The sequence below is a fragment of the Flavobacterium sp. Leaf359 genome (genome assembly GCF_001423985.1).
In the GTDB taxonomy this organism is placed as follows: Bacteria; Bacteroidota; Bacteroidia; order Flavobacteriales; family Flavobacteriaceae; genus Flavobacterium; species Flavobacterium lindanitolerans.
In genome coordinates, this window is the sequence record NZ_LMPW01000001.1 from 323,431 (window position 1) to 380,630 (window position 57,200).

Below are 57,200 nucleotides of genomic sequence, written 5' to 3' on the forward strand. Positions count from 1 at the left end.
AAGTGACCTCGACAGGATTCAAACCTGTAACCTTCTGAGCCGTAATCAGATGCGCTATTCAGTTGCGCCACGAGGCCTTAATGCGGGTGCAAATATAGGAAATTATGTTTATCTTGCAAATCAATTTCTAAATTAAATGTAATAAAAATGTCAATAGAAAAGTACATCCGTGATATTCAGGACTTTCCAAAACCCGGAATTGTTTTTAAAGATATAACGCCTCTTTTAGCTGAACCGGAAGCTTCAAAAATGTGCTTGGAGCTGTTACTCAATGGTTTGCCTGATGTAAAAATTGATAAGGTTGTGGGAGTGGAGAGCAGGGGATTCTTTTTTGCCACACTTTTGGCCTATAAACTAAATGCCGGTTTTGTTCCGGTAAGAAAGCCCAAAAAACTTCCGTTTACGACGATTTCGGCAACTTATGATTTGGAATACGGACAGGATACGTTAGAAATCCATACCGATGCCATACAAAAAGGGGATAAGGTACTCATACACGATGACGTACTGGCTACGGGCGGAACGGCAAAAGCAGTATGCGAATTGGTAGAAAAATTAGGCGGTGAGATAGTACAGTGCAATTTCCTGATGGAACTTACATTCCTTAACGGGCGGGAAAAAATCAAACAATACGATATTTTTTCTCCTTTAAAGTATTAATCCAACGCATGGATAGTGACATAGTATTTCCAGGCTATAATCGCTTTTTGAAATTTGGTTGCCTTTGCCAAATCCAAACCTTGTTTGGTGTAGTTGGGCAATAGCCATTTATTTAGTTTTGCTAATATCTTAAACATCACTTTTTATCTTAAAGATACAAAAAAAGCTGTCTATTGACAGCTTTTTTTATTTGTTTTCTGGTTATCTGTTTCTTTCCTCTTTCTCCATTAGAGCTTCAATTTGCTTGGCATACACTTCCATTTCTTTTTCATAGACCTTCATTTTTTTCTCAAATTCGGCCATTTGTTTTTCAACATCTTTAGTGTAGGTAGCTTCTATCTGTGCGGCAAATTTTTCCATAGCTTGTTCGAATTTTGCTATATCGCCTTCTTTTGCATCCATTTCGGCTTCGAATTTTGCTATCTGCTCTTCAAATTTTTTCCACTCTGCACTATTTTCATCATACTCGCTAGTTGGAGGTGTTGGCGGCGCAGGCAATTGCGGGAATGTTGGCGCATTGGGTAATGCTGGCACATTTGGCATTGTTGGAGGAACAGGAGGTATTGGCATTGCAGGCATTCCTGTCTTATATGTCAAAGCTACTGGCGACGAATTGTTTTTGAATTTACCGTAAACGGTTGGCGTATTAAAGCTTCCGTAAACAGCCGGCACATTTGAAACAACTACCTTATTGTCTTCTCTGCTTAAAAGGAAAGGTTGGATGGGTTCTTTACCTTTTAGGTAGGAGTCACCGGAATTACCGTTTTTATCCTTATAAGTTGTTTTGATAGCAACAATTTCCTTGTCTGAATTTCTTTTGATTTTGGAAAATTTCAGGTCAATTCCGTGATTGTTCTTAAAGATTTTTGACTGTGCTTTCAAATAGTCATCAGTAGAGTTTTTATCGACTCTGACTTCATAATTGCTTGTCTGTTGCTCCTGAACTTTTCCGTCTTCTTTTTCCTGTGCAATAGTTTCTACCTGGAACTGAAGCATAAAGACTGTCAGCAATGGCAATACGATGGCGTACTTCCACGAATTCCTTTTTTTGGATTGATTTGTGTTTAACATAACGATTCGTTTTTTGATTAATGATTGAAAAAAATGATTAGTAATTGGAATGCAGTGATGAGGTGCACTTACTTTTAATAATGTTTTCTGATAAATTATACGGTCCGGAACGGCTTTTAAAGCTGTTGAATCGGCAATAAATTCTAAATTCTGAACGATAGCTTTTTTATGTAGCCAGGCAAAAGGATTAAACCAAAATGCGATACAGAACAACTGGCTTAAAATCATATCTGCAGAATGCATTTGCGAACTGTGTACCTTTTCGTGTTCCAATATGTTTTCCAGCTCTTCTTTTTTAAAGTGATTCGAATTGTAGACGATATAATTGAAAAATGAAAAAGGTGATTGTATCCTGTCAGTATCCACAAATTTGAATCTTCCGTGAAGCTCAACAGTCTGGTTGCGGAAAATTTTTCGCAAGCCCCAAAAATCTTGGATAAATTTCCCCAAAAAGAAAAACATTCCTATAAGATATACGCCAACTATAACATACAGCCAGTTGATTTCAAAGGCTGGTTCTTCAACCATAAGCGGCTCAGTAGTTATAACTGAGTTTTCTGATACCGTATGTAAGGGTGAAGATAATCCGGCTTCAGCATTAGGAATAGCATCAAAAGCAATGGGTTCTTTTACTGTTTCAATTGGAGCATAATTTACTGTGGCAGCAGGTTCAACCCAGATTGTCTTTACAAAAATTATCTTTGGCAAAAGCAATGAAGTTATTATTCCGGCCAAAAGGAACCATCTGTTGGCAGTAAAGAAAGTCTCTTTCCTAAGCAAAAAATAATAGGCTAAGAAAAATACGGCCAATAGGGCTGACGCTTTTGCAAAATATAGGATAAAGTTTTCCATATTTATTTCTTTTTTTCAATCATGTCTAAAATTTCGCGTAGCTCATCGGCAGAAATTTTTTCTTCCTTCGCAAAAAACGAAACCAGATTTTTATAGGAACTGTCAAAATAATTATCAATTGCGGTTGTCATAAAACGCTTTCTGTAATCTTCCAACGCTACAATAGGATAATACTGGTGTGAATTTCCAAAAGCAGTATGCCCAACAAATCCTTTTTCCTCCAAAATCCTTACTATAGTAGATAATGTATTGTAATGTGGCTGGTCTTCCTTAATTTCAGCCATTATCTCTTTAACGAAAGCTTTTTCCAGCTTCCATAAAATTTGCATTACTTCTTCTTCTTTGTTTGTTAACTTCTGCATCTTGTTCCTTTTTAATGGTTTTTCTCCTGAATAATTTTTTAAATCCTATTCAGGAGATAATCCATATCCTAACTCTAACAAGACAAATGTATAACTAATTTTTTAGTTAACAAACTATTTTCTTAGTTATTTAACGTAAATTTTAGTTTTTTATTGTAAGGCTATCAAAAAGGAACACACAAAAATAATGATTTATGTGTCTTAATTGTTTGAAAAACAAAAAGATGGTTTTAAGAGTATTTTGTTGATTTGCAACTTTACGAACAATTTTTTCACGCAAAGGCGCAGAGTCGCAAAATGGATATACAAAATGATTAAAGTCTAACTTTTCATGTCTTCTTTCATTTTATAGAGAAGCTTTAAATCGGTGTAATTTTTTTAAATCTGTGGCTGGATAAAAAGTGATACTAAGGTTCTGAGGCGCTAAGTTTATGTGTTGTATATATAAAATAGAAAATTATTGAAAATAGATTTTTTCACTTTCTTTCCTATCGTATAAACTTCCCGATAGTGAATAAAATCAGCTTATTTGTTTTGTGTAACTATTCTTTTCAGATACAATATGCTGGCACAGGAGAGGAGTCCTAAAAACCCCATTACCAACCAGTTTGTCGCATAGCCGTAGCGGGAAATAATTCCTAACCCCAATTTGGCGCTTGTAATATGTGCCAGGCTGAAACTCATGGTGAACAGGGCCATATAACGTCCTTCATGTCCTTTTGGAGCCCGGCTCATAGCAAAAGAGTTGGTAAATGGAAAATTCAGTATTTCTCCAAAGGTCATAAAAAGCATGCTGACAATCAGTATGCCAGCCCAATTGTCAAAAAGCAGTACAAAAAAGCTCACGCTTAACAGAAAGGTACCCCATAGTATGAGCTTCAGACGATTGACCTGTTTTCTTTCGAGTGAAGTCACCATCGGCATTTCCAAAAAGAATATAAGCAGTCCGTTTAACGACATAAGCAATCCGGTTTGGAATTCTGTGATATGATACCATTCGGAATGGTATAGCGGCAATGTTGAGAACAGCTGTAAGAAAATCAGGGCTGTTAAATAGCTTCCGAAAAGGAATATCCAGAAAGGACCATCCCAAAATACAGATTTTACAACCGCTTTTTCAGCATCCTCATGGTCTTGATGGGTAGCTAGTTTCTTTTCTTTCACCAATGTAGCAAAAATCAGTATGGAAATAATACAGGAAGCACCATCAACCCAAAATAAGCCTTTGTAGCCAATTCCCATGATAATCAGTCCTCCCAAAGCCGGACCGGCGGCAAAGCCTAAATTGACTGCAAGTCGGACCAGTGAAAAAGCCCGGGTTCTGTTTTCGGGTTTGGCATACGCTCCCAGAGAAACATACATGGCCGGACGAAACATATCTGCGATAAGCATAATACCAAACATGGCAAAACACATTCCTGTAAATGAAGTGACAAACTGCACAAAAATTAGCAGCAGACCACTGGTGAGCAGGCTGAAAATCATTATTTTGTAAAAACCAATCCTATCGGAAAGCTTTCCGCCAATCCACGAACCAATCATTGACCCTAAACCAAAAAAGACCATAACCGTTCCAATGGCGTCATAGTCAAAATGTAAGTCTTCTTTCATATATTTCGAAAGGAATGGAAGAACCATTGTTCCTGTTCTGTTGATGAAAGTAATAAGTGCCAGTATCCAGATTTCTTTAGAAAATCCCCGAAAGGAATCTATATAGCGCTTGAAGGCCGTATGGAGCATCAGATAGTCAATTTTTGACACAAAGTTACAAAGTTTGCTTCCCTTTTTTTGGAAAGCGTAATCGATAATTTTGCTTATTTTTGCATAAAAATTGAAATTCATGAAAAGCTTCCTCAACCTGCTGTTTTTATTGGTGTCGACCGTTTTGTTGGCGCAAAAAAGTTTTGATAAAGAAGCTGTTGTTGCTTTCCAGAAAGAATTAAATGCGGAATATGCCGACTCGGTAAAAAGTCCCTTGCTAAAGAAAGATTTGAAAACGTTTAAGGCTTTGGATTTTTATCCCATAAACGAAAAGTTCTCCGTCAATGCAAAATTCATAAGAACTCCGGACGAGAAACCTTTTGAAATGCCAACGACTACCTCCAGAAAACCCATTTATGTGAAATATGGTGAAGCCCATTTTTCGATAGACGGGAAAAAGTTCAAGGTAAATCTTTACCAAAGTCTGGATTTGAAAAAAATAGAAGAATATAAGGATGCATTGTTTTTGCCTTTTACAGACCTGACTTCCGGAGTTGACAGCTATGGAGGCGGAAGGTATATTGATTTGAAAATACCACAAGGCGATACAATCTCTATTGATTTTAATACGGCGTATAATCCGTATTGTGCCTATAATCATAAATATTCATGTCCGATTCCTCCACAGGAAAATGACCTTGCGATTGAAATTAAGGCAGGAGTGAAAAAATTTAAAAAATAAGCTTTGTTATACAATCTCCATACGCATAAATTCTCAAACCATCCCGGTTGTCTGGAATTGGTCAATCAATATCCGCAGGAATTCGATGCGTCCATTCCGTTGTATTCGATAGGGATTCATCCGTGGTGTATTGTAGCGGATAGGGTTGAAGATGACCTTGCCATTATAGAAGAAAAAATACAGACTTCCAATTGTCTGGCTGTTGGCGAATGCGGACTGGATAAAAGAATTGAAATTCCGTTTAGCCTGCAGGAACAGGTGTTTAGAAAACAATTGGCATTGGCTCAAAAATATCAAAAACCGGTGGTTATCCATTGTGTAGCATCGTTTCAGGAATTAATAGCCATCAGGAATGATGTAAAGATTACGGTTCCGATGATTATCCACGGATTCTCAAAAAATGAACAATTGGCCAGACAATTGCTGGACAATGGTTTTTATCTTTCTTTTGGTAAATATTTGTTGCGGAACCCGGAATTGGAATCGGTTTTTAAAAATGTTCCGGATAATCGTTTTTTCCTGGAAACGGATACGATTGAAGAAACAATAGAAGAGGTATATGCCGTAGCTTCGAAGTACAAAGGCAAAAATCCTGAAGATTTGCAGGGAATTGTAGAGCAGAATTTTAAAAATGTTTTTAAAAAATAAGTACAAAAATAAATTATAGAAAATGGCGCAGTGGACAGAAAGAGCCGAATTGTTGTTCAAAAAAGAAGGTCTTGAAAAATTAAAGAATTCCAACGTATTGATTGTTGGAGTAGGTGGTGTAGGGTCTTTTGCAGCTGAATTTATTGCCAGGGCGGGTGTTGGAAAAATGACAATTGTTGATGGTGATGTTGTTGACATTACCAATATTAACCGTCAGCTTCCCGCATTGCATTCTACCGTGGGCAAGCCAAAAATTGATGTGGTTGGTGACCGTCTGATGGATATCAATCCGGAATTACAGCTAACCAGAATAAAAGAGTTCCTTTCGCCGGAAAGGGCTTTTGAGATTGTTACGGATGAATTTGATTATGTGATGGACTGTATCGACAGTATAACACCAAAATTAAACCTGATTATTGCTTCCAAACGAAAAAAAATAAAAATTGTCAGCAGTATGGGCGCCGGAGGCAAAATGGAAGCAGGTAAAGTAAAAGTAACCGACATCAGTAAAACCAAAAACTGCTATCTGGCAAAGGCTGTTAAAAGAAGATTGAAAGAAGCCGGAATCGATAAAGGCGTGAAAGCTGTTTATTCCTATGAAATCCAGGACCCGAATAGTTTGAGAATGACAGACGGTTCCAACTTCAAAAAATCATTTTACGGAACCAATAGCTATATGCCGGGATTATTTGGGCTTCATGCGGCAGAAACGGTAATCCGATACCTGTTGAAGAAAGAATAAGAACTAAACTACTCAAAACACACAACACAACAATGATAAAAACTGTAATTTTTGACATGGACGGCGTTATCGTGGATACGGAACCCGTTCACAGATATGCCTATTTCCAGCATTTTGATGAACTGGAAATTTCTGTAACCGATGACCTGTTTGCTACTTTTACCGGAAACTCTACACGAAATGTTTTCCAGAAACTAAAGCATGCTTTTGGTCTGGACCACGATGTCGAGGATTTGATACAGAGAAAGAGAAATATTTTTAATGATGCCTTTGATACTAAAAAAGACCTTCATCTTATAGAAGGAGTTGAGGATTTGATAAAAGACCTTTATCAAAACGGTATTCAGCTCATTGTTGCATCATCGGCTTCAAAGGTAACAATAGAACGCGTTTTTAACCGTTTTAAGCTGCATCAGTATTTTTCGGATATTGTGAGTGGTGAAGATTTTCCGAAGTCAAAACCGCATCCGGCTATTTTTGAATATGCGGCTTCTTTAGCAATAGGAAAAAAAGACGAATGCATTGTTATAGAAGACAGTACCAACGGAGTTGAAGCTTCGGTTGCAGCAGGAATTTTTTGTATAGGTTACAGAAGCGCAAACACCAAGCTTCAGGATTTGTCAAAAGCAGACAGGATTATCAATCATTTTAACGAGCTAAACGCCGAAAAGATTAAGAATTTAAAGTAAAATAAAAATGGTTAAAACCGTAATTTTTGACATGGACGGTGTTTTAGTCGACACCGAACCGGTTCATTATGATGTGAGTTTATTGCAATTTAAAGATTTGGATATTACCGTTCCGGATGAAATGTACCACACTTTCACAGGAAATTCCAATAAGATGATTTATCAGAAAATCAAAGATAATTTTCAATTGGTTCATGAAGTAGAAGAACTGATTGAAGCCAAAAACAAACTTTTTATAGAGGCTTTTGATAAAAAGGAAGACCTGTATCTGATGCCGGGCGTTAAGGAACTTATTATTGATTTATACAATAACGGTATACAGCTGATAGTGGCTTCTTCTTCTGAAATGGCCATTATCAACAAGGTTTTTGAGCGTTTCGGATTGAATCCGTATTTCACGCACAAAGTCAGTGGTGAGGATTTTCCTGAATCCAAACCCAATCCGGCTATTTTCTTAAAAGCGGCTTCCTATTCAAAAGCGCCTATCAATGAATGTATTGTTATTGAAGACAGTACCAACGGAATTACGGCTGCTAAAGCGGCGGGAATTTTTTGTATTGCCTACAAGGGTGAAAGCGGAACAGGGCAGGACCAGTCGAAAGCAGATATGGTGATAACCGATTTCCGGGATTTGAATTTCGAGAAAATCAAAAATATAAATGCATAAAACAAAAGCAGTCGTTATCCGACTGCTTTTTTATATACTACCAGGCATCTTTCCCGTGCTTCCTTATGGTCGATTATTGGCCTGTAGTCCAATTGCTCAAACTCCGGAACCCATTTTCGGATGTATTTTAAATCTTTGTCAAATTTTCTAACCTGTTCGCTTGGGTTAAAAATCCGGAAATAAGGAGCGGCATCGACACCGCTTCCTGCAGCCCACTGCCAGTTGCCTATATTGCTGGATTGTTCATAATCCAATAGTTTTTCTGCAAAATACGCTTCACCCCAACGCCAGTCAATTAACAAGTGCTTGCATAAAAAGCTGGCCACAATCATTCGAACGCGGTTGTGCATGGTTCCTGTAGCATTCAATTGCCGCATTCCGGCATCGACTATTGGATAGCCGGTAGTTCCTTCACACCAGCTTTGGAATTCGGTTTTATTGTTACGCCATTGGATATGGTCATATTTCGGACGGAAACTTTCTGTGACCGTGTTTGGAAAATGCCAGAGAATCTGCATGAAAAATTCCCGCCAAATCAGTTCATTTAAAAAAGTTTCTTTTCGGTGTTTGAGCGCTGTTTTTACAATCTTTCGGATACTGACAGCACCAAACCGCAAATGAGGACTTAAATGAGACGTGCCCTCTATACCGGGAAAATTACGGGTTTCGGCATAATTTTCAATTAGCGCGCTTGAAATATTATAGTCGGCAACTTTTATCCCGGATGCTTCAAATCCGATGTCTTTTAGTGAAAGATACGGATAGGAATGTTGGGCTATTTCAGCCAGTTTCTTTTCAGAAGGAAAGGATTCGGTAAGCTTTTCATTAAAGTTTTCTTTCCATTTCTTAGAATAGGGCGTAAACACAACATAAGGTTTGCCATCTTCTTTTATCACTTCTTCTTTTTCAAAAATCACCTGGTCTTTAAAAGTATGGAAGGCTATATTTTTTGATTTTAAAAATGCGCCAACTTCCGCATCCCGTTTTTGGGCATAGGGTTCATAATCGTGATTGGTGTAGACGGCATTTATCTCTGCATTTTCAGCAACCAGTTTTTTAAAAACGTCTATGGGGTCATCATGAAAAACAGCCAGTGATTTATGGTTTTGTTTTAGGATGGCCTGTATATTGTCCAGCAATGCGGAAATAAAAGTCACGCGGGCATCATCTTTAGGAAGTTCACTAAGGATGTTTTTGTCAAATATAAAAACAGGAAGTGTGGCAGCGTTTGATAATGCCTCAAACAATGCCCTGTTATCTTCTAAACGTAAGTCACGTCTGAACCAGAATATATTCATGATTTAGGATTTAAATTCGCCAAAAATTTCGATGAGTTTTTTACGCCGGTAAGCAAAGATTTCATCCAGCTTTGGCTTGACCATAAAGGGATGTGCCAATTGGCCCAATAGGCCCATAGGCAATTTATAATGAACAATATCTTCCATTTCAACACCGCCCGGAATCGCTTTTAGAAAATGTTTGTGGTGCCAAAAGGCATAAGGCCCGAAACGTTGTTCGTCAACAAAGAATTTTTGTTCCTGAACATGTGTGATTTCAGTAACCCACTGCATTGAAATTCCAAATAGCGGAGTGATTTTATAATGGATAATCTGCCCGGCAAACATCTCCTTTTCATCACCCGAAAGCGTCTTGAATTGCATGGATTTGGGAGTGATTATTTCCAGATTCTTAGGATTGGAAATAAATTCCCAGGCCGTTTCTATTGAAACAGGAAGTTGTTGTTTTGTATGTAATGTATATAATTTCATACTACAAAAATACAATATTGTTTAATTTAAATTTAATTATGTTAAACAAAAAGCTATTTTTTCTTGGTTTTATTTAACATTTAAATGACTTGAAATTATTAAATTCGCAAAAATCAAAACCTAATAATTTATTATGAGAAAGATAGTTATTGCCGCAGGATTACTTTTAATCACATTGACGGCCAATGCTCAAGTAAAAACGTCTCAGGCAAGCCCGAAATCTGACATCACTCAGGTAGTCGGATTAACAGATGTACATATTGAATATTCCCGCCCCAGTGCAAAAGGAAGGGCTGTTTTTGGAGATTTGGTTCCTTTTGGAAAAACATGGAGAACCGGAGCCAATGGCAATACTATAATCACATTTAGTGAAGATGTAAAAATAGGAGGGAAAGACCTTCCAAAAGGAAGCTACAGCCTTTTTACGGTTCCAAGAGCAGACTCATGGGATGTTATTTTCTATAAAGACACCAACAACTGGGGATTACCGGCAGAATGGAATGAAAATAAGGTAGCTTTAAGAACAAGCGTTAAGCCGGAAAATCTGAACAGAAATGTTGAAACTTTTACCATTGCGGTAAACGGAATCAGCAACGATTCAGGAAGCCTGGAAATTTCATGGGAAAAAACGCTTGTAGCCGTTAAGTTCGATGTTCCTACGCAAAAAACAGCTATGGCAAGTATCGAATCTACTTTGGCAGGACCAAAAGCAGATGATTATTTTGCTTCAGCACAATATTTTTACCAGTCAAACGGTGACATGAACAAAGCCCTGACTTGGGTTAATGCTGCTATCGAGAAAACAAAAGGAGAAGCTCCTTTTTGGTACCTGAGACAAAAATCATTAATCCAGTCTAAACTGGGAGATAAGAAAGGTGCTATCGAAACAGCGAAATTATCTTTGGCTGCTGCAGAAAAAGCAAACAATGCTGATTATGTGAAAATGAACAAAGACAGCATCAACGAGTGGAGCAAAAAATAATTCCATAAACACAAACAAAAAGCCGATTGCATTGCAATCGGCTTTTTTTATGCTTTGATTTCTTTAGAATTTTTGAAATACTGAAAACTTACGGAAATAATGATGGTAATGACAACTCCTATAAAGTTGAGCCATAAGTAGCTCAGTTTTTCTTTGCCCGGAGGAAAGATGTATATCGCAAAATAATAAATTACGAATATGGCTATCTGGCTGAATACGGCTGCCCAGAATACGGCCTGTGCCCTCACATATTTAATATAGAAGGCAACCAGGAAAATACCCAGAATAGTACCATAAAATATAGAACCAATGATGTTTACAAACTGAATCAGGTTTTCAAATAAGGTTCCGAAACAGGCAAATAAGATGGCAATTACGCCCCAAAGCAACGTAAAGCCTTTAGAAGCACGAACAAAATGGGTTTCAGATTTTTCCGTTTTTATGTTTCGTTTATAGATGTCGATTACGGTTGTCGAAGCCAACGAGTTGATTCCGGCAGCTGTCGAAGACATGGCTGCACAGATAATCACTGCCAGTAACAAGCCGACAAATCCTTTTGGCAGGTAGTGAATTATGAAATGGATAAATACATAGTCACTGTCTGTAGTCTTATTCTTTTTATTGGCTTTGCTAATCAGGACTTTGGCCTGTTCACGAATTGTTTTTTCTTTTTCTGCTAAGGCAATAATCCTGTTTTTGAGTACCTTATTGTCTGTTTCTATATTCAGTTGATTGACATAAGCCAGGGTCACTTCCTTTTTCTCAGCAGCAATATCAACCAATTGGTTTTCCAGTTGCTTGTAATCACCGGCATATACTGATTTTTCAATACTTGCCTTACTGTTCGGATTAAAGTTAATCGGAACCGACTGGAATTGGAAAAAGACATAGACCATCACCCCGACCAAAAGAATAAAAAACTGCATCGGTACTTTCAAAAGTGCGTTAAACACAAGTCCCATCTGGCTTTCTTTTACAGATTTGCCTGAAAGATAGCGTTGTGCCTGCGACTGGTCTGTTCCAAAATAGGAGAGGGCTAAAAACAAACCCCCTGTGATTCCGGTCCAGACGGTATATCTTTTTTCTTTGTCTAACGAAAAATCAAGGATATTCATCTTGTCATTTACGCCGGCAATCTGTAATGCATTATTAAAGGAAACTTCTTTAGGAAGCAGGCTCAATATGATGAAAAAGGCAATGAACATCCCCGACATGATGATAAACATCTGTTGTTTTTGGGTAACGTTAACGGCTTTTGTACCGCCTGTCATCGTGTAAATGATAATCAGTATACCAATAATGATATTCATCAGGTTCAGATTCCAGCCCAATATGGATGACAATACGATGGCGGGTGCATAAATCGTGATTCCGGTTGAAAAGCCTCTCTGAATCAGGAACAGTATAGCAGCAAGAGAACGTGTTTTAAGGTCAAAACGCTGTTCTAAAAACTCATAGACCGTATAAACTTTAAGTTTGTGGTAAATAGGTATGAAAGTGATACAGATGATTATCATCGCCAACGGCAATCCGAAATAGAATTGCACAAACCCCATACCATCATTAAATGCCTGTCCGGGAGTGGAAAGAAAAGTAATGGCGCTGGCCTGGGTTGCCATTACGGAGATTCCTACAGTATACCATGGCGTTTCGTTGTTGCCCAGTATATAATCCTGTACGTTTTTGCTGCCCCGCGTTTTCCATGCGCCATAAAAAACGATGAAAAAAAGCGTAATGATTAAAACTACCCAGTCAATTGCCTGCATTTATGAAAAATATTGCATTATAAAATAAAAAATCAGAATGTACAGGGCATTCATTACAAGCACCAGGGTGTAATTTCTTTTCCAGCTTCTTAATTTCTTTTCTTTCATTAATTTATGATTTGTCCTTTTTTCCTATAGAGATAAGATTGGTAAACAGCTTAAACGCTCCCGGAACTCCGGCCGGAAGTTCGCGGAAAAAGCTTAATCCTGTGTAAATATAATATCCTTTTCCGTAATTTGCGACTAAAAGGCTTCCTTGTTTTTCAGTTTCTCCTAAATCTTTCATACCCAATATAGGCGTAAATTCAGGAGCCCATTTGTCAGGAAAATACAATCCTCTTTCCTGAACCCAACCCTGGAAATCAGCTTCTGTTATTTTATTAGGATGGTTTAATACCGAATGCGTTGCGTTTAAAAAAGAAACTTTTGCATTTTCATCCGTCACCCTGTCACTGGAAATATTCAATTCGTAAGGAGAAAAATCAGGAACGTTAAAGCCGTTAAATCCACGTCTGCCGGAAGTATTATACTGTACGACCATAGTCCCCCCATTTTTAACATAATCTAAAAGATAACGCTGCTTGAATTGAAGGTCGGTAATAACATTATACGCCCTGATTCCCATAACAATGGCATCAAATCCGGACAAAGCCGTTTCCGTAATCTCAGCAGGTTTTATAATACGTACATCATAGCCAATCTGTTTCAGGCTTTGCGGAATTTCATCTCCGGCTCCTTCGATATAGCCGATAACCTGTCCGCTTTTTTTAATATTTAATCGGACAACCGAAGCTTCAGACGGCATCAGTACCGATTGTTTCGGGATGTGGTCGTATTGGATGGTCGTTAATTTCTGCGTATATTTTTGTCCGTCAACAGTAATTACCGGAGCAATGATGCCTTTATTTTCATAGGAAGGCGGTGTTACGTTAAATACCACAATCTTTTCATCGTTTTTCATCGCGATGTCAAAATCGATTTTGTCAGGAGAAACAGTCCAGCCTTGAGGAACCTGCAGGCTGATGTTTCCTTTTAAGTTCGCTTTTCCGGATTTTACCCTTACGGAAATCGGTTTTGTTTTGGAATCGGAGAAAATGGTGACCTCATCAATTACCGTTGCCGTGGCTTCCGGCAATACTTCAAAAGGTTGGTAGATTTCGCCTTTTTCCGGGTCGGAAATTTTATAGACAATTTCTCTGTAGATGTCCAGTGGTTGTCCGGCAATTTTAAGGCTCCATTTTAATTTGAGCTTTTCAGAATCCGGTCGTCCTATCATGGCCCTGTCTTTGACGGTATACATTCCCAATGTTCCTTTTTCATTTAGCCAATACGGAGAAGTGTAGGGAGTAGAGGCAAGCGTATGTAATTTTTTTTCGGTCTTGAACGGTTTGTTCTTATCCAGTTTTTTTCCTTGAATGATTCCATTTTCAGGATTATTAAGGAAAGTCACGGCAACCAGTTCAACATCCTGTGCGCCCTGGTTTACGGCTTCAAGCTTTAAAGTAAAATCGCTGTCCGGATTTGTGCTTTGTTCTGAAGAAACACCTTCAAAAAACAATCCTGCCGAAGCCAGGATAATATTTTCCAATTCCTGTTTTTTGATAGCCCTCCAATGTTCGTCATCCAGTTTGCTGACTAATTGATAGGCCTCGATTAATTTCGGGATATGAACAGACGGGTCTTTGAAATTGAAATGCGCCTCAATATCGTTCAGGATTTTTCCAATAGCTTCGCCTCCTTTTACTCTTGACCAGGTGGTATTGATGCCTTCAAACAGGTTGTTTTTATCTTTAGCCAAGTCGCCTTTTAGAAATTCAAGATATTCCATTTCATCTCCACGCGTTCCCATAGTACCAAAACCCTGGCATTTGTGCTGGCTTCGACTCAACGCGGCTATTTCGCCATTGCTTTTACCCTTAATTCCAAAATAAACACCGGCATTGATAGTGGCCATTTTGCTTTTATCGGCCTGTGCGAATTTTTCTTCGGAGCCGTAAAACCACCATGAGGTATTAAAAAATATTCGTTTTGGCTGCCAGGTTTTTAAGGAAGAAAGCTGCTCCGGAAAACTGTTTTTATTTCCGGCAAGGTCAAAAGCTTCCATGCTTAACATGGCAGAAGCAGTGTGATGTCCGTGTGTGGTTCCCGGGCTTCTGTGGTCAAAACGGTTAATGATAATATCAGGTTGGAATTTTCGGATGGCTAAAACTACATCGCTCAACACCTGATTCTTGTCCCAAATAGAAAAAGTTTCGTTAGGCTCTTTGGAAAAACCAAAATCGTTGGCACGTGAAAATAGTTGTTCACCGCCGTCAATTCTTCTCGCTGCCAATAGTTCCTGTGTTCTTAAAACGCCAAGCAATTCGCGAAGTTCAGAACCAATCAGGTTTTGTCCGCCATCTCCCCGCGTTAATGATAAATAAGCGGTTCTGGCTTTTACTTCATTAGAAAAATAGGAAATCAGCTTGGTGTTTTCATCATCAGGATGTGCGGCTACGTATAAAACCGACCCTAAAAAGTTGAGTTTTTGTACCTGTTCGTAGATTTCGCCAGAGCTTAATTTTTGCGGTTTCTGGGCATTCACCGTACAGAATGAAAGAAGAAAAAGGATGAGGGAGTGGTAAGCAGTTTTTGGTATCATTTTGATTTTATGGAACTAACTTTCAAACTTACATAAAAAAGTAGAATTATAATCGTGTTCAATAAAAATTAAGATTTTCCTAATTTCTCTTTTTTAATGGAATAAAAAATTAAAGAAGTAAGAAAATGTGTAGTTTTTAAGTATTGGATTGTATTTTGATTTTTAGTTATTGTTAATGGTGTATGAGTAATGCTAAAATTACTAAAAAAGATTTATTGATTGTCTGAAACCTTTATGACTTTTTAAATCAGTGTATTTTTTAATTCGTAATAATTTGAGATTAAAAACGCAATTCAAATAATTCCTGTCAAAATCATCTTTTAGCTGCTATAAACTTCCCAAATAGTCATTAACATTTATTTTGGAGCTAATATATTATGCTCAATTGAAAATTTTAAGTATTGTTCTGCCAGCTCATCTAAATCTAATCCAGAATTTGCGTTTATACTATCTTTTAATTGAAAATTAATTGTATACGATATAAAGGGCTCTTTTGCAAACAGTTGTTTCTGTTTTTTATCTAATGGCTGAATTGCTCTGTAGATTTTTAGTGCATCATAATTCTTCGCTTCAAAGGAAGTTTTTGAAATTGTTATTTCTTGTCTTTTAGGCAAAAAATTAAATTCTTTTTTCCATTCAACATATATTTCTTTGTTTTCTATACGCTTTTGCGAAAAATCCGTTTCATTAATAATATAGAAATAACTGAAAGTAAATGTAGTTAAATTAATAAGTGAATGTAATAGGATGGCTCTTTTGAGATTGAAATTTATTACAATCCACAATAAAATTGCTCCAAAACCAATTTGAAAAAAAATACTGTTAAATGCTAATAAAGAAGTAAAATCTGATACGTTGTAATGCATTACTCCAAAAAAGATGGTAGATACTATAAAAATAAAGTTATTTTCTTTTCCCTTGTTGATGATAAGAAGTAATAGAAATAATAAGAAAAGACTAAGATTTATGATATTAAAAAATATTATAACATACAGAAGTAGGATAACAAGGGATAAAATCTGAAGTTTCTTGATTTTACTAAAATATCCTCTAAAAGCTATTTCTTCAAAAACAGGAGCTATGATTATTCCAAAAAGCAATAATGTTAAAAAGGCTCCATTAATATCTTGTCTTGAATTAACATATTCGCCATCAAAAAAATATAAGATTAAACTTCCCAGCAAAAGACACCCTATTCCACTATATAATATCCAATTTTTAATTCTCACAGCAATATATTTTAAAGCAATTACCTTATCTATTAATTTTTAAAAATGATTTTTTCAAACAGCTTGATTTTAATAAATCATTTCACTACATGATTAAAAATTAGTGCTTTTCTGTTTGATAAGAAAATGGTTAGCTTCAATGTGTTATGGGAGTGTTGAAACACATTTTATTATGAAAAGAATACTATCCAAGAGGACAAAACTACGAAATTCACTGAAACTCTAAAATAAAATATTGCAAATAAGAATCAAAAAATAAAGGCGAATTAAAAAACTATATTGTTTCATAATTTTCCGGATGTGTTTTTTTTACTAAGATTTTAACTTTAACAATAAAGGAGAGCTGTTTGGCTCTCCTTATTTTATTAGTCATCATGGTGATGCTTGTGATGTTTTTTATGTTTTTTGTAATGCTTGTGGTCGTCATGATAGTGGTGAACTTCTCTTACGACAACCGGACGTGGTCTCGGTCCTCTGTAATATTTAACCTTATGGGTATTGAAATGGGCATAAGGTCTTGACCCATGATAATCTGTCAATACTACTTTATAACCGTTGTACAAATCATAATTACGGTATCGGGTTGGCAAATATCGGGCTCTTACCCAGGTTCCGTTGTTGATGTAGATAAAATTCGAGGCTCTGATATCGTAATAGGCTTCAATGTCAGGAAGATAATAATAATTTGCTTCTGTGTATCCAACCGGACCCCAATCCGGACGACTTCCGATACTTACATTAACAGATACTTGTGCTTCAAGCGTACCGGCCATTAAAAGGCCCAATCCTGCAATTAATACTTTTAGAGTTTTCATAGCGCTGTATTTTTAGGTTCTTCGTTGGAGAACAAAAACCAATAATGATGCCAGCACGATTTTTTTAAGAAATATTTAACTAATCGTAAGGTACGGTTTGCGGTTTTCCAAATTCAAAATTCGGCATTCCGAAATCGGTTGTTTTAAAAGAATTGGTTTGCATATTCCCACTGCCATCAATAGGAACACTAGGATAATACGAGAAAGAAAACTGAAAGGAATTGAACACCAGAAAGTCATTACTGATTATAACGCCAATGCCAATTTGGGAATAGGCTTTTCCTTTGTAGAGGTTGTTGTTTTCATTGCTCAGCAGGCCAATCGTATAGGTAAAGAAAGGATTAAAACGGAATCCTCCCAAATTCCAGGGTGAATAGGATTGGGTTTGCAGCGTTAACAATGCTTTTTTAGTACCCCGCAACTTATAGCTGCTAAAACCCGGTATGCCGTTTTCTTCATTGAGGTCTACCCGGTCTGCAACCGTAGGAAAGCGGTTGTTACCTATTACCAGTCTTGGTTTCACAAATTGCCTCAGCCTCCAATCGCCCAATTCAATAAGATTTGTAAAATAATTGGCCTCAACAGAAAAGACAGTTTGCTGTGTGATTGGCCCTCTAAAGAAGGTACCATATTCGACATTGGTACTAAAATAGCCCCATTTGAAATATTGCCCGAAAGAGAAGCGACCGCCCACATACAGTCGGTTGATGTGGTTTTTATTCTGATGGCCTACCGTGAGTGCATATACTTTTCCAATGGCAACGTCTTCTGTAATGCCGTAATTGAAAAGGTATTTATCCTGAATGAATTTTCGGGAAGTGATACCAAATCCCACCAGATAGAAATTTTCGTCAGAGAAATACTTTAGGCTGTCGTATTCCGGCGTAGGGAACTCGCTGTAATTTTTTCTCATGAACCGGAACGAAGTGATGAAATTGGTGGTTCGGTCTTCTTCGGAATTTCCTTTGAATATTTGGGTCGATTTTCCTACCCAGGCATCCTGGGTTCCCACTTTAAAATTTTGTGCCGCATAACGTCCCGTAGCGTCCGGTAAGGAATCAACCGTAAAATCCTGACCAATATAGACTCCGGCTCCCCATTTGGCAAAAGGAGAGAAGAAAGGACGGTCAACGGAAATACTTTTGGAGTAGTTATTATGCTCATCAACACGATAGGCGAGCGATGTCCGGATATAGGTATTAAGAATGTTAGGAATCGTATATCGCGTACTGACGGCACTCCTTCCATTGTCAAACCGCTGTCGGTAGGTATTATCCAATTCATGTCCTGTTCCTAAAAAATTTCGTTCCGTAAGCTCAAAAGTAGTCTTAGAAGTTGAGCCGGAAGCGTTAGGAATCAAACTCCAGGAATCCAACGCCCTGATGTAGATATCTACAGAATCAGCGTTTGTTCCTACCAATCGGGTAGTAAAGTCAACGCTTCGTATATATCTTTGGCTTCTGATTAAACGTTCGGATTCTTTGACGAGAAGTGAATCCAGTGGTCTGTTTTTTCGAATAAGCAACAGGTTTTTTATTGTGAGCTGGCGGGTTTTGATATGGACGTTATTTCCAAACCTTTCAAATCCGTTACGGGCTTTTTTAGTCGTATCTTTTTCCGAAAACCCAAAAGGATCAAGCGTTGTGATATAGATATTTCGGATAATTTTTCCTTCATACTTACTGTAGCTTTTAAGTACGACTTTATCCTTCTGCCTGTTTTTCGGTTTTTTTGAATCTACTGGCTTGAAAATAAGCTTATGGAGGAATTTGGTAAAACCTCTTTTTTTAGAATAGCGTTCAATGTCCCGATAGCCTTTCAGGGAATCTCTTTTCACGGGCTTTTCCTGCGCATGCGAATAGTGGCAGCAGCACAGAGTCAACAGGAGTAAAAAGAATCTGATTTTCTTAAGCATTGGGCAATTTTTACTATTTGGTATGACCTTGATTAGAGTGAAGTTACAAAATAGCATCCAGATTATGCTTATGTAAAGCAAAGTAAGATGCTAATCCATGAATTCCCGTTCCTCCCGTGTCGTATTCACAATAGAAACGCCCTTTTGTAGTAATAGATTGTTTGGATAGGTTACAAGTTCTCCTTCCTTGGTTCTCAAATAGGTATGGAAAGCCTTGATATCGTCAATTTCTCCTTCCAGCGGGAAATCCTTATCGTGGATTCTGATAGTATCACCAATTTTGAAAGGAAAGGAAAAAAACAATATTATTCCTGCCGTTATATTACTCAGAATAGACCATTGGGCGAAGAAAGCAACACCAATGATGGTAATGACAGAAGTAAAGGCAATGTAGATGTCGTTTGTTCGGACGCCCCAAATCATAAAGACACCGGCCAAAGTTATTGCCATAATAACAATGCTGATGTACTTGCTGACCAGAATAGCACGATGCTCGTTAATTTCTGCATGCTTGGCGTATCGTTTTATCAGGGTTGTAATAATAAAACGAATAATTGTTACGCAAACCAGCAGTACGATTGTGCTTACAATCTTTGGAGTATTTTCTTCGAAAAAGGACATTTTCTAGCTGTTTTTCCCAAAGGTAGTGAAATATTCATAAACTTTTTGGACGGGAAGGCCTACTACATTAGAGTAGGAACCTTCTATTTTGCTGATACCTATGATGCCAATCCACTCCTGTATGCCATAAGCTCCGGCCTTATCATACGGCTTAAAATTATTGAGATAGTAGGCAATGGCTTCGTCTGATAAATGGGCAAAAGTAACTTTAGTAACCTCGTTGATGATGTCGGTTTTTCCGTTATGCCTGAAACATACAGAGGTATAGACTTCATGGGTGGAATCCGACAAGGCTCTCAATATTTGGAATGCATCATCATAATCTTTAGGTTTTCCCAAAGCTTTTCCGTTATGCCAGACAATTGTATCACTGGTTACCAGAATATCGTTTGGGGCCAATTCACCCTGAAAAGCATCAGCTTTTAGTTTAGCCAGAAAATCAGTGATTTCGGAAGCTTTGAGATGTTCAGGATAGATTTCGTCTACTTCTTTCAGGCGTACTTCAAAATCCAGATGCATGTCCTGAAAGAACTGCTGTCTTCTTGGTGACCCTGATGCCAACAGGATAGTGTAGTTTTTTAAATGAGGATTAAGCATATTTGATATTGAAATTAATAACAGCTATAGAAAGTATTCCGAAGAAAATAACAAACTTTAATACCTTACTCAGATGATGGAAATCTTTTTGTTTTTTGGCAGAAAACATCTTGATGGTAAAGTAGAGTAGCGGTGCCAATATAAATAAGAAACCATAAGCGGAAGCATAAAACAGGTTGTTGGAATAGAGATTTTCATTAATGTAATAAACAATTAGTCCCAACGGAATAAAGCTCAACCCGAAAACTACCTTGCCCGTTCTGGCTAAGCCTAAAGCAATAGGAAGCGTATTCATTCCCTGATTATAATCACCGTTGACATCTTCCATATCCTTAACAATTTCACGGATAAAATTGATGATAAAGGCAAATACGGCATAATCAATAAGGATATTGAAAATAATGCCCATACCAGCTTGGGTTTCCGGTACAACCATTGGCAGCAAGTCAAAAATCCCGATAATAAGAATGCTCAATGAAAGCAACAGCGCAATAATGATATTGCCAATCAGCAGTGTCTGTTTTAAACCATTGGCGTATACATATAATGTAGCGGCAATAATAACAAATATGGCAGCAAAATTAGGTTTGTGAATCGCATTAGCCAGATAAAAACCAATACCAACGCCTATAACATTTAGGGCAATATAAATATTATATCCCATGCTTTCTGAAATCTGTTTTCCAATTACCACATTGTCCGGTTTATTGATTTCGTCCGTGGCCTGGTCAAAGATGTTATTTATAAGATAACCGCCGGCCGCAATACATACGGTTGAAAATACCAGAAGCGCAAACTGCCAGTCCTTTAAGGCAAGAGGAATGGACTGTGATTCTAAAAATCCGTATCTGAAAACCAATTGCATTATAGCAAGCATAATGAGGTTTTGGTAGCGTATTAGTTTTAAAAAAGACATAGGTTACTGTTCAGTAAATTATTAATCGTGTTTTCCATTGAAATATTGCATCCATTTTCCCTGTACGCGCATTACCTGTTCGATAACATCACGCACGGCTCCACGGCCGCCATTTTTATGAGAAACGTAAGTGCAGATTTCTTTGATTTCAGGGCTCGAATCCAACGGACAGGTAGGAAGACCCACCAGTTTCATCACATGGTAGTCAGGAATGTCGTCACCCATATAAAGCACCTGTTCCGGTTTGATATTATAAATATCCGTGTATTCCTTGAATGCCTCAACTTTGTCCGGACAAGCCAAATGGATGTCTGTGATGCCAAGATTTCGCAATCGGATTCGGACGCCTTCGTTACTTCCGCCAGAAATAATACAGACATGGTAGCCACTTTCTACTGCTGCTTTCATAGCAAAGCCATCGCGAATATTCATAACGCGGAGCATTTCGCCGGTTGGGGTAATATGGACAGAACTATCGGTCAGAACGCCATCGACATCAAAAATAAAAGTTGTGATGTCGTTCATGATTTCTTTATAACTTTTTGACATTAGATTGTTGAATGGAATGTGTTAGTATTTTATAGATTTCTTTTTGTGTATTGTCTGTAAGTAACGCCAAATGGGCCTGAATGGTATTGAGGTCATTTCTTTTTGCCGGTCCGGTTTGGGCTTCTAATGGTGAAAGATGCTGCACTTTATTGGCGGTTTCGGCAATCAGCGGTTTGAGAATTTCAAACGGTAGCTGGTGTTCAGCACAAATCTCTTTCCCAATCTGATAAAGATGATTGGTAAAATTGTTGACAAAAACAGCGGCAACATGCAGCGATTTTCTTTGGTCAGAGCTAATCAGGTAATGTTTGGAACCAATAGCTTCGGCAACATTTTCTAAAATGGTATAATCATCGTCAAACTCGCTTTCCATGCATATTGGTAGGGTAGAAAAGTCGACTTCCTTGTTTTTCGTAAAGGTTTGTAACGGATAAAAAACGCCCCTGCGGTTTTTCGGATGTAGTTCACTCAAAGGAACACTGCCGGAAGTATGCACGACAAGTCGGTTCTCAAACGGAAGACTTGAAGAAACCTCAGCAATGGCGCTATCAGAAACAGCAATGATATAGATATCTGCTTCTAAAAATTGACTATGGTCATTGATTATTTTTGAATCCTCAACCAGATGCGAAAGGCTTTCCTTTTGTCGTGAGAAAACTTGTGACAGCTCAATTCCGTTGCTTTTTTTAAAAGCATGGATAAGATGCTGTGCCACATTTCCGGAACCGATTATAGTTGCTCTAATCATGCCGCTAATTTAGGGATTTAGTTATGAATTACAAGGAGGGTTTATTTCAATAATTCCTTTAGGTTTAACAGACTCTTAGAATAAAGAAGGCAATTAAATCACTACATTTATAATAGCCAATAAGTAAAGGATTTAAGAAGTTTTAATGTAGGAGGATTATGAAAAAGTTTAAACTGGCAGTTGAAGCCTGCCTTACCTGTTTTGGTGCCTGTGAAGTCTGTGCCGCCAATTGTATCGAAATGAATGATAAAAATCACCTGCACTGTATTTTGCTTTGCCGTGATTGTGCAGAAATTTGCATTCTTTGTGTCAAGTTCTGTTCCAGGAACTCCGGGTTTTCCACTGCCCTGATGAAGTTGTGCGCTAAAATCTGTACCGCCTGTGCCGTAGAATGTGAAAAATTTGCCCATCATGCCCATTGCAGGGAATGTGCAGAGGCATGCAGGAAATGTGCTGCTGCCTGTAGTTTTAAATGGTAAGCAATACGACCAATTATTTTATGAGGTTTCAGGATTTTTGATGCAGAATTAAAAATGACTTAAAATATTTAGAAAAAATTAACAAGGAATTACGAAAAACGCAGGAGTAGGTTTAACGGTTGTATCAAACATTTTTCCTTATTTTTGTGGCACTTTTTAAACTATGTAATTCCACTTTTCATGGATAAGATTTTTTCCTTCCTGTTTTCCACACGTTTAATGGCTGTTTTATTTATCGTTTTTGCAGCTGCAATGGGAATCGGTACTTTTATTGAAGACGCTTACAATACCGATGTTGCCCGGATTTTAATTTATAACAGCTGGTGGTTTGAGGCAATTATGTTTCTCTTTCTGATTAACTTTATAGGAAATATCAAGAAATACCAATTACATAAGAAGGAAAAATGGGCTACGTTATTACTCCATCTTTCCTTCATTTTTATTTTAATAGGTGCTTTTGTAACCCGACACATCAGTTATGAAGGGATGATGTCTATTGCAGAAGGTGCTTCTGAAAATCAGGTTTACTCCGAAAAAACATTCCTCAATGTTTTTGTGGATGGCGAATATAAAGGCGAAATGAAACGCCGTGTTGAAGAAAAGGAACTGTTGCTTTCACAGGTAACGGACAATGATTTCTCAATCAAGGGCAAATTTGCTGACACTCCTTATGAAATAGAATACAAGGACTTTATCATGAATGCCAAAGAGGTCATTAAAGAAGACCCGAATGGAACATTATATATTAAAATGGTTGAATCCGGAGACGGGTCGCGCCATGAGCATTACCTAAAAGAAGGTGAAGTACAAAGCATCCACAATGTGCTTTTTGCTTTCAATAAACCAACAAACGGTGCGGTAAATGTTATCAAAGAAGGCGACAAATATACTTTCAAAGCACCATTTGGTGGACAGTTTATGCGTATGGCGGACAAATTTCAGGGTACAGTTGTGAAAGATTCTGTACAGGATTTGATGTTCCGTTCCTTATACAATGTTGGCGGGGCTCAGTTTGTTTTTCCGGAAGCTGCCATAAAAGGAAAAGTAGCCTATGAATCGAACAATGACTATAAAGACAAAGCTACTGATGATGCTTTGATTGTGACAATTAAGGCAGGAGGAAAAACGCAGGATGTAACTTTAATTGGTTCCAAAGGAAAAATGGGAGAGCCTCAATCCTTTAAAGTTGGAGGTCTTGACTTTACGCTGTTTTACGGAAGTAAAGTTTATACATTACCTTTTAAAATCAAGCTGAACGATTTTATTGCGGAAAAATATCCGGGAACTTTGAAAAGCTTTTCAGCTTTCAGGAGTAAAATTACCGTGGAAGACGAGAAACCTTTTGACTACGAAATTTTTATGAATAATGTTCTTGACCACGGAGGTTACCGTTTTTTCCAGGCATCCTACGATTATACAGACAATCACCTGAGAGATACTTATGAACCAAATATCACGGTACTATCTGCAAACCACGATTTCTGGGGAACCTGGATTACCTATATCGGATATTTCCTTTTATACATTGGCATGATGGCCATTTTATTTGATAAGAACTCAAGATTTGGTATTGTGAAGAAAAAACTGGACAAAATCAAATCAAGAAAAGCCAAGCTGATTACCCTGTTATTATTGTTTGTTAGTGCCGGAAGTTTTGCACAGCACGACCATAATGCCCCGGGACACAATCACGGAACCGGTAGCGCTGCTCCATTAAAAAGAGTAATGCCTACAGAAAAACAGATTGATTCCCTGTTGAAAATCATCGAAGTTAAGCCGGAACATGCGGCAAAATTTGGAAGAATCGTAATTCAGGATGATGGCGGAAGAATGAAGCCTATCAACACGTTTTCATCAGAATTATTACGAAAAGTGAGCAAGAGCGACCACTATAAAGGCTATAATTCCGACCAGGTATTTTTGTCAATGTCACAATATCCGGAAGTTTGGTTCAATGTGCCTTTTGTTTACCTGAAAAAAGACAATGACAGCCTTCATAAAATCTTAGGCGTTGATCTGAAAGCAAAACACGTTCCGTTTATCAGCTTTTTTGACGAGCAGGGAAATTACAAATTATCACCTTATCTGGACGAAGCCTACAAAGCGGCCATTCCAAACCAGTTCCAGAAAGATTTTATAGATGTTGATAAAAAAGTAGTGCTATTGAATGCGGCTTTGAGTGGAAAAATATTAAAGATTTTCCCGATTCCGTATAATAAGGCCAATAAATGGGTTTCCTATCTGGAATTGAATGAAACGGGCATTAAAGGTGTAGATTCAACTTATACCAAAAATGTACTTCCCGCCTATATGGGATTCCTGAATGAAGCCAGAAAATCAGGCGGCTACAAGCAGGCGGATGAAATTCTGGAAAGCATTACGCTTTTCCAAAAGAAATACGGAAAGGCAGTTCGTCCAAGTGATGATAAAATCAACTCAGAAATCATTTACAACAAATACGATATCTTTAAAAAATTATACTATTTGTATATGATGGCAGGTGTTTTCATGCTGTTGTTCACGATTGTAAAGATATTTAATAACAGAAAAGCCATTCGTGTTATTGTAAAAGCCTTCCATATCCTTATCGGTTTCTTTTTTATCCTTCACACGGCCGGATTGATTATGAGATGGTATATTTCAGGACACGCACCTTGGAGTGATGCTTATGAATCGATGATTTATGTAGGCTGGGCAACCATGTTCTTTGGATTGGCTTTCGGAAGAAAATCTGAATTGACAGTAGCTTCAACAGCATTTGTTGCTTCGATGATTTTGATGATAGCACACTGGAACTGGATGGATCCTGCTATCGCCAACCTGCAGCCTGTATTGAATTCCTACTGGTTAATGATTCACGTAGCCGTGATTGTGGCAAGTTACGGACCTTTTACACTGGGAATGATACTGGGCTTAGTTTCGCTATTGCTGATGATTTTTGCCAATGAAAAGAACAGCAAGAAGTTGGAATTAAATATCAAAGAAATTACCTATATCACGGAATTGTCATTAACAGTTGGTCTGGTAATGCTTACCATAGGAAACTTCCTTGGAGGGCAATGGGCTAACGAAAGTTGGGGACGTTACTGGGGTTGGGACCCGAAAGAAACATGGGCATTGATTAGTATCATGGTTTATGCATTCGTAATCCACGCCAGATTGGTTCCGGGACTAAAAGGAACATGGATTTTTAACGTGTTTAGCGTTTTTGCTTTCTATTCCATCATGATGACCTATTTTGGTGTGAACTTCTACCTGACCGGATTGCATTCCTATGCCAGTGGTGATAAGGTAGTAACGCCTAATTTTGTCTTTGTATCGATTGGAATTGTAACCTTGATTTCGATTCTGGCTTATTTCAAGCAAAAAAAATATTTGAGAAGCTAATCGATTTATTTTGCTGATACGTTTAAAGCAGTTTGTAACTGTTCTGATGGCGCTTTTATTTATTTCCTGTAATTCTACTAAAATGGTGAGCATTCAAAAGGAAGGCCACATTGAAACAGGAAAAATAAAAAACAATAAGAAAACAGGTAAATGGAAATACAGCTATGAAAACGGAAGGCTTTATCAGGTAGGAAGATTTAAAAATAATCTGGAAACCGGAAACTGGAAAGTATTTCATTCTAATGGTTTTTTAAGGCAAACGGGAAAGTTTAAAAACGGTAAGATTGACGGTCTTTGGAAATTCTACCATGAAAATGGCATTTTATACGGATTAGGTAAGGCCGAAGAGGGAAATTTTCAGGGAGTATGGAAATGGTTTTTCCCCAACGGGCAAATCCATACCATCAGAAATTATGAAAACGGGAAGTTGGTTTCCGTAGATTTTGCCAAAAACTTTAAAGGAAATAATATCGACAAAGGCACTATTAAAAATGGCAACGGTACTTTAATAGTCTATGAAACCCAGATTTTAAAAGACAGCATACTTGAAGTTTTAAACTATAAAGACGGACAGATAAAATGATTATCTGAAACCTATACGCAACAATTCAAATATATTTATATTTCCCTTTTGCGGTTCTGCATCTTTGTGTGAAATAGTTGCTGGTAAAGCTTCAGCACCAAAGATTTTAAAGAAAAAGTTGCAGGAAATGAGTTTTTCCTCTTCTTTCATTTTGTATGGATTCTTCAAATTGGTCTAATCCATTTTGTTTGGGCTAAAATAAAAACTCAAAACTGAAATTTCTCGGCAAATCATTATTCTTTAATTTTGTGTTAGATTATCATCGATAGCTATCTTTTGTTTAATATAAAATCACGAAAGAGAGATATGTTTATTTTATAAAAAAAAGTTATATTTATTTTTTTTAATCTAAAACATATAAGCCATGAAAAAAATTAGCGCCGCAATTCTATTAATTATTTTTTTAGGATTAATATCATGCCACGAGGATTCACAAACTATTTCTGAAAACCCTAAAACTGCTTCAGAAAATTACCAACGTAAAATGTCAAAAGATGAAATGGAAATGACTGTTGACCCTTTCAATGATAAAGACAAAAACTATACTATTGTATATAATGAGATTAAAGACTACGAAAAAGAGCTTTCCTTTTTAACCGCCACTGTCACAACTTATAATTTTACCCATGTAAGAGTTTATGAATTTCCAAATATTAAAGATGTAACTCAAAAAACTGCGGTTATTACGCTTATAGATAAATCGTATCTCTTATTCTATAAGGAAGAAAAAAATACATTAACCGTTACTAATAAAAAGGGTATAAAGATTTTTACGGCAGATTTAAAATCACAGGGTAAAAATTATATTGACTCTGGGTTAGTTTCTGATTTGCAGAATACATTTGTAGGCATTCCTTATAGTAAGTGCGATTGTCATGGTGAAGAATCATCGTGTAATCATAAGTTCGATAGGATGGAAAATTGTGCAAAATATAAATTTTCCAAATGTTATGCTTGCGGAAATGATGTCTGTACACAAGACAATCGATGTGATATTGCAAGATCACTTACAGGTCCTGCATGGACACTAGGTTTAATAGCTGCTTGTTCTGTAGCACAATTATAAATGAAAAACATGAAAGTAATCTTGATTTGGGGTATAGTTCAATTTATATTCTTAACTAGTACAACCATGTTATTTATAAATGGACATCAAAATTTAGCTGGTAATCTTTATATTGTATTTACTGTGGAATTTGTACTATTCATTGGATATGTGGTATATTTCGTAGTAAAGAAAAAGTAAATCATGCCTAAAATATTCATAGGAGAGAAAAAATAACAAGGATTCAATTTCGAATCCTTGTTTTATAAACAAAAACCTATTTTATTGCATATAGACTTTTCGACACTCATTTTTATTTAACAAAAGTTTAAACGAAAACAGTTTTTGAATTTTCTAATTTTATAAAAAATAAAAACGATGAAAAAATTAGCCTTCGCCTTTGCGTTATTGGGTTGTCTGGCATGTCAGCAGAACCAGGCACAGGAAAAAAACACAAAAACGGCAACACCAAAAAATAAAACAATGAGTAAAGAAACAATCTACCAGTTTAAGGTAAAAGATTTGGAAGGAAATGATTTCGACTTCGCTTCTTTGAAAGGAAAGAAGGTCTTAATTGTCAATACAGCTTCAAAATGCGGATTAACACCACAGTATAAAGATTTGCAGGCAATTTACGACCAATACAAAGATAAAGGGTTTGTTATTGTTGGCTTTCCTGCTAATAATTTCGCCTCACAGGAACCGGGAACGAATGAAGAAATAGGGGCTTTTTGTGAAAGAAATTATGGTGTGACTTTCCCGATGATGTCTAAAATTTCAGTCAAAGGAGATGATATGGATGCGGTTTATAAATTTCTGACCCAGAAATCTAAAAATGGCTTGCAGGATTCCGAAGTAGAATGGAATTTTCAAAAATACCTGATTAACGAAAAAGGAGAATTGGTCAAAGTAATATCGCCTAAAACACTACCAACCGACCCTGAAATTGTAAATTGGATTAAGGCTTAAAACCTTTTTGAACAAATAAAGAAAGGCTTTCAGGAATCTCAGGTTTTGAAAGCCTTTCTTATTTCAGAAGCAATTGCATGAGCTGAACATCCAGCCATTTTTCAAATTTATAGCCGGCTTCTTTGAGAACACCTGCTTTTTCAAAGCCGAATTTTTCATGAAAGGCAATACTTCCGGCATTATCGGTATCAATAAGCCCGATTATGGTATGAAGTTTCTGTTTTTTAGCAACTTCAATTAATTCGGATAAAATTAGTTTTCCAATTCCTTTTCCTGAAAAACCTTCCCTGACATACACAGAATGTTCTACCGTAAATTTATAGCCTGCTTTTAAACGGAAACTGCCATAGGTTCCAAATCCCAATACTTTGTCATTTTCATGCGTTGCAACAATAACGGGAAAATTTTGTTGTCCTTTTTCCCTAAACCAATCCAATTGTTCATTTAAGGTCCTGACATCATAATCATAAATGGCCGTGGTGTTTAATATGGCATCATTCACAATTTCTAAAATAGCTTCTGTATCTTCAATTCTGGCAGTTCGGATATGGATTTCCATGTCATAATATTTTCACTTCCAAAGATAGAAAAACTTGTTAAGAATGAGCCGAAAGCCTTAGTATCTTTGTATCTTTGAGGCTTTGATACTATAAAGAATGATTTATCCTAAAATACCTTTAGCACAAAGCATCATTGAGATTTGCAGGACTAAAGGACTCACCGATATCGTAATCTCTCCAGGTTCACGAAATGCCCCGTTAACTATTGGTTTTGCCAGCAATCCGGACTTTAAATGCTATAGTATAGCCGATGAAAGATGTGCCGCTTTTTTTGCCTTGGGAATGGCACAGCAGACCAAAAAAGCAGTCGCGCTTGTCTGTACATCAGGCTCAGCCTTACTCAATTATTATCCGGCTATTGCAGAGGCTTTTTACAGCCAGATTCCTTTGGTTGTAATTTCAGCAGACAGGCCGTTGAGCAAGATTGATATTGGGGACGGACAGACTATCCGGCAACAGAATGTTTATGCCAACCATATTATCTACAGTGCTAATCTGACGGAAGAAGCTTCTCAGGAAAACGACCTCAAAATTGCCGATGCAATAACTCTGGCTTTGGTTAAGAAAGGCCCTGTTCATATTAATGCTCCGTTTGAAGAGCCTTTGTACGAAACCGTTTCTAAACCGGAAGTCACTCCGGTTATTTCTGAAACTACCTTTGAAAATCCAAACTCTGATGAAGATTTAACACCGTATATTTCACAATGGAATACGGCCAAAAAGAAATTGGTTTTGGTAGGAGTCAACGACCCGGACACAATTGATGAAGCGGTTATTAATCATCTGGCACAGGATTCTTCGGTAGTAGTCATGACCGAAACGACATCCAATCTGCACCATCCTAATTTTATAAACAATATTGATACTATAATCACACCTTTTACCGATGAGGATTTTAAAGATTTCCAGCCGGAAATTCTCCTGACTTTTGGTGGAATGGTGGTGTCAAAAAGAATCAAGGCTTTTTTAAGGAAATACAGACCAAAAGCACACTGGCATATCGATACTTTACGGGCTTATGATACATTTGGTGCATTAACCAAGCATTTTATTGCTGAACCTAATGATTTCCTGAAGCAATTTTTATCGGAAACTGTTGTTGTGTCAGATTACAATAAGAAGGCACAAGAGCTAAAAGCAGCCAGAAAAGAAAAACACGATTTGTATGTTTCCAAAATACCATTTTCGGATTTTACGGTTTTTGATAAGATAATACCTGGCCTGCCCAAAAACAGCCAGTTGCAAATCAGTAACAGTTCGGCTATCCGTTATGCCCAATTAATTGATATTGACCCAAGTATTGCCGTTTTCTGTAATCGCGGAACAAGTGGTATAGACGGCAGTACCTCAACAGCAGTTGGCGCAGCACTGGCCAGCGGAAAAGAAACCATATTGATTACCGGTGATGTCAGCTTTTTTTATGACAGTAATGCCTTGTGGAATAATTATATCCCAAAGAATTTCAAAATTATCCTGCTCAACAATGGAGGAGGCGGTATTTTCAGGATTCTTCCCGGACATCAGGAAACACCTGTCTTTAATACTTATTTTGAAACTTCACATTGTCTGACAGGAGAACAGTTGGCAAAAATGTATCATTTTGATTATTTCTCTGCCAGTAATGAAACTGCTCTGGAAGATGGGCTTAAAGCATTTTATGCCAGTAAAAAACCGGTAATATTGGAAATTTTTACGCCTACTTTGGAAAACGACAAAATATTGCTGCAGTATTTTAAAGAACTGGTTTAAAAAAGAACAAATGGGTTTTATAATAAAGATTGTACCTTTGTCCTCTGCAACTTAGAAACTTTGCAACTGAAAAGAAATGATTGAAATAGGAAAATACAATACGCTGACAATTGACAGGGACACGCAGGTCGGATTATTTTTAACCGATGGGAAAGAGGATGTCTTGCTACCCAATAAATATGTCCCGAAAGTATTTGAAATAGGAGAAGAAATAGAAGTTTTCGTATATCTTGACCACGAAGAAAGACCCGTAGCCACAACTTTAAGACCTTATATCCAGCTTAATGAATTTGCGCTTTTGAGAGTAAACTATACCAACCGTATAGGCGCTTTTATGGATTGGGGATTGGAAAAAGATATACTTGTTCCGTTTAAGGAACAGGCCCGCCCAATGGAAAAAGGAAAGCGTTATCTGGTTTTCCTCTACATGGACGAAAAAACAAACCGATTGGTTGCTTCCAGCAAAACCAATCAGTTCTTAAATAATGAAGAACTTACGGTTGAAGTAGGTGAAGAAGTCGACCTGATTGTTTCTCATATTACAGATTTAGGAATCAATGTTATCATCAACGAACAGCACAAAGGTTTAATCTATAAGGATGAAGTATATGATGACCGAATCAGGACCGGCGACCGTTTACGCGGTTATATCAAGGCCATTCGTCCGGGTAATAAAATTGATGTGGCTTTACAGAAACAGGGTTTTGATGCCGTTGAGCCTAATGCTGAGAAAATCATGGATGAGCTTCGTGCCAGCCGCGGTTTCCTTCGTCTGAATGACAACAGCCATCCGGAAGACATCAAAACGGTGTTGAAAATGAGCAAAAAGACATTTAAAAAAGCAATAGGTGTGCTGTATAAGCAAAAACTGATTGAAATAAAAGAAGACGGGATTTATTTGGTAAAATAATTTAAAATGTAAAAGTAAAGTTTTTACTACTTTTGCCGGCTAAATAAATCAAATCCAAAATGAAAAAAATTTACATTCTGTTTCTTCTCTCTGCCCACACCATTTTTGCTCAGGATTATTCAGTCGAAAAATCAACATTCTCATTCCAAACCGGTTTCTTCGGATTTTGGTTAAATAATGAAAGCAGGCTTTCTGATAAGGTTACGCTAAAGACTGAGATAGGACTCGATGTTTTTACACAAAAAAATAATGATAATGAGGGGAGTGTCGATTTTGATGCCCTTGTACCCGTAATTACTTTTGAGCCTCGTTGGTACTACAATCTTGAAAAAAGAGGCTCTAAGGGAAAAAATATCCATAACAACGCAGCAAATTTTATTGCTCTTACAGTGAGCTACCATCCCGATTGGTTTGTCATTACGGGAGTTGAAAATGCTTATTTGAATCATCAGGTAGCTGTTGTTCCAAAATGGGCAATGAAAAGAAACATAGGAAAAAGTGATTTTACCTATGAACTTGGTGCAGGTTTAGGATATAATTTTATTTTTAATAAAAAATATCCTTTTGATGATTCCGGTGAAGTTTGGCTTGACCTTCATGCAAGAATAGGCTATATTTTCAAAAGCTCAAGAAAAAAATAATAAAAAAGCTCTCTCGATTATGAGGGAGCTTTTTTTAAGGCGCTAAGACACTAAGTTTCTGAGGTACTAAGGTTTTAAGCTTCCCAAATCCGCGGTAATTTCCCTAATCCGCATTAATCCGCGTTCTAAAAAGAGGTACTAAGGCTCTAAGTTTCTGAGGTACTAAGAGTTTTAAGCTTCCCAAATCCGCGGTAATTTCTTAAAATCCGTGTTAACCCGCGTTCTAAAAGAGGTACTAAGGCGCTAAGTTTCTGAAGTACTAAGGTTTTAATCTTCTCAAATCCGCGATAATTTCTTTACCACGTTATCTGCGTTCTAAAAAAGGGCTAATGTTTAAAGGTTCTGACTTTAATTAGATTTTAACTTCCTGACGGTAATTTAGTTTGTAAAGAATATTTTGTACATTTGTATATACAAATATTAAAGAATTGAAACGTTCGCATTTTATTCAAACAATAACAGGAGGAATAGTTATGGCATCATTACAGCCTTTTTATAATTGGACACAAGACTTAAACGAAGAAGACATAAAACATCCGGTACTATTTATTGGACACGGTTCTCCAATGAATGGGATAGAAGACAATGAATTCTCCCAAAATTGGGCAAAAATGGGAAAAGAAATCCCAAAACCCAAAGCCGTTCTGGTCATTTCAGCCCATTGGCTAACACGTGGTACACACATTACAGCCATGAACAATCCAAAAACAATTCATGATTTTGGAGGCTTTCCGCAGGCTTTGTTTGATGTACAGTATCCCGCGAAAGGTAGTCCGGAACTGGCGGCAGAAACAGCCAAACTGATTCATTCTACTAATGTTGGCCTTGACCATGATTGGGGACTCGACCACGGAACCTGGACTGTTGTGAGACATATGTATCCTGACGCAGACATTCCGGTATTGCAGTTGAGTATTGATTATAGCAAACCTGCCCAATACCATTACGACCTGGCAAAACAGATAGCCTTACTTCGCAAAAAAGGCGTACTAATTATTGGAAGCGGTAATATGGTGCACAACCTCCGAATGATTGACTGGAAAAAATTACGCGAACCGGAATATGGTTTTGATTGGGCCATAGAAATGAACGATATTTTTAAACAGAAAATCGAAAATAGAGACCACAAAGCCCTGATTGATTACGAAAACCTCAGCAAAGCATCAAAACTGGCTATTCCAACGCCAGACCATTATTATCCAATGCTGTATTCGCTTGCCTTACAGGACAATCAGGAAGATACAGTATTCTTTAATGACAAGCTGGTGGGCGGTTCCTTAAATATGACATCAGTAAAAATTGGCTGATTATCTTTTTGCGCTTTCCATTTGCAGTACCAGATTTTGATATTTTCGGCTTAGGGAAAACATTTTCTCAGCCGCTATCATGATAATAACCGGAACCAGGAAATATTCAGCAAGATTTTCAATATAAAGCAAATAGGTAGAAAGGATAAAAAGCCTTGAATATTCCAAATAATAAATCCATTTGCGTTGTTCCAGCAAAGCCCCGCAGTTAATCAGTGTAATTATAATAAAGGAAAGCCCGAAAATCTTATCATAAAACCCAAGACTTCCAAAATAATAGGTAAATACGGTCAGGATAAGCGTACTCACGGCAAGCTGTATGTATAAATAATTTCGGAACTTGAGTCGGTGGCTTCTATCGGTTTTGTCTTGCAGGAACCGTTTTTCCAGCATTGGACGAATGTCCTGGTCCATAGCAGCAGGACTGCCAAAAACAGCATCCCATCTTGCCTTAAAACCTTTGGAACGCTTCCATAACTCATATATTTCAAAATAATAATGGAAATGCTGCCATAGAAAGCTGTAGCTTTTCAGCGGATGCGTCAAACCGTACTTTGGTTTTTCTTCTTCTTCCTGAAAAGTTCCAAACATTCGGTCCCAGAAAGTGAACATATCGCCATAATTTTTGTCAAGGTATTTTTCATCCGAAGCATGATGCACACCGTGAACCGATGGCGTTACGAACACATACTCCAGCCATTTTATACGTCCGATGACCTGTGTATGAGTGAAAAAAGAGTAGGCACCATGAACCAGTAACATCGTAATTACCATCTTGGGATGGAAACCTAGAAAAGGCAGTATGCACCAGAATCCTGTCCTGATGATAGCCTGAAAGGTCGTAATTCTGGCAGCAGCCGTAAAATTGAATTCCTCGCTGTGGTGGTGGACAATATGTGCGGCCCAAAAGAAGTTTACTTCATGTCCGAGCCTGTGATACCAATACCAGACAAAATCAGTTGCAAGAATAAGCCCTATCCAAATCCAGAAATTACCGGGAATGTCAAAAATTCGGTAATGCTCATAAATATAATAGAAAAGCTGGTAGAAGCTTGCCGCTATAAAAAGATTAATCAGTCGTTCTGCCAGGCCAATACTAATATTAGAAACAGAACTTTCATAATTGAATATTTCCGGACGCTTTTTGCGTTGTGCTAATTTATATTCTAAATAGACGAAAAGGAAAAAAGCAGGCATTGCAAATGCCAGAAAATTAATGTTTTCCATACCTCATTATATTTTTAGTGGACTTTATAAAAAGCTCATTATTAGAGCTTTTGTATGATAAAGTTATCAAAAAAATATAGAGGAAAGGCTAGGCGACTTATCAACCGCTGTTCATAAATTTCCGGAATTCGGCAACATTTTATCGAAACGAAAACAATAAGAAAGATTTATTGAATACTCGATAAAATAAACTTTTCAAAATTGCCGATTGCATAATTTTCAAAGAGTAAAATTTAACAGTTTTTCTACTCGATTTCGATGTGCGGATTGATTTCTAACAAGGCATCAATGAATTCCTGCTTTCGTTTCGGCGAAATATAAATATCGTCAAATTTGCCGTATTTGATGATAAGTCCTTTGCTACCCAAAGCAGGTTTAAGCGTTGATTGTACAAACCACTTTTTTTGGTGGACTATTGCATTGATTTTGTAAATATCAATTTTTCCGCGAATAGGTCCTGATGTATAATGAAGGAATGAATTCTTGATGACATATTTGGTATCCAAAAGAATCCATAGAATAAGAAGGGTACAAAGTGAAACTATGATAATAGGGATAAACATTTCACCCCAGATTTGATTGGGTGTAAAAAAAGGGGTGGCGATTAAAAAGAGAACAATCAGCCACAGCATAGTGACCGTAGGAATATGATGGTCTGAATAAAATTTTTTCATCTTTAAATTTAAGAAAATAGTTCAAACAAAAAAATCGGGATTAGAAAATCCCGACTTGTTTTTTTATGGAAACGTTAGACGCCTAATTCTTTTTTGGTTTTCTTCAAAAGTCCATCTTTGTGCAATAGTACAGAAATGGCTTTTAATCTTAGGTAAGGAACACTCATGTAGATATAACCGTCATTTCCAAGATTCTTTGAGCCCCATGAATTTTTTACCTTGTAATAGATATTGCCTTTTTGGTCTTTTACTTTACCAACAATATGCATCAGGTGGTCGTCTGTAGTATTGAAGTTTTCAAATTCCTGCTGGCGGAATTCAGGAGTGATGTTCTTTTCCGGTTTGATTTCAGTAAGAATCGTCTTTTCATCCGCTTCGTTTTCCGGGATTACAGCAATTCCATTTTTTCCGGAAAAAGTTTTTTCACTTACATCGGCATCCAAAGCCAGCGTGTAGCCCTTGTCTAAAGCGTTATCAACGTTTTGTACAAACTCGTCAAGAGGCATATTGTAAAAGCTTCCGTTAGAAAAATTGTCAGGGATATCCAGGATAAAAGTCTTGTAGTAAGGCTCGTTGGTAAAAGAAGTGATTGTCACATAATCTTTCAGATTTAGTTTGGTCATTTCCAGGAAGCTCTTTGGCGTATATTTTTTTCCGTCGTAAGTAAACTCGGTTACGTTGGCTCCCATATATTTATCCAATATGGCTTCTACTTCAGTTTTCCATTTCGGATCCAGTTTTTTGGAAGGGTCGGCATATTTTTTCAGCAAATCTTCCAGTTCTTTTGCCATTTTAGAATGGTCGTGCTTGGTTGCATTTCCTACCAAACCGGAATAGGCTGTCAAAGGCACAATACCAAATTGCATAGCGCTATTGATAACATCATGGTTTAGACCACCTTCGCCAAATTGTGCTTTTCCCTGACGCATTACATAATTCCATGCCTTTTTAGGATAGGTATTACGCACATTGTACATTTCAGAAAGGTCGATTTTCCTGCCTGTTGTTCTGATAATTTCAGCTTCTAAGAAAGAAGTAGAAGAAAAGCTCCAGCAGGTTCCGGTAATGTCCTGAGAAATTACAGGAGTCGCTTCTATATCTTTAATGGTTTGGAACTCATACTTTTGAGAATATGCTGAAAAAGCAAATGCAAGCAAAGCAATAGGTAAGAAAGTCTGTCTCATTTAGATTTTAATTTTTGTTATTCGTAGTCTGTAAAAAATGATTTATTTTTACGCTAAAATAGTATAAAAATGAGTTCAATAAACTGGGAAACTGTTAAAGATTTTGAAGATATAACCTATAAGAAGTCCAATGGCGTTGCCAGGATAGCTTTTAACCGTCCGGATGTAAGGAACGCTTTCCGTCCAAAAACGACAAGCGAACTCTATCAGGCTTTTTACGACGCACAGGAAGATACCTCCATTGGTGTTGTCCTGTTATCTGCTGAAGGACCATCATCCAAAGATGGTGTATATTCCTTTTGCAGTGGTGGTGACCAAAAGGCGAGAGGACATCAGGGCTATGTGGGCGATGACGGAATGCACCGCCTTAATATTTTGGAAGTGCAGCGTTTAATCCGTTTCATGCCAAAAGTAGTCATTGCAGTAGTTCCGGGATGGGCCGTTGGTGGAGGACATAGCCTTCATGTGGTTTGCGACTTGACATTGGCAAGCAAAGAACATGCTATTTTTAAGCAGACGGATGCAGATGTGACAAGCTTTGACGGAGGTTATGGCTCGGCATATCTTGCAAAAATGGTTGGACAGAAAAAAGCAAGAGAAATTTTCTTTCTAGGAAGGAATTATTCGGCACAGGAAGCTTTTGATATGGGAATGGTCAATGCTGTAATCCCTCATGCTGAATTAGAAGATACAGCCTACGAATGGGCTCAGGAAATTTTGGCCAAATCGCCAACTTCTATAAAAATGCTGAAATTTGCCATGAACCTTACAGATGATGGAATGGTCGGACAGCAGGTTTTTGCAGGAGAAGCAACGCGTCTGGCTTATATGACAGACGAAGCCAAAGAAGGGAGAAACGCTTTCCTGGAAAAAAGAAAACCAAACTTCGAAAAGAAATATTTGCCATAGACCCACAAACAATAGTATCCTAACTTATAGAAACCCCTAACTGCGATGGAATTTACAAATGAAACCATTGACATAAATCAGCTTCCAAAATTTGAGGAAGTGCACTTTTCGCCACTGAATAAGAATTATATCAAGGTAGTCTATATCAATATTGCGATTGTTTTATTGATTATAGCTATTGGAATTGGTGTACTGATTTATTTCAATGAAGATTTTCAGAATACTCAGACCTATCTGGTTTTTGGGATTTCGTATGCGGTTTTTGCGCTGATTTTATATTTCAGTTCGGTTATGGCTGTGAAAAGACGTGCTTTTGCTTTAAGAGATAAGGATATCCTTTACAAAAGAGGTTTGCTTTCAACCACAACCACCATAATGCCTTTCAACAGGATTCAGCATGTAGCAATGCATGAGGGTGCTTTTTCCAGAATATATAAACTGGCACAGATTCAGATATTTACGGCAGGTGGAAACACCAGTGACGTGAAAATTTCCGGAATTGAAAAAGAAAAGGCAGAAAGCATTAAGGAACTGCTAATGCAAAAAATCCAAAACCACATCTGATGAGGCTTGATTTTACTACCCCGCAACGGCAATCGGTTACGGGAATCATAGTCATGTTTGCCGACACTTTTCAGAGCATTGTTCGCCAATTTTGGGTTCTTTTGTTGGTTATTTTATTCAAGCTTAAAGAAGATCAATATTTGGTTGTTGGACTTGGTTTTTTAGGATTGGTGCTGCTTACCTTAGTTATTGGCTACTTGAAATACAGAAATTTTACTTTCTATCTGGATGAAGAAAAACAGGAATTCGTATTGAGAAAAGGTGTTATCAACAAAAGCAGAATCAGTATTCAGCTTTCCAAAATCCAGCAGGTTGACATCAATCAGTCCATAATCCAAAAAATAATTGGCGTCTATAGTCTGGATATTGATACGGCGGGAACCGATAAAAAAGAAATCAGCATTCGGGCAATCGACCAAAGATTGGCATTGTTGCTAAAAGAAAAATTACTTGATTATAGCGATAAGGATGAAGAAGCACTTGACGATAATCAAGAAGTAATAAAAGAGTCAAAAACCTTTCTTAAAATAAGTTACAACACGTTATTTAAAGTAGGAATTACATCCAATTACGGGCGGACCATAGCGCTTTTGGTAACTTTTGTCATTACGCTTTATCAAAGTTTTAAAGATGCGATTAATGCGTTTGAAATTGACGAGAAAGAGGTAGATACCGTTTTTGAAAGAGGAGCAGGTTTCTTTTCTGCCGGAATTTTAATTTTCGGATTGTTGGTTTTGGTATTGCTTATCAATATTGTCCGAATCTTTATCAAGCATTTTGATTTTGTAATGATTAAGCAGAAACAGTCACTGGTCATCACATCCGGATTGTTTGCAAAGAAGAATACGCTGCTTAATCCTGATAAAGTCCAGATTACATCCTATAGCCAGAATTATTTCCAGAAAAAATTCAGGATATTGGATATGAATATGAAGCAGGCGTCGAGTGATGAAGTAAAGGAACAGAAGAAAAAAAGCAATGCGATTGAGGTGCCGGGCTGTAATACAGAAGAAAGGGATGAAATCCTTAGAATTATCCTCGGAAAAATTCCGCAAAAGGGAAACCAATACCGTTCCAATTTTCGCTATCTGATTTTCAGAACATTTTCTGCTGTTGCTTTTATGGCCGTTATTTTAACCCTTTTGCATTATGCAGAAATTGGAAATATGGACCTGTATATTCCACTTGTTTTTGTATATTTATGTCTTATAAGCAGCCTGATTTATTTTGGTTATAGAAACCATGCATTGTATGTAAATCAGGACTTTGTCATAAAAAGACACGGAGCCTGGGATGTGGAACACGAGATTATAGAGCCGCATAAAATCCAGGCAATTACTGCCAAACAATATTTTTGGCATAAAAGTGCCGATGTGGGGCACTTAATTTTGCATACGGCTGCAGGTGATGTAGACTTTAGATTTGGAGATTTTACGCATATAAAACAATTGGTCAACTATTGGCTGTATCAGGTGGAGACATCCGAAAAGAACTGGATGTAACTTTGCCTGAAAAAGAAACACTATTTACGAATAAACACTAAAAATGAAACATTGGGTAGAAGCAGCACGTCTGCGAACATTGCCACTTTCGGTATCAGGAATTATTGTGGGGAGTATGTATGCTTTAGCATATCCGACAGCCAATGTGCTGACGCCGACCGAAGTTTTTAATTGGCAGCTATTTGGCTTTGCCATCCTGACAACACTGGGACTTCAGGTACTTTCCAATTTTGCAAATGATTATGGTGACGGAATCAAAGGAACCGATAATGAAGACCGGATTGGTCCGAAACGGGCAATCCAAAGCGGCGTAATTTCGCCACAAGCCATGAAACGGGCCATTATCATTACTTCTGTACTGACTTTTATTTCAGCCGTTTTGCTGATTTATTTCGCGTTTGGCGAAACGAATATAGGTTACTCGATTTTCTTTTTAGTATTAGGCCTTCTGGCTATTGCCTCGGCTATCCGATATACAGTTGGGAATACGGCTTATGGCTACCGTGGTTATGGTGACCTTTTTGTTTTTGTGTTTTTCGGGTTGGTGAGTACGCTGGGTGTTAACTTTTTATATTCTAAAGAGTTGGACTATAAACTTTTCCTTCCGGCTATAGCGATAGGTTTTTTGAGTGTAGGAGTACTAAACCTCAACAACATGAGAGACGAAGAATCGGATAGAAAATCAGGTAAAAACACTATTGTTGTGAAAATTGGCGGAGCAAAAGCAAAAAAATACCATTATTTTCTGGTAATTTCTGCCATGATTTTGGTGCTTGTTTTTGCGGTGTTGAATAATTTCCAGTTTGACCAGTATATTTTCGTCGTGGCTTATTTCCCATTAATCAGCCATTTGATAACGGTGTATAAAAATAAAGACCCTAAAAAATTAGACCCGGAATTAAAAAAACTGGCTATCAGTACTTTTCTTTTGTCAGTACTGCTTTCATTATGCCTGATTTTTTTCCTTTCGGATATTATTGTAAATAATTAAAATAAAAAACTATGAAAATTACATTCTACGGACACGCAAGCCTCGGTATCGAAGTAGGAGGCAAAAATATCATTGTAGACCCTTATATAACTGCAAATGAGTTGGCAAGCCATATCAATATTGAGGAACTTAAAGCCGATTATATTTTAGTGACGCATGCACACGGTGACCACGTCCTCGATGTAGAGGCTATTGCCAGGCGTACTGGGGCAACCATTGTTTCAAATGCAGAAATCGCATGGTATTTTGAAGCAAAAGGACTAAAAAGCCATCCAATGAACCATGGCGGAAGCTGGAAATTTGATTTCGGAACTGTAAAATATGTGAACGCCATTCATTCCAGTTCGTTTAATGATGGCAAATATGGCGGGAATCCTGGCGGTTTTGTGATTGAAGGCGAACATAAGAATATTTATATTGCCGGCGATACTGCCCTGACTTTTGACATGAAGCTCATTCCATTAAGAACCAAGCTTGACTTGGCTATTTTTCCGATAGGAAACAATTTCACAATGGATGTTGAAGATGCCATTATTGCTTCTGATTTTGTGGAATGCGATAAGATTTTAGGGTGCCATTATGATACTTTCGGTTATATCAAAATCGATAAGGAAGAAGCCAAAAAGAAATTTTTTGACAGAGGAAAAGACCTGATGTTATTAGAAATCGGGGATTCCATCGATATTTAATACAAATAAAAAAGTAAGGAAAAAGGATTTGTAGTCCTTTTTCTTTTTTTTATGCTCTGGGAGCAATTAATGAATTATTTGCAAAAATGCTTACACGAAAAATTACGTTTCTTTTGTTTTTGGTTTTAGCCCAATCTGCTTTCTCACAGCAAGATGGCTATTGGGATAAAGAGCGCGCTACAACAAAAGAAATCATTGTCTCGGCCGGAGAAAAGATAACGGTAAAGACAGAAGACCTGCCAATGGGCACAACAGAAATTGTTTACAGGATTACAATTCTGGATGAAAACCAGCAAATGGCAAACAGTCTTAGTTCGCTCTTAAAAGCAATACCGGACCCAAGCGGTATTAGTCAGGGTGCTGCTGGTGCTGTGTTTCTGACTTCTAAGATTTCCGGTGATGATAAATGCAAATACGGCATATTTTCAAGCAATGCCTTTGCAAAAGAGTATAAAGAGAAAGGGAAAACAGACAATGCCTGCCTTTTTCAGAATAGTCCGGTAAACAAAGAAGCCAGACGACTTTCTATAGACAAATCTTCCTGTTTAAAGACAGGACAGGAATACTTATGGTTCGGCTTTGAAAGCATGAACTGGATTATGAAACAGAAAATAGTCCTTGAAATCGTGCCATGGGTTGATAATAAGCTGAGCCGGGGCTGGACATTGGAAAACAGGCAGACAATCATCAGGCAGATTAAGGCTTCAGACCTGGCTAAGAAAATGCTGAATGCGGATGACTTCTCGCTTTGCATTCTCGAAAAGATGCAGAAGCGCTATAAATTTCAGGAATTTCAGAATCTTTTGGCGATTGAAAAAAACAAAGCCTTTAAGGATTTTGGCAATGCCTGTCTTTTGGAAAAACCGGCAAACAAATCGATATTGACTGCTATAAGATTGGATGCAATGCAGTATTTTAAAAACAGAAAATACGAACAGGCAATTGATTTGTTACAGACCGGGATTATGGAGAACGGAAATGCCTCTGTATTGGATTATAACGCTTTGGGACAGTATTATTTGTATTCCAGACAGTTTGACAAAGCCTTGAAGGCTTTAAAAGAGGGAGAAAGCAAGGATGAGTCGGAATTGCTTATTCAATTGAATATGGCGCATGTATATTTGCTGAAAGGCGATTACAAAAAGGCAAAAGAAATCCATAAAAAATACAGAGGACAAAACGTTACTCCAACCTTGTCGTGGAAAGCCAGGGCCCAATTTGATTTTGATGACCTGAGAAAGGCAGGATTTGTAAGTGATGATTTTGACAGGATTTTAAAACTGCTTGAAGAATAAACAGATTGACTATGCTAAAAGCATCCTATAAAAAATATATTCTCGATTTTAAGCGTCCATCAGGCACTTCCCGAGGCATAATGACCCATAAAGAAACCTGGTTCCTTATTCTGGAGGAAAATGGCAAACTGGGAATAGGTGAGTGCGGTATTCTGAGAACGTTAAGTGCAGACGACAGGCCGGATTACGAAGAAAAGCTAAAATGGGTTTGCGAAAACATTCATCTTGGAAAAGAAAAGCTTTGGGAAATGCTTCTTGAATTTCCTTCTTTGCAGTTTGGTGTTGAAATGGCTTTTCTGTCTTTAGATAGCAATACGCCTTTTTTATTGTTCCCTTCCGATTTTACAAATGGCAAAAAAAACATCCCGATTAATGGTTTGGTATGGATGGGTGAGCCTGCTTTTATGAAGTCACAAATCGAAGAAAAACTGGCTGAAGGATTTCATTGCATAAAGCTCAAAATAGGAGCCATAGATTTTGAAAAAGAGCTCGGATTATTGCGTCTTATACGTGAAAATTATGATGTTTCTACGATAGAAATCCGGGTAGATGCCAATGGTGGATTTACTTCAAGTGAAGCTTTGTTTAAATTAAATCAATTATCTGAATTTAAAATACATAGCATAGAACAGCCTATACAAAAAAATCAACATGACAGTATGTCAGAGCTGTGTAAAAACGCTCCTTTTCCTATTGCCTTGGATGAAGAGCTGATAGGTGTCTTTGATTATGCTCAAAAAGAAGCCCTGTTACAAAAAATCAGGCCGCAATATATCATTTTAAAACCAAGTCTTATAGGTGGTTTTAGGGGTTCTGAGGAATGGATTGCATTGGCCGAAAAATACAATATTGGTTGGTGGGCCACCTCAGCTTTAGAAAGCAATATTGGTTTGAATGCTATTGCCCAATGGACGTTTCAAAAACAGAATCCGATGCCCCAGGGTTTAGGCACAGGAAGTCTTTATACCAACAATTTTGATTGTCCGCTTGAAGTAAAAAAGGGTGAATTGGTCTATAATCCGGATTTGGATTGGAATATTGACCTACTGCTAAAGGCTTGATTTATTGTTTTGTGACAATAGGCGCGCTCAAACAGCTTTCCGGTATATTAAAAGCATTGACCAAAGGCACGGCATTCTGCCTGATTTCCCAGCATAATTGGTTTACCGATTTCCGTATTGCTTTTGTTTTTACGCCTTCCATATAACCCTGTTCCAGATACCAGCTGGCATTTTTTTCAAGTGTTGAAAGTGCGTAAAGCTGACAGAGTTTTTTCAAAACAGCCTTGCAACCTTCGTCTTTTGTGTTTTCAACCTGTAGCTGGAACTGTTCTAATACAATTCTTTCCAGATAGGCCTGACTTACGTTTATCAAGTGATGTTGTGCGATATTAAATGCGTCAAAAGAATCCAGGCCGCTATCCAGCAGTTTTTTGATGCGTTTTGCCGCAGAAGCCTGTATTTCTTTTTCACGGAAAGTAAATGCATGAATATGAAATTCGCTGTCAATCAGATGGTTTTCATCTGTATTCCTTGTGGCAAAAGGATTTTTATAAGTGATGGAAGTCTTGGCCTGGTCTACCACATAATTGAAGAGGCTTAGCACGTTCATTTCTCCAAACTGATTTCTAAACTCGGTAAGTCGGTTTTTCGCTACCAGATTCATCAGTACGGTATTATCACCTTCAAAAGTAGTATAGACTTCGGTATCATTTTTCAATGCATCAAACCGGTTTTCAGACAAATAGCCTTTTCCGCCACAGGCTTCACGGCATTCCTGAATCGTATCGCGTGTATTCCAGGTGGAATAGGCTTTCATACCGGCAGCCAGTGCTTCGATTTCCTGCATTTCGGATTCCTGTCTTTTGACAAACCGTTGTGTGACATATTGCAGTGCAAAATGAACAGCATATGATTTTGCCAGATAGGGCATCAATCTGCGCTGGTGTATCCTGTAATTTAAGATAGGCACTTCAGAACCTCCCTGTGGGCCAAACTGCCTTCTTTGGTCACCATAGCGTATGGCAATCGTTAAGGCCGATTTTGCGGCGGCCAGGGCGGAACGCGGAACGCCAATTCTTCCGCCTACCAAAGTGCCGAGCATGGTGAAAAAGCGACGGTTATCACTGGCAATAGGACTTACAAATTGTCCTTTGCTGTTGATGGATGCGAACCTGTCGAGCATATTTTCTTTAGGAATGATGACATTGTCAAAGTAAATAATTCCGTTGTCGACACCGTTCAGGCCCATTTTATGACCGCAGTCTTCAATTGTTATGCCTTGCAGCACATTGTTTTTTGAATCGCGTATTGGCACGATAAAAGCATTAACACCATGGTCTTTGCCGTCGATGATTAATTTTGCAAATACGGTTGCCATTTGTCCGTCACGGGCCGCATTACCAATGTATTCTTTTCTGGCGAGCTTGTGTGGTGTGTTTATTGTAAAAGTCTTTGTTTTGTGGTCGTAAATAGCTGTCGTTTCCAACGATTTAACATTAGAGCCATGATTGGTTTCTGTCATAGCAAAACAACCGGGAAGTTTAAGTGAACCAATGTCTTTCAGGTATTTTGCATAATGTTTTTCTGTTCCGAGTGATTGGATGCTCATTCCCCAAAGTCCAAATTGCACTCCAAACTTGATAACGAGGCTCAAATCGTGGTAGCTAAGGGTTTCCATAATAGAGAAGTAGGCTTCTATATCATCCTGTCCTCCGTGTTTTTTGGGATAGGCGGTAGCTCCAAGTCCTTCCTTGGCAAGTATCTTGCACCATTTCAGGACCTTTTCACGATAGACTTCAATATCATTAGAGGTTTCGTATTTGAAAGTGGGGCGGCTGATTACCTTCTTGACGGTATTGATGATTTCGGCCTGGTTTCCGTCTAATATTTCGGTTAGTTTTTCAACTGAAAAAGTAGCTTCGGTACTATATTTTGAAGTAATGGTGTCGTGTGTTTCCTTAAAGGCGTAAACTGCTTCGTTACTAATGATTCCCAATGATTTCTCCAGATTTTGAAGATAGAAGTAAAGCGGTTTTAGTTTTTCATTGCTGATTTTAGGGTCGTCAAGCAATGCGAGTTTTAGGGCAATATCCGTAAGCGATTCCTCTTCACTGTCTTCATTTACGGCTTTTTTTATAGAATCCTTCCATTCGAGAAGCTCTGTTCTTGTTGGCGGATTGTCAATGTTTATTTTAGAAAGCAGTTCTTTTTTGTCTGCTTTGGTCAGCCAATCCTGCGAATTAATCGATTCTTGGAGCAGGGTAGCTTCTTTTTCTGTGAGTACATCATCAGACCAGGCAATATAAAATAAGGGTAGGAAAGAGTTTAAAATTGGATTTGTCATAATACAATAATTTCTATAAGAGCAGTAATTTCTGGTCTTTTAAAGTTAAGCAATTATGACGTCTTTGAATTTAAATGTTTGTTAATTTAATTGCCTTATTTGAGTTTGTCAAGTGCTTTTTGTGCTTGTTGTTTTGCACTCTCGTCACCATGTTCTAAGGTAAGTTTATAGAATTTGATAGCATTGGCTTTGTCGCCCTTCTCCTTATAGGTATAGGCAATGTTGCCTAAAACAATTGCATCGCTTGGATTGATTTGGTGTGCCTTGAGCGAATACTGCAATGATTTGTCGTATTCTTTGTTGATAATATAGAATATGGAAATGTTTGAAAGGCTTTCGACGTGTTTGGGATTGTATTTTAAAACGGTTTCCGAAATTCGCTTGATGTTTTTGAGAAGATTATCATTGCCAGTATTGTATAGCTGTTCTACATAGCTTTGAATGTTTCCAAGCATAAAGTTTTCCGGATCATCGACCGGCTTGTTCAGTGTCCAAAGCCATTTGTTGTTGTTTTTGCCAGACTGCTCGATGGTTTTAATTATTTCTTTTGTAAAAGCCTCGTAATCTTTATTTAAACCCAAACCGTAAATTTTACCAAAACGCATGTCAAGCCTGTTGGGAAATTTTGAAATCCCTTTATCGATGCTTTCATAAGCTTTTTTCAGGAAATAAGTATCATACACAATTGAACTGCCCATATAACCGGCAACATTTCCCGTGGAATCTACTAATTTCAGGCTTTCCTTGCCTTTATTTTCCTTATCGATAGAAACGACTTCCTGTCTGCTTTTGGAAAAATAATAATTGTAATAGGAGGTGTATAATTCAGGGTCTTTGGCATTTGATTTTTCCCATTGCGTTAGGATTTGTAACTGTTTTGTAGTGTCATTTGCTTTTAAGGCATCCTGAAAGTTTTTATATGAATCCTGGCAATAAGCGGATATGGAAAGGAAAAATAATGCTAAGCCGATTGTTTTTTTCATAACGATTATGATTGTAGTTTTTGTTGGTATTTTCTCAAAGATTCCAAAGCCTGGTGCTGTACTTTTTTATGAAGAAAGGAAGACCATCCCAACAATAAGCCTGTTGTTCCCAAGGCTTGTTTTGCCCAATTCCAGAAATCAAACGAGTCGGTATGCCTGATAATCAATCCGTCTTTAAATTCAAAAGAAGCGTTTATTTTATTAATGACCTTTCGGTTGGTTTTTGTGAAATGGTAAGTGGCAATCCAGGTGGCGCTTCCTTTTTGTCCGTCAGCTTTGATATCTGCAAATTCGATATTCAGGTTTCCTTTTGCCCGTTCAATGAGCATATGCCACATATCAGAAACATCTTTTCCATGCAGTTTTCCAAAAGCAGGGTCTTCAAAAACAATATCCGGATGGTAGCAGCTGGACATGGTTTCTGCATTTTGGGCAGCAAAGGCTGCATAAAACTCTTCGATAATCTGTTCGTTGGTGTTCATTTTTCAGGTTTGGTATGCTAAAATAGGTAAATATTGCCTACGGTGTATAACTATCTGTCCAATCTGTTGAGCGAATGGCGGCTACCTTGTTGTCCTTATCTAACGTAACCTGTAATTCTTTTTGAGCAAATTTTCTTTGATAATCCGCTTTATATCTAAAGATAAGTGATTCGTCGGTATTATTCCTAATCACCTCAACCAGTCTTAAGTCTTCAAATTTGCCATACTTGATTGAAAATTTCCTGCAGGTACTCGATAGTCTTTCTATGGTAGTGTTTTGTATTACCTTGTCGGTTGCTTCTTCTTTTGTGAAAGGTTTGAATTTGGAAGTATTACAGGCATTCAATACTCTTTTTCCCAGTTCGTAGGCCTTGTTTTTTTGCGACGGACTTACTTGAGAGAGTTCTAATTTTGCCATTTTTGGAGTCGATGGTTTTGATTTGCATGCTCCCAGAATAGCGATGCCAAACAACAGTAAGAATATTTTTTTCATAGTAATAATTCTTTTGTTTTTAAATAATATCGTTTTGTCAAATAGTTTATTTATAGTGATATAAACAATATTATATAAAGTAAAAAATAAAATTTATTTAAACTGCTTTTTACAACAGTAAATGACCTTTGATTAAATAAGCCAGCAAACTTTGCCGGCTTATCTGTTTAATTTTTAGATTTCTTGATTTCGACAGAAGCGTCATTTTTAGAAACGCTGATGCCTGTTTTATTTTTACCGTCTTTTGTTTCAACTGCAGCACCATCTTTGCTTACCGAAATATTAGTTCCATCTTCATCTTGTGATGTTGCGGGTACTCCGGTTGTTGGTGAAGGTGGTGGCGTAGGATTATCTACCGGTGGTGTTTTAGGTGCCGGTTCAGGTACTTTTTTATCTTCTCTGCAGGAGGCAAAAGCAAAAAGTGCTGTCATGCCAACGATAAGGATTGACTTTTTCATGGGATAGGAATTTTTAAAGGTTTATATTTTGAATTTACTCAATTTTATTTAAAAACCCTAAAATAGATGGCCCAAATCACCAATTTTATGAAGATATTGGGAATTGTTGTGATTTTGGCAAGAGCTGGCCGCATATTATTTTTTTCTAAAAATTCCAATGTTAAGTTTTTGCTTCAGGTGAAAACTTAACATTGGCGAATGAATTAAAGCCTTAATTTTGTTAACGTTAAATTTACAATAGATTAACTTTAAAGAAATACAGCTAAAAATCTCAAGGAATTTTTAATAAAATAAACAAATAGTAAATCCGATACAATGAGTCAAATAAGCGAAACCAATTCAGGCAATACACCAGAGAAAAGCCAGGATGCTCCAAAAGCAGCTCCGGCCGCAGCCAAACCGGCAAGTCCAAAAACAGCTGCAACAGCAAAAACAACAAAGCCGGCTGGTACAACAGCTAAAACCACAACAGCAAAGCCCGCTACTGCAAGAGCAACAGCACCAGGAACAACAGCGGCAAAACCAACTACAACAAAACCTGCCGCAAGAACATCCAATGCTTCAAAAACGATTGCTTCCAAACCTGCAACAGCAAAAACGGCAGCAGTTTCAAAAACGACCACTGCAAGCAAAACTGTTTCTGCTAAACCAGAATCTAAAGAAAGTGCAGAAGTGGCTTCTCAAGAGGCAGAAAAATCGGTAGTAGCACAGGTAGCTCAAGAAAATACCGAAGTGGCAAAGAAAGATAAGAAGAAATCAAAAAAGGCTAAAAAAGAGAAGGAAAAAGCCAAAAAAGCAAAAAAGAAGAAGAAAGAAAAAGCAAAAGCTAAAAAGAAAAAAGAGAAGGAAAAAAAGAAAAAAGCCAGAAAAAAAGCGAAGGCAAAAAAAGCAGCAAAAGCCAAAGCGAAAGCAAAAGCCAAAAAGAAAAAGAAATCTAAAAAATAAGATGGAAGTATAAACCGGCGCTAATTTACCGCCGGTTTTTTATTTGTTAGTTATTGAAAGCTTCTCCTGTCAATTCGTTATTAGCAAAAACTCCGGCAATTGAACCGGTAGATACAGACACGGCAACAGACCTTCCGCTTGTACTGTCTCCGCAAGCAAATACGCCGTCAATATTTGTTTTTTGAAAAGCATCGGTTTTTATAAGTCCCTGTTCCGTCAATTCACAGCCTAATTCTTCAGGAATAGGGCAGTGTTGTATGTAATTAGGTCTGCAGTAAATGGTTTCCACAGGAAATTGGGTCCCGTCTTTAAAGACGATATGACGCACTTTCCCTTTGTCGTGTTCAATATGACTAATAGCTTCTTCGATGATTTTTACTCCGTTTTTTTTGACTATTTCGGCCTGTTCTGCTGTCAGTATTGAAATTCCGTCAGTGAAAAGTGCAAGGTCTTTTGTCCAGTTTGATAACAGTTGTGCATAATGAAAACCGCTATCCTCATTGGCCAAAATAGCGGTTTTAGTATCACGCGCTTCATAACCGTGGCAATAAGGACAATGCAGAATAGAAATGCCCCAACAGTCGGCAAAGCCATCTATTTCAGGCATAATATCTTTTAATCCGGTTGCAAAAATCAATTTTTTTGAAGTGAATTTTTCTCCTGTTTCTGTGATTACTTCAAAATCATTCCCTGTTTTATGCGCCTTTATAGCCAGACCTTCATGAAAACTGACAGTGGGATAATCCATCACTTGTTTTTTTGCCTTTTGTGAAATTGCTGCTGGTGTTTCCCCGTCTTGTGTCAGGAAATTGTGGGAATGCGGTGTCTGCCTGTTACAAGGTTTTCCGCTGTCAATAATCAGGACTTTTCGTAAAGAACGTCCTAAGCTCATTGCTGCCGAAAGGCCGGAATAGCTACCGCCTATAATGATAACTTCAAAAGTGTTGCTGTCTGCCATTGTAATCGTATTTAGATTAATAAAAGTGGGTAGTGGTGTGGTATGTTAAAATTAAGCAGTAAAATCCAAAATAGATTTCTGCGAAACGTATCAAAGATAAATATTTTTTGTATTATTGCAACTAAGTCGCATTAAAAAATAAAATTATGAGTACCCGAAATACCAAAACAAAAAGTATAATCCTTGATTCATTGAAGAAATCCAGACAGGCACTAAGCCATGAAAATCTGTTAAATACTTTAGACGGACAGGCAGACAGGGCTACTATTTACAGGGTTTTGAATCGTTTTTGTGATGAGGGTATTGCACACAGGATTATAGGCGATGACGGCAAGCAATATTTTGCAATTTGTATTAATTGTGAAAAGAAACAGCATCATCACAACCATTTTCATTTTCGTTGTTTAGGCTGTGATAAGGTAGAATGTATGCCCAACGAAGCCAATCTCAATTTGCCTCCGGGTTATAGTGTTGCCAATTTTAATGGTTTTATTTCAGGGTATTGTCCTAATTGCAGTTAGAACTATTTGCCTTAGTGAATGGTAATCCAATCTGTTTTGGCATTGAAATCGATTATTTTTCCGGGAGCATCAGGTGTTTCATAGCTGCCTACCTGATGTTCGGGGTCTTTCATAAATACAAAATCCCAGTTTGTTTTTTCGTCATACATAAATTCCCAACTCATCATAAGATTTTGATATAGCGGTAAATTACCGTAATGACGCTGGATGTCTTTTATGGTAGCATTGGGGTGTAATCCACTATCTGTTTTCAGTTCTTTGTGTATGGCAGCAATGGCGAGTAATATATTAGTATCCATTTCAGGAATGAGTCCCAAAACAGGCTGGTCTTTCCAATAGTAGATATACGCATCGCCACCTCCATCAAATCCGAAATCAAAGGGGTCGCATCGTTTTCGGGTGAGTCCTCTCAGGTATTTTTCGCTTTCTTCCAAAGACATGCCTACGTTTATGCGTCCTAATCCTCCTTTTCTGATTTGGAAATCCTCAAAGCGGAAGCCTTCTTCTGATGGAATTACAGCGGTTTCTATAGTTTCAGTTGGTTCTTCTTCTTTTACTGTATTTTGGAGTTTGGTTTCTTCTTTGCAGGAGCAGAATAGGAATAAAGAGAATAATAAGGTTGCTTTTAGTCTCATAGAATGGGCTTTATTGCAAATATAGAAGATTACCGCAATCATTTTTGGTTCATCTCAAAGAATTGATTTTTCTGAACGCAAATTTAGGGGCAAGGCGTGCGAGATAATACAATATCCTGACTTTGCCAACCCTTATTTCATTTTTTCCATTTATTAGGCCTTTGATCATTTCATTTACAGCCTTATGAGGTGTTATGGCTATTTTTGGTGCATTGCCTTCATGCCAGGGAGTATCTACAACAGGAAATAATACTTCTGTCACTTTTATAGAATTGTTTTTAAGCTGATTTCTTAAAACCTGAGTAAACGAGTGCAGCGCAGCTTTGGTGGCGTTGTAAAACGGATAATCCGTTCTTGGCACATAGACCAACCCCGTAGTAATATTGATGATTTTTGCATTGGGATTAACTGCTAGCAATGGCAGGAATAGTTGGCACAGGTGAATAGGTGCCTGGAGATTGGTCGCTATTTCCCGGGCTGATTTTTCGTAGCTTTCTGCATCCTCAGCAAATTGAATCCGATGCACAATAGCCGCATTGTTGATTAGTATATTTATTTCTGGATGGTGTTCTTCAATCCATTTGCTCAATTTCCTGCGTTCTTCTTCAATAGAAATATCACAGACATAAGTTATTATTCCAGGCACTGTCTTTTGTGCCTGCCGTAATTTTTCGGATGTTCTCGAACAAACAATTACTTTGTTTCCCAGACTGATAAACTGTTTTGCCATTTCAAGCCCCAGACCGGAACTTCCGCCCGTAATCAGGATGGTGTTGTTTTGTAAAGTCATTAAATTCTATTTTAATAGGTTTATGGCCCAAAAATAGAAGGCGCAATCGGTTAAAAAATTGACTTATGTTAAGCGGGCTTATTTTTTCGGATGCGGCTCAAGGATTCAGGTTGTATACCGAGATAGGAAGCTACAATTTGCAGTTTTATTCTTTTTTCCAAATCGGGAAATTCAGTTGTGAAAATCTTATAACGCGCTTCGGCATCCAGTAAAAGCAATTCCCTTTCTCTTTTTTCTTTGGTAAAATATCCTTTTTCCAGCGCCTGGATAAGAAACTTGTCCCAAAAAGAATCCTCCTGTTGCAGCAACAGCCATTTTTTATAATCTATTTCCAGTATCTCGGAGTCTTCAAGAGCCTGAATGTAAAAGAAGGACGATGTTTCGTAGCGCATAGCCGAGTAGGCACTCAAAACGGTAGCTGCCGGAATAAAACCTTTGGTAAATTCATTCCCTTTTTCATCTATATAATAATACCGGAAGAGTCCGTTGATAACAATTGCAAATGTTTTGGGTGTTTGTCCTGCGGAAATATAGTCTTCACCGCTGCTTATTGGTTTGGTTCTGGAAATAGATAATAACTCCGCGGCTTGTTTTTCAGGAATGCCTAACCGTTTTAGTACATCTTTTGGACTGTCCATCGCATAAAATTTGCTTTCCAAATTACTATTTTTGTTTCAATAAATTATCAAACCATGATAAATGAAGCAGAATTGGCTCAACGTTTGGGGTTAAATGCCGACAGGCTAAAAGAATTCTTATCTGTTTCTGAAACCCGGGAGTTTAAAAAGAACAGTATTCTATTTGAAGGCAATGCAGTTTGCGATTGGTTGGGCTATATTGTCAATGGAGCTGTAAGGACTTACTGCGTGAATGATTTGGGAGAAGAAATCAGTTTCTTGCTTCAGGTGAATGGTGACTTTTTTGGCGATTACGAAAGTTATATAACCAATCAGAAATCCGGTTTTATCATCAAAACTACCTTAGATACGGAAATTTTGGTTTTTCAAAAGAAGCATCTGGATACATTAATAGACAGTGATATTTTCTGGACCAGGTTCAGTAAAACGATGTCGGATATCTGTTTTTTAGAAGCGAAGCGCAGGATAGAGGATTTGCTTTTTTACAGCCCTGAAGAACGTTATCAGAACCTTTTGCGGAAGTCGCCGGAAATCATCAGAAAAATACCTCAGAAATACATTTCAAGCTATTTAGGTATCACGGCACAATCGCTGAGCCGTATACGAAAACGAGGCAATTAATTAACTTTAGTGAACGTTTTTTCATTTTCGGTACTGCAATTTTGCCTTATCAAAAACATCAGCAAATGGAAATAGCGATCATAGGAGCAGGAATAGGAGGACTAACTACCGCCTTAGCTCTAAAAAAAGCAGGAATCTCTTTTAAAGTTTATGAAAGTGCAGACGAATTAAAACCCGTAGGCGCAGGCATCATACTAGCAATGAATGCCATGCAGGTATACCGTCATCTGGGTCTGGCCGATACGATTGCCCGGCATGGGAATAGGATTACTGCCATGAATCTTACCAAACCCAATTTTAGCAAACTTTCATCCAATGACCTTCGTTTTTTCGAAAAACAATTAAATGTCAGTACAATTGCCATTCACAGAGCCGACCTGCATAAAATATTGGCAGAAGAAGTAGGGCTGGAACATATCATTTTGGGCAAGAGACTTAAGGATATTATTCCTTATGAAAACATTCATCATGTTGAATTTGAAGACGGTACATCGGTTAAAGCCCGATACCTTATCGGTGCCGATGGAATCCGGTCTGTTGTAAGGACATTGCTATTCCCGAAAAGTGAATTGCGTGATGCCGGACAATGGTGTTGGCGTGGTGTAGTTGACAAGGTCGAATTGCCGGGAACCTATAGGAATGAAGCTAATGAAGCCTGGGGAAAAGGCACCCGGTTTGGTTTTGTCCAGCTTAATGACCGTCAACTATACTGGTATTTTCTTGCTGATAAGGATATGGCGGAAGTTGATTCTGATATTGTCCCTTTTTTAAAAGACTACCATCCATCAGTAGCACATATTATAAAAGCCACTCCAAAGGAAAATTGGTTTGTTTCTCCAATTATGGATTTAAAACCGATACAGCAATGGAGTTTGGATAACGTTTGCCTTATTGGTGATGCGGCCCATGCTACGACGCCTAATTTGGGTCAGGGAGCCTGTCAGGCAATTGAAGATGCTTATGTGCTAGGAGAGTTGCTTAAAAAGCATTCTATAAATGAAGCGTTTCGCCTGTATCCTCAATTGCGCAAAGAAAAAGCGCATGCTGTGGTAGCCATGAGTTGGAAAATAGGCAAACTGTCGCACCTCAGAAATCCATTTGGGATTACATTTAGGAATCTTGTTATGAAAGCCACGCCGACTTGTCTAAACCGAAGACAATTGGCAAAATTGTTTGCTTTAGAAAGTAAAAGCTGATTCGATAGAATCAGCTTTTTAGTTTTTTAATGGCATTTTCGACAGAATCATCTGAATCAAAATATTTTGAGATGATATTTTCCAGTTTTGTTTTGTCTTTCAATACACTATCCAAAGTCTTAATCATAAAATCATAATTGGTCATTTCCGTTTTAGATTGTAATAGAGTACGTATCCATTGCCACATCTGTTTTTCTCCAATTTCTTTTTCAATTGCAAGGAATACAATAGGAGCATAATCGTAAACATAAGTCTGTCGGTCTACGTAATCTGCGGTAGTTTTTATCTTTTGGAATGGTATTGCTTTAAAATCACTTAGAAATTCGAATTTTTCATTGATTTCTTTCTGGCAGACATCTTTACCTAACAGGTCTAAGGAGAGCTTTAGTGACAGATATTCTGCAAAACCTTCGCTTAGCATATCGCCCAGTTCAGAATTAAATACTTTATAAGTGCCAAAATAATAATGTCCTAATTCATGCGCGATAAAAGGCTTGAACCATTTATCGAGAAGACCGCTTAGGCTGTTATTCCCATATCCGACGTTGACTATAGTTGGATAGGCGACAAAAAGCCAACCATCTTTTTTAGAAGTTGGAGTCGTCTGTATAAAAGTAATGGGTTGTCCAAAAGGGATTGATAGCTTTTTTTCGTAGTATTTTTTAAAAGTGCCTGTAAAAGCTTCCAATTCTTTTAGTTTGTCAATGCCAATATCGGGATTTAGGATATAGGTAGTATTGATTTGTTTGTAATCGTAATTTCCACAAAACAGCATCAATTCTTTTGGAGTATCGCTTACAAATCGATTTTTAGATGTTTTGACCGGAATATTTCCATTGACATATAAAGTATTGCAATCTACACATTCAATAGTCACATCATAAGTCATCTGATCATAGATCTTGTCATTTGTAATGTCGTATAGAATAGGATACCATGCGCTTTGTGTTCCGTCGGCACGTACTGAAAATGAATTAAAGGCAATGTTACCTTTCCAGTCTTTTCGACTATAATCATTAATCGTGTCTTTTATGACAGGAAATTTCCCTACATATTTTACCTGTACTGCCTTAGGTAAAAACTTATCCTTTCTGTTGTTAGCCGGAAAATAATAACCTCTGGATTCATAGGCCTTGTCATCAGGAGAAAAGCTATAGCCAATTAGAAATTCATTTGGCTGCAGACTTTTAAAATTAAGAATATTCATTCCGGAATTAATACGGATATAATAGTCTTTGAGGTTGGGAATGTCACTAAGTGTAAAATCACATTCAAATGTGCCTTCAGTAATTGAAATTTTCACATTACCATTCAAATGAGGCGTTTTTTCTTGGGCATAAATAGCCTGAAATCCGAAAAATAGGAAAAAGAGTTTTTTGAGCATGGCTTATATTTACTATTAATTGTGCAATATAAGAATTTAGAAGGGAACAGTAAAACACATATGTTGTTAGAAAATATTCTTCTTTTTATTCTGTAAAATCAATTAAAAAAGCTTTTCTGTTAATATGGTTTATTGTTGTAAGTTGTTTATAACTAGTTTATTATATTGATATCTGATAGCTTCTAAATAAGTAAATTATATAAATAAGCTAGTAATCAATGAATTACAAATAATTAGAAAATAATCTTATTTTATTTTAAAAGAAGATTTATTTCTTATATATTTGCATTGTAATCATTCGATAATAGCCATTCAAAATCTTGTTATCCGGAAAACAATACAAAGAATACTATTCGCCACGAATATTACAAGAAATTAATCTTATAATTTAAACACGAAAAAAA

Annotated in this window: 59 protein-coding genes and 1 tRNA gene; 27 read left to right on the plus strand and 33 right to left on the minus strand. The window is 37.4% G+C overall.

Annotated features, from left to right (window positions below):
• Window positions 1-3 precede the first annotated feature (3 nt).
• Window positions 4-77 (minus strand) — tRNA-Arg (locus ASG38_RS01430).
• A 70-nt stretch (window positions 78-147) separates the two neighbouring features.
• Here ASG38_RS01430 and ASG38_RS01435 point away from each other — a divergent pair.
• A complete protein-coding gene (locus ASG38_RS01435; protein ID WP_056066084.1) occupies window positions 148-660 on the plus strand; it encodes an adenine phosphoribosyltransferase in 513 nt (170 codons plus the stop codon).
• On the opposite strand, the gene ASG38_RS01440 is transcribed toward ASG38_RS01435, so the two are convergent.
• The 4 genes from ASG38_RS01440 to ASG38_RS01455 all read right to left on the minus strand — a co-directional run bounded on the left by ASG38_RS01440 (window position 657) and on the right by ASG38_RS01455 (window position 4,685).
• Entirely contained in the window at window positions 657-797 is a 141-nt protein-coding gene (locus ASG38_RS01440) for a hypothetical protein (protein WP_056066087.1), read from the minus strand. The two genes, ASG38_RS01435 and ASG38_RS01440, sit on opposite strands and share 4 nt — an antisense overlap.
• Before the next feature lie 64 nt (window positions 798-861).
• On the minus strand, window positions 862-2,583 hold the full coding sequence (locus ASG38_RS01445; protein ID WP_056066091.1) for a M56 family metallopeptidase: 1,722 nt from the start codon (window positions 2,581-2,583) through the stop codon (window positions 862-864).
• A gap of 2 nt (window positions 2,584-2,585) precedes the next feature.
• Window positions 2,586-2,945, minus strand: coding sequence for a BlaI/MecI/CopY family transcriptional regulator (locus tag ASG38_RS01450; RefSeq protein ID WP_056066092.1), 360 nt, complete (start codon window positions 2,943-2,945; stop codon window positions 2,586-2,588).
• 525 nt (window positions 2,946-3,470) lie between these two features.
• A complete protein-coding gene (locus ASG38_RS01455; RefSeq protein ID WP_056066727.1) occupies window positions 3,471-4,685 on the minus strand; it encodes an MFS transporter in 1,215 nt (404 codons plus the stop codon).
• A gap of 100 nt (window positions 4,686-4,785) precedes the next feature.
• On the opposite strand from ASG38_RS01455, the gene ASG38_RS01460 reads away from it, so the two are divergent.
• From ASG38_RS01460 to ASG38_RS01480, 5 genes are read left to right on the plus strand one after another with little or no spacing between them, the layout of a single operon-like run.
• Window positions 4,786-5,388: a DUF1684 domain-containing protein gene (locus tag ASG38_RS01460; RefSeq protein ID WP_056066096.1), complete on the plus strand. Its 603-nt coding sequence runs from the start codon at window positions 4,786-4,788 to the stop codon at window positions 5,386-5,388.
• A 3-nt stretch (window positions 5,389-5,391) separates the two neighbouring features.
• Complete coding sequence (locus tag ASG38_RS01465; RefSeq protein ID WP_056066099.1) at window positions 5,392-6,036, plus strand: TatD family hydrolase; 645 nt, start codon at window positions 5,392-5,394, stop codon at window positions 6,034-6,036.
• 22 nt (window positions 6,037-6,058) lie between these two features.
• The gene (locus ASG38_RS01470; protein WP_056066102.1) at window positions 6,059-6,778 is read left to right on the plus strand and encodes a ThiF family adenylyltransferase; all 720 of its coding nucleotides are present in this window, start codon (window positions 6,059-6,061) and stop codon (window positions 6,776-6,778) included.
• Between the two features lie 32 nt (window positions 6,779-6,810).
• Window positions 6,811-7,467 (plus strand): HAD family phosphatase, encoded by a 657-nt coding sequence (locus tag ASG38_RS01475; RefSeq protein WP_056066104.1) that lies wholly within the window; start codon window positions 6,811-6,813, stop codon window positions 7,465-7,467.
• A gap of 7 nt (window positions 7,468-7,474) precedes the next feature.
• On the plus strand, window positions 7,475-8,134 hold the full coding sequence (locus tag ASG38_RS01480) for an HAD family phosphatase (RefSeq protein WP_056066107.1): 660 nt from the start codon (window positions 7,475-7,477) through the stop codon (window positions 8,132-8,134).
• A 14-nt stretch (window positions 8,135-8,148) separates the two neighbouring features.
• On the opposite strand, the gene ASG38_RS01485 is transcribed toward ASG38_RS01480, so the two are convergent.
• Together ASG38_RS01485 and ASG38_RS01490 are read right to left on the minus strand one after the other, a co-directional pair.
• The gene (locus ASG38_RS01485; RefSeq protein WP_056066110.1) at window positions 8,149-9,432 is read right to left on the minus strand and encodes a deoxyribodipyrimidine photo-lyase; all 1,284 of its coding nucleotides are present in this window, start codon (window positions 9,430-9,432) and stop codon (window positions 8,149-8,151) included.
• Between the two features lie 3 nt (window positions 9,433-9,435).
• A complete protein-coding gene (locus tag ASG38_RS01490; RefSeq protein WP_056066113.1) occupies window positions 9,436-9,903 on the minus strand; it encodes an SRPBCC family protein in 468 nt (155 codons plus the stop codon).
• A gap of 133 nt (window positions 9,904-10,036) precedes the next feature.
• Between ASG38_RS01490 and ASG38_RS01495 the strand changes: the two genes are divergently transcribed.
• A complete protein-coding gene (locus ASG38_RS01495; RefSeq protein WP_056066116.1) occupies window positions 10,037-10,885 on the plus strand; it encodes a DUF2911 domain-containing protein in 849 nt (282 codons plus the stop codon).
• Window positions 10,886-10,932: 47 nt separating this feature from the next.
• Here ASG38_RS01495 and ASG38_RS01500 read toward each other — a convergent pair whose 3' ends face one another.
• The 11 genes from ASG38_RS01500 to ASG38_RS18195 form a co-directional block, all read right to left on the minus strand.
• On the minus strand, window positions 10,933-12,651 hold the full coding sequence (locus ASG38_RS01500; RefSeq protein ID WP_056066120.1) for a sodium:solute symporter: 1,719 nt from the start codon (window positions 12,649-12,651) through the stop codon (window positions 10,933-10,935).
• A gap of 112 nt (window positions 12,652-12,763) precedes the next feature.
• Window positions 12,764-15,292, minus strand: a complete 2,529-nt coding sequence (locus tag ASG38_RS01505; protein WP_056066123.1) for a PIG-L family deacetylase — start codon at window positions 15,290-15,292, stop codon at window positions 12,764-12,766.
• A 356-nt stretch (window positions 15,293-15,648) separates the two neighbouring features.
• Window positions 15,649-16,521 carry a CPBP family intramembrane glutamic endopeptidase gene (locus ASG38_RS01510; RefSeq protein ID WP_162239635.1) on the minus strand — a complete coding sequence of 291 codons (873 nt, stop codon included), beginning with the start codon at window positions 16,519-16,521 and terminating at the stop codon, window positions 15,649-15,651.
• Between the two features lie 365 nt (window positions 16,522-16,886).
• The gene (locus ASG38_RS01515; RefSeq protein ID WP_056066128.1) at window positions 16,887-17,336 is read right to left on the minus strand and encodes a hypothetical protein; all 450 of its coding nucleotides are present in this window, start codon (window positions 17,334-17,336) and stop codon (window positions 16,887-16,889) included.
• Between the two features lie 79 nt (window positions 17,337-17,415).
• A complete protein-coding gene (locus tag ASG38_RS01520; RefSeq protein WP_056066132.1) occupies window positions 17,416-19,251 on the minus strand; it encodes a hypothetical protein in 1,836 nt (611 codons plus the stop codon).
• 90 nt (window positions 19,252-19,341) lie between these two features.
• Window positions 19,342-19,872, minus strand: coding sequence for a mechanosensitive ion channel domain-containing protein (locus ASG38_RS01525; protein WP_056066134.1), 531 nt, complete (start codon window positions 19,870-19,872; stop codon window positions 19,342-19,344).
• 3 nt (window positions 19,873-19,875) lie between these two features.
• Complete coding sequence (locus tag ASG38_RS01530) at window positions 19,876-20,469, minus strand: Maf-like protein (RefSeq protein ID WP_056066137.1); 594 nt, start codon at window positions 20,467-20,469, stop codon at window positions 19,876-19,878.
• On the minus strand, window positions 20,462-21,385 hold the full coding sequence (locus ASG38_RS01535) for a geranylgeranylglycerol-phosphate geranylgeranyltransferase (protein ID WP_082482125.1): 924 nt from the start codon (window positions 21,383-21,385) through the stop codon (window positions 20,462-20,464). The genes ASG38_RS01530 and ASG38_RS01535 overlap by 8 nt, the downstream gene beginning before the upstream one ends.
• Before the next feature lie 21 nt (window positions 21,386-21,406).
• Window positions 21,407-21,934: an HAD family hydrolase gene (locus tag ASG38_RS01540; protein ID WP_056066141.1), complete on the minus strand. Its 528-nt coding sequence runs from the start codon at window positions 21,932-21,934 to the stop codon at window positions 21,407-21,409.
• Entirely contained in the window at window positions 21,918-22,682 is a 765-nt protein-coding gene (locus tag ASG38_RS01545; RefSeq protein WP_056066143.1) for a Rossmann-like and DUF2520 domain-containing protein, read from the minus strand. The genes ASG38_RS01540 and ASG38_RS01545 overlap by 17 nt, the downstream gene beginning before the upstream one ends.
• 107 nt (window positions 22,683-22,789) lie before the next feature.
• Window positions 22,790-23,095 carry a hypothetical protein gene (locus tag ASG38_RS18195; protein WP_056066146.1) on the minus strand — a complete coding sequence of 102 codons (306 nt, stop codon included), beginning with the start codon at window positions 23,093-23,095 and terminating at the stop codon, window positions 22,790-22,792.
• Here ASG38_RS18195 and ASG38_RS18200 point away from each other — a divergent pair.
• The 3 genes from ASG38_RS18200 to ASG38_RS01560 all read left to right on the plus strand — a co-directional run bounded on the left by ASG38_RS18200 (window position 23,033) and on the right by ASG38_RS01560 (window position 27,131).
• On the plus strand, window positions 23,033-23,161 hold the full coding sequence (locus tag ASG38_RS18200; RefSeq protein ID WP_235498554.1) for a four-helix bundle copper-binding protein: 129 nt from the start codon (window positions 23,033-23,035) through the stop codon (window positions 23,159-23,161). The genes ASG38_RS18195 and ASG38_RS18200 overlap by 63 nt on opposite strands.
• Window positions 23,162-23,341: 180 nt before the next feature.
• Window positions 23,342-26,548: a cytochrome c biogenesis protein CcsA gene (gene ccsA, locus ASG38_RS01555; protein WP_056066149.1), complete on the plus strand. Its 3,207-nt coding sequence runs from the start codon at window positions 23,342-23,344 to the stop codon at window positions 26,546-26,548.
• Window positions 26,549-26,558: 10 nt separating this feature from the next.
• The gene (locus tag ASG38_RS01560) at window positions 26,559-27,131 is read left to right on the plus strand and encodes a toxin-antitoxin system YwqK family antitoxin (protein ID WP_157485974.1); all 573 of its coding nucleotides are present in this window, start codon (window positions 26,559-26,561) and stop codon (window positions 27,129-27,131) included.
• Here ASG38_RS01560 and ASG38_RS17590 read toward each other — a convergent pair whose 3' ends face one another.
• The gene (locus ASG38_RS17590; protein ID WP_157485975.1) at window positions 27,132-27,281 is read right to left on the minus strand and encodes a hypothetical protein; all 150 of its coding nucleotides are present in this window, start codon (window positions 27,279-27,281) and stop codon (window positions 27,132-27,134) included.
• 214 nt (window positions 27,282-27,495) lie between these two features.
• Here ASG38_RS17590 and ASG38_RS01565 point away from each other — a divergent pair, with 214 nt between their 5' ends.
• Both ASG38_RS01565 and ASG38_RS01575 read left to right on the plus strand, forming a co-directional pair.
• Window positions 27,496-28,197 (plus strand): hypothetical protein, encoded by a 702-nt coding sequence (locus ASG38_RS01565; protein WP_056066154.1) that lies wholly within the window; start codon window positions 27,496-27,498, stop codon window positions 28,195-28,197.
• Between the two features lie 357 nt (window positions 28,198-28,554).
• Window positions 28,555-29,145 (plus strand): glutathione peroxidase, encoded by a 591-nt coding sequence (locus tag ASG38_RS01575; protein ID WP_056066160.1) that lies wholly within the window; start codon window positions 28,555-28,557, stop codon window positions 29,143-29,145.
• Between the two features lie 58 nt (window positions 29,146-29,203).
• Here ASG38_RS01575 and ASG38_RS01580 read toward each other — a convergent pair whose 3' ends face one another.
• Window positions 29,204-29,704: a GNAT family N-acetyltransferase gene (locus ASG38_RS01580; protein WP_056066164.1), complete on the minus strand. Its 501-nt coding sequence runs from the start codon at window positions 29,702-29,704 to the stop codon at window positions 29,204-29,206.
• Between the two features lie 97 nt (window positions 29,705-29,801).
• Between ASG38_RS01580 and menD the strand changes: the two genes are divergently transcribed.
• The 4 genes from menD to ygiD all read left to right on the plus strand — a co-directional run bounded on the left by menD (window position 29,802) and on the right by ygiD (window position 34,312).
• Window positions 29,802-31,454: a 2-succinyl-5-enolpyruvyl-6-hydroxy-3-cyclohexene-1-carboxylic-acid synthase gene (gene menD / locus ASG38_RS01585; RefSeq protein WP_056066167.1), complete on the plus strand. Its 1,653-nt coding sequence runs from the start codon at window positions 29,802-29,804 to the stop codon at window positions 31,452-31,454.
• A 76-nt stretch (window positions 31,455-31,530) separates the two neighbouring features.
• Window positions 31,531-32,364: a S1 RNA-binding domain-containing protein gene (locus ASG38_RS01590; RefSeq protein WP_056066170.1), complete on the plus strand. Its 834-nt coding sequence runs from the start codon at window positions 31,531-31,533 to the stop codon at window positions 32,362-32,364.
• Between the two features lie 59 nt (window positions 32,365-32,423).
• Window positions 32,424-33,005, plus strand: coding sequence for a hypothetical protein (locus ASG38_RS01595; RefSeq protein ID WP_056066173.1), 582 nt, complete (start codon window positions 32,424-32,426; stop codon window positions 33,003-33,005).
• A gap of 473 nt (window positions 33,006-33,478) precedes the next feature.
• Window positions 33,479-34,312 (plus strand): 4,5-DOPA dioxygenase extradiol, encoded by an 834-nt coding sequence (gene ygiD, locus ASG38_RS01600; RefSeq protein ID WP_056066730.1) that lies wholly within the window; start codon window positions 33,479-33,481, stop codon window positions 34,310-34,312.
• Here the strand turns inward: ygiD and ASG38_RS01605 are convergent, their stop codons facing one another.
• From ASG38_RS01605 to ASG38_RS01615, 3 genes are all read right to left on the minus strand, one after another.
• Window positions 34,313-35,539 carry a sterol desaturase family protein gene (locus ASG38_RS01605; RefSeq protein ID WP_056066176.1) on the minus strand — a complete coding sequence of 409 codons (1,227 nt, stop codon included), beginning with the start codon at window positions 35,537-35,539 and terminating at the stop codon, window positions 34,313-34,315.
• 245 nt (window positions 35,540-35,784) lie between these two features.
• A complete protein-coding gene (locus ASG38_RS01610) occupies window positions 35,785-36,213 on the minus strand; it encodes a PH domain-containing protein (protein WP_056066179.1) in 429 nt (142 codons plus the stop codon).
• Window positions 36,214-36,287: 74 nt separating this feature from the next.
• Window positions 36,288-37,397, minus strand: a complete 1,110-nt coding sequence (locus ASG38_RS01615; protein ID WP_056066182.1) for a C1 family peptidase — start codon at window positions 37,395-37,397, stop codon at window positions 36,288-36,290.
• 69 nt (window positions 37,398-37,466) lie between these two features.
• On the opposite strand from ASG38_RS01615, the gene ASG38_RS01620 reads away from it, so the two are divergent.
• From ASG38_RS01620 to ASG38_RS01650, 7 genes are all read left to right on the plus strand, one after another.
• Entirely contained in the window at window positions 37,467-38,306 is an 840-nt protein-coding gene (locus ASG38_RS01620) for a 1,4-dihydroxy-2-naphthoyl-CoA synthase (protein ID WP_056066185.1), read from the plus strand.
• 45 nt (window positions 38,307-38,351) lie between these two features.
• Entirely contained in the window at window positions 38,352-38,870 is a 519-nt protein-coding gene (locus tag ASG38_RS01625) for a PH domain-containing protein (protein WP_056066188.1), read from the plus strand.
• A complete protein-coding gene (locus ASG38_RS01630) occupies window positions 38,870-40,372 on the plus strand; it encodes a PH domain-containing protein (protein ID WP_056066191.1) in 1,503 nt (500 codons plus the stop codon). The genes ASG38_RS01625 and ASG38_RS01630 overlap by 1 nt, the downstream gene beginning before the upstream one ends.
• Window positions 40,373-40,415: 43 nt before the next feature.
• Window positions 40,416-41,363 (plus strand): 1,4-dihydroxy-2-naphthoate octaprenyltransferase, encoded by a 948-nt coding sequence (menA, locus tag ASG38_RS01635; protein WP_056066195.1) that lies wholly within the window; start codon window positions 40,416-40,418, stop codon window positions 41,361-41,363.
• An 11-nt stretch (window positions 41,364-41,374) separates the two neighbouring features.
• The gene (locus ASG38_RS01640; protein WP_056066198.1) at window positions 41,375-42,052 is read left to right on the plus strand and encodes a metal-dependent hydrolase; all 678 of its coding nucleotides are present in this window, start codon (window positions 41,375-41,377) and stop codon (window positions 42,050-42,052) included.
• Window positions 42,053-42,138: 86 nt separating this feature from the next.
• Window positions 42,139-43,347 (plus strand): M48 family metallopeptidase, encoded by a 1,209-nt coding sequence (locus ASG38_RS01645; RefSeq protein ID WP_056066201.1) that lies wholly within the window; start codon window positions 42,139-42,141, stop codon window positions 43,345-43,347.
• Window positions 43,348-43,358: 11 nt separating this feature from the next.
• Window positions 43,359-44,408 carry an o-succinylbenzoate synthase gene (locus ASG38_RS01650; RefSeq protein ID WP_056066204.1) on the plus strand — a complete coding sequence of 350 codons (1,050 nt, stop codon included), beginning with the start codon at window positions 43,359-43,361 and terminating at the stop codon, window positions 44,406-44,408.
• A 1-nt stretch (window position 44,409) separates the two neighbouring features.
• On the opposite strand, the gene ASG38_RS01655 is transcribed toward ASG38_RS01650, so the two are convergent.
• From ASG38_RS01655 to ASG38_RS01675, 5 genes are all read right to left on the minus strand, one after another.
• Window positions 44,410-46,692 (minus strand): acyl-CoA dehydrogenase, encoded by a 2,283-nt coding sequence (locus ASG38_RS01655; protein WP_056066207.1) that lies wholly within the window; start codon window positions 46,690-46,692, stop codon window positions 44,410-44,412.
• A gap of 95 nt (window positions 46,693-46,787) precedes the next feature.
• On the minus strand, window positions 46,788-47,675 hold the full coding sequence (locus ASG38_RS01660; protein ID WP_056066210.1) for a type IV pilus biogenesis/stability protein PilW: 888 nt from the start codon (window positions 47,673-47,675) through the stop codon (window positions 46,788-46,790).
• 5 nt (window positions 47,676-47,680) lie between these two features.
• Window positions 47,681-48,157 carry a nuclear transport factor 2 family protein gene (locus ASG38_RS01665; RefSeq protein ID WP_056066213.1) on the minus strand — a complete coding sequence of 159 codons (477 nt, stop codon included), beginning with the start codon at window positions 48,155-48,157 and terminating at the stop codon, window positions 47,681-47,683.
• Window positions 48,158-48,194: 37 nt separating this feature from the next.
• Complete coding sequence (locus ASG38_RS01670) at window positions 48,195-48,650, minus strand: hypothetical protein (protein WP_056066215.1); 456 nt, start codon at window positions 48,648-48,650, stop codon at window positions 48,195-48,197.
• A 167-nt stretch (window positions 48,651-48,817) separates the two neighbouring features.
• A complete protein-coding gene (locus tag ASG38_RS01675) occupies window positions 48,818-49,108 on the minus strand; it encodes a hypothetical protein (RefSeq protein ID WP_056066218.1) in 291 nt (96 codons plus the stop codon).
• Window positions 49,109-49,423: 315 nt separating this feature from the next.
• Between ASG38_RS01675 and ASG38_RS17595 the strand changes: the two genes are divergently transcribed.
• A complete protein-coding gene (locus tag ASG38_RS17595) occupies window positions 49,424-50,053 on the plus strand; it encodes a hypothetical protein (RefSeq protein ID WP_056066221.1) in 630 nt (209 codons plus the stop codon).
• A 46-nt stretch (window positions 50,054-50,099) separates the two neighbouring features.
• On the opposite strand, the gene ASG38_RS01685 is transcribed toward ASG38_RS17595, so the two are convergent.
• Entirely contained in the window at window positions 50,100-51,011 is a 912-nt protein-coding gene (locus ASG38_RS01685) for an NAD(P)/FAD-dependent oxidoreductase (protein WP_056066226.1), read from the minus strand.
• 146 nt (window positions 51,012-51,157) lie between these two features.
• On the opposite strand from ASG38_RS01685, the gene ASG38_RS01690 reads away from it, so the two are divergent.
• Window positions 51,158-51,532: a Fur family transcriptional regulator gene (locus tag ASG38_RS01690; RefSeq protein ID WP_056066229.1), complete on the plus strand. Its 375-nt coding sequence runs from the start codon at window positions 51,158-51,160 to the stop codon at window positions 51,530-51,532.
• A gap of 11 nt (window positions 51,533-51,543) precedes the next feature.
• Here ASG38_RS01690 and ASG38_RS01695 read toward each other — a convergent pair whose 3' ends face one another.
• From ASG38_RS01695 to ASG38_RS01705, 3 genes are all read right to left on the minus strand, one after another.
• Window positions 51,544-52,167, minus strand: coding sequence for a hypothetical protein (locus tag ASG38_RS01695; RefSeq protein ID WP_157485976.1), 624 nt, complete (start codon window positions 52,165-52,167; stop codon window positions 51,544-51,546).
• 49 nt (window positions 52,168-52,216) lie between these two features.
• Window positions 52,217-52,957: an SDR family oxidoreductase gene (locus ASG38_RS01700; RefSeq protein WP_056066235.1), complete on the minus strand. Its 741-nt coding sequence runs from the start codon at window positions 52,955-52,957 to the stop codon at window positions 52,217-52,219.
• Between the two features lie 68 nt (window positions 52,958-53,025).
• Window positions 53,026-53,616 carry a Crp/Fnr family transcriptional regulator gene (locus ASG38_RS01705; protein ID WP_235498544.1) on the minus strand — a complete coding sequence of 197 codons (591 nt, stop codon included), beginning with the start codon at window positions 53,614-53,616 and terminating at the stop codon, window positions 53,026-53,028.
• A 33-nt stretch (window positions 53,617-53,649) separates the two neighbouring features.
• On the opposite strand from ASG38_RS01705, the gene ASG38_RS01710 reads away from it, so the two are divergent.
• Together ASG38_RS01710 and ASG38_RS01715 are read left to right on the plus strand one after the other, a co-directional pair.
• Complete coding sequence (locus ASG38_RS01710; RefSeq protein WP_157485977.1) at window positions 53,650-54,216, plus strand: Crp/Fnr family transcriptional regulator; 567 nt, start codon at window positions 53,650-53,652, stop codon at window positions 54,214-54,216.
• 65 nt (window positions 54,217-54,281) lie between these two features.
• On the plus strand, window positions 54,282-55,412 hold the full coding sequence (locus ASG38_RS01715) for an FAD-dependent monooxygenase (protein WP_056066241.1): 1,131 nt from the start codon (window positions 54,282-54,284) through the stop codon (window positions 55,410-55,412).
• Between the two features lie 10 nt (window positions 55,413-55,422).
• Here ASG38_RS01715 and ASG38_RS01720 read toward each other — a convergent pair whose 3' ends face one another.
• Complete coding sequence (locus ASG38_RS01720; RefSeq protein WP_056066246.1) at window positions 55,423-56,796, minus strand: hypothetical protein; 1,374 nt, start codon at window positions 56,794-56,796, stop codon at window positions 55,423-55,425.
• Window positions 56,797-57,200 lie beyond the last annotated feature (404 nt).

Coding starts and splice junctions, on each gene's coding strand:
- menA (WP_056066195.1), top strand. CDS start 40,416: ATGAAACATTGGGTAGAAGCAGCACGTCTGCGAACATTGCCACTTTCG.
- ygiD (WP_056066730.1), top strand. CDS start 33,479: ATGGCATCATTACAGCCTTTTTATAATTGGACACAAGACTTAAACGAA.
- ASG38_RS01690 (WP_056066229.1), top strand. CDS start 51,158: ATGAGTACCCGAAATACCAAAACAAAAAGTATAATCCTTGATTCATTG.
- ASG38_RS01520 (WP_056066132.1), bottom strand. CDS start 19,251: ATGCTTAAGAAAATCAGATTCTTTTTACTCCTGTTGACTCTGTGCTGC.
- ASG38_RS01640 (WP_056066198.1), top strand. CDS start 41,375: ATGAAAATTACATTCTACGGACACGCAAGCCTCGGTATCGAAGTAGGA.
- ASG38_RS01715 (WP_056066241.1), top strand. CDS start 54,282: ATGGAAATAGCGATCATAGGAGCAGGAATAGGAGGACTAACTACCGCC.
- ASG38_RS01660 (WP_056066210.1), bottom strand. CDS start 47,675: ATGAAAAAAACAATCGGCTTAGCATTATTTTTCCTTTCCATATCCGCT.
- ASG38_RS01630 (WP_056066191.1), top strand. CDS start 38,870: ATGAGGCTTGATTTTACTACCCCGCAACGGCAATCGGTTACGGGAATC.
- ASG38_RS01505 (WP_056066123.1), bottom strand. CDS start 15,292: ATGATACCAAAAACTGCTTACCACTCCCTCATCCTTTTTCTTCTTTCA.
- ASG38_RS01605 (WP_056066176.1), bottom strand. CDS start 35,539: ATGGAAAACATTAATTTTCTGGCATTTGCAATGCCTGCTTTTTTCCTT.
- ASG38_RS01620 (WP_056066185.1), top strand. CDS start 37,467: ATGAGTTCAATAAACTGGGAAACTGTTAAAGATTTTGAAGATATAACC.
- ASG38_RS01535 (WP_082482125.1), bottom strand. CDS start 21,385: ATGTCTTTTTTAAAACTAATACGCTACCAAAACCTCATTATGCTTGCT.
- ASG38_RS01545 (WP_056066143.1), bottom strand. CDS start 22,682: ATGATTAGAGCAACTATAATCGGTTCCGGAAATGTGGCACAGCATCTT.
- ASG38_RS01625 (WP_056066188.1), top strand. CDS start 38,352: ATGGAATTTACAAATGAAACCATTGACATAAATCAGCTTCCAAAATTT.
- ASG38_RS01490 (WP_056066113.1), bottom strand. CDS start 9,903: ATGAAATTATATACATTACATACAAAACAACAACTTCCTGTTTCAATA.
- ASG38_RS17590 (WP_157485975.1), bottom strand. CDS start 27,281: ATGAAAGAAGAGGAAAAACTCATTTCCTGCAACTTTTTCTTTAAAATC.
- ASG38_RS01530 (WP_056066137.1), bottom strand. CDS start 20,469: ATGCTTAATCCTCATTTAAAAAACTACACTATCCTGTTGGCATCAGGG.
- ASG38_RS01650 (WP_056066204.1), top strand. CDS start 43,359: ATGCTAAAAGCATCCTATAAAAAATATATTCTCGATTTTAAGCGTCCA.
- ASG38_RS01515 (WP_056066128.1), bottom strand. CDS start 17,336: ATGAAAACTCTAAAAGTATTAATTGCAGGATTGGGCCTTTTAATGGCC.
- ASG38_RS01540 (WP_056066141.1), bottom strand. CDS start 21,934: ATGTCAAAAAGTTATAAAGAAATCATGAACGACATCACAACTTTTATT.
- ASG38_RS01435 (WP_056066084.1), top strand. CDS start 148: ATGTCAATAGAAAAGTACATCCGTGATATTCAGGACTTTCCAAAACCC.
- ASG38_RS01665 (WP_056066213.1), bottom strand. CDS start 48,157: ATGAACACCAACGAACAGATTATCGAAGAGTTTTATGCAGCCTTTGCT.
- ASG38_RS01710 (WP_157485977.1), top strand. CDS start 53,650: ATGATAAATGAAGCAGAATTGGCTCAACGTTTGGGGTTAAATGCCGAC.
- ASG38_RS01450 (WP_056066092.1), bottom strand. CDS start 2,945: ATGCAGAAGTTAACAAACAAAGAAGAAGAAGTAATGCAAATTTTATGG.
- ASG38_RS01645 (WP_056066201.1), top strand. CDS start 42,139: ATGCTTACACGAAAAATTACGTTTCTTTTGTTTTTGGTTTTAGCCCAA.
- ASG38_RS01440 (WP_056066087.1), bottom strand. CDS start 797: ATGTTTAAGATATTAGCAAAACTAAATAAATGGCTATTGCCCAACTAC.
- ASG38_RS01565 (WP_056066154.1), top strand. CDS start 27,496: ATGAAAAAAATTAGCGCCGCAATTCTATTAATTATTTTTTTAGGATTA.
- ASG38_RS01485 (WP_056066110.1), bottom strand. CDS start 9,432: ATGAATATATTCTGGTTCAGACGTGACTTACGTTTAGAAGATAACAGG.
- ASG38_RS01615 (WP_056066182.1), bottom strand. CDS start 37,397: ATGAGACAGACTTTCTTACCTATTGCTTTGCTTGCATTTGCTTTTTCA.
- ASG38_RS01590 (WP_056066170.1), top strand. CDS start 31,531: ATGATTGAAATAGGAAAATACAATACGCTGACAATTGACAGGGACACG.
- ASG38_RS01460 (WP_056066096.1), top strand. CDS start 4,786: ATGAAAAGCTTCCTCAACCTGCTGTTTTTATTGGTGTCGACCGTTTTG.
- ASG38_RS01470 (WP_056066102.1), top strand. CDS start 6,059: ATGGCGCAGTGGACAGAAAGAGCCGAATTGTTGTTCAAAAAAGAAGGT.
- ASG38_RS01655 (WP_056066207.1), bottom strand. CDS start 46,692: ATGACAAATCCAATTTTAAACTCTTTCCTACCCTTATTTTATATTGCC.
- ASG38_RS01675 (WP_056066218.1), bottom strand. CDS start 49,108: ATGAAAAAGTCAATCCTTATCGTTGGCATGACAGCACTTTTTGCTTTT.
- ASG38_RS18200 (WP_235498554.1), top strand. CDS start 23,033: ATGAAGTTGTGCGCTAAAATCTGTACCGCCTGTGCCGTAGAATGTGAA.
- ASG38_RS01500 (WP_056066120.1), bottom strand. CDS start 12,651: ATGCAGGCAATTGACTGGGTAGTTTTAATCATTACGCTTTTTTTCATC.
- ASG38_RS01610 (WP_056066179.1), bottom strand. CDS start 36,213: ATGAAAAAATTTTATTCAGACCATCATATTCCTACGGTCACTATGCTG.
- ASG38_RS01700 (WP_056066235.1), bottom strand. CDS start 52,957: ATGACTTTACAAAACAACACCATCCTGATTACGGGCGGAAGTTCCGGT.
- menD (WP_056066167.1), top strand. CDS start 29,802: ATGATTTATCCTAAAATACCTTTAGCACAAAGCATCATTGAGATTTGC.
- ASG38_RS01455 (WP_056066727.1), bottom strand. CDS start 4,685: ATGCTCCATACGGCCTTCAAGCGCTATATAGATTCCTTTCGGGGATTT.
- ASG38_RS17595 (WP_056066221.1), top strand. CDS start 49,424: ATGAGTCAAATAAGCGAAACCAATTCAGGCAATACACCAGAGAAAAGC.
- ASG38_RS18195 (WP_056066146.1), bottom strand. CDS start 23,095: ATGATGGGCAAATTTTTCACATTCTACGGCACAGGCGGTACAGATTTT.
- ASG38_RS01475 (WP_056066104.1), top strand. CDS start 6,811: ATGATAAAAACTGTAATTTTTGACATGGACGGCGTTATCGTGGATACG.
- ASG38_RS01670 (WP_056066215.1), bottom strand. CDS start 48,650: ATGAAAAAAATATTCTTACTGTTGTTTGGCATCGCTATTCTGGGAGCA.
- ASG38_RS01685 (WP_056066226.1), bottom strand. CDS start 51,011: ATGGCAGACAGCAACACTTTTGAAGTTATCATTATAGGCGGTAGCTAT.
- ASG38_RS01480 (WP_056066107.1), top strand. CDS start 7,475: ATGGTTAAAACCGTAATTTTTGACATGGACGGTGTTTTAGTCGACACC.
- ASG38_RS01595 (WP_056066173.1), top strand. CDS start 32,424: ATGAAAAAAATTTACATTCTGTTTCTTCTCTCTGCCCACACCATTTTT.
- ASG38_RS01495 (WP_056066116.1), top strand. CDS start 10,037: ATGAGAAAGATAGTTATTGCCGCAGGATTACTTTTAATCACATTGACG.
- ASG38_RS01695 (WP_157485976.1), bottom strand. CDS start 52,167: ATGAGACTAAAAGCAACCTTATTATTCTCTTTATTCCTATTCTGCTCC.
- ASG38_RS01445 (WP_056066091.1), bottom strand. CDS start 2,583: ATGGAAAACTTTATCCTATATTTTGCAAAAGCGTCAGCCCTATTGGCC.
- ASG38_RS01720 (WP_056066246.1), bottom strand. CDS start 56,796: ATGCTCAAAAAACTCTTTTTCCTATTTTTCGGATTTCAGGCTATTTAT.
- ASG38_RS01580 (WP_056066164.1), bottom strand. CDS start 29,704: ATGGAAATCCATATCCGAACTGCCAGAATTGAAGATACAGAAGCTATT.
- ASG38_RS01575 (WP_056066160.1), top strand. CDS start 28,555: ATGAAAAAATTAGCCTTCGCCTTTGCGTTATTGGGTTGTCTGGCATGT.
- ccsA (WP_056066149.1), top strand. CDS start 23,342: ATGGATAAGATTTTTTCCTTCCTGTTTTCCACACGTTTAATGGCTGTT.
- ASG38_RS01525 (WP_056066134.1), bottom strand. CDS start 19,872: ATGTCCTTTTTCGAAGAAAATACTCCAAAGATTGTAAGCACAATCGTA.